Origin of the sequence: Variovorax sp. RCC_210, from assembly GCF_041355175.1 — a bacterium.
GTDB lineage: Bacteria > Pseudomonadota > Gammaproteobacteria > Burkholderiales > Burkholderiaceae_C > Variovorax.
The window spans coordinates 1-53,892 of record NZ_JBFUPJ010000003.1; the positions used below are offsets into that span (position 1 = coordinate 1).

Genomic DNA, 53,892 nt, shown 5'->3' on the forward strand with positions numbered 1-53,892 from the left:
CGTGAACGCCGAAGAAGCTCCATGCCGCGCTCCACGTTGAGCGCCGTTTTCACACCCTCGAGCGACAGCCCGAGCTCTACGAGCGTGATGGCCACCGCCGGCTGCATGCCCACCACCACCGTGGTGGCCGACAGGATGCGCGCGATGCCCGAGATGCTGGTGAGCATGCGACCCACGAACGAATCGACGATTTCCAGCGCCGAGATGTCGATCATCACGCCCGAGGCGCCGGTGGCCGCGATGCGGTTGGCCAGGTCGTCCTGCAGGGTGAGGGCGGTCTGGTCCTGCATGTCGACCTGGATGGTCACCAGCAGGGTGTCGCCCATGCGAAGAATTGGAATGCGGTCCATGGCGCGCCGCTTACTTTTCTGCCGTGCCGCCAGCGGCAGCGCCGGAACCGATGGGCCCGCGCGTCACGCGCCAGCCGGTCTGCTGCAGCGCCAGCGCCAGCGCGTCGGCCAGCGTGGCCTTGGTGCGCACGCCCTGCAGGTCGATGCCCAGGTGCACGATGGTCTGCGCAATCTGCGGGCGAATGCCGCTGATGATGCAGTCCGCGCCCATCAGGCGAATGGCCGTGACCGTCTTCAGCAGGTGCTGCGCCACCAGCGTGTCGACCGTGGGCACGCCGGTGATGTCGATGATGGCCAGCTCGGAGCCGGTTTCCACGATGCGCTGCAGCAGGGCTTCCATCACCATCTGCGTGCGGCTGCTGTCGAGCACGCCGATCATGGGCACCGCGAGCACGCCGTCCCACAGCTTCACCACGGGGGTGGATAGCTCCAGCAGCTCTTCCTGCTGGCGGCGAATGATTTCCTCGCGCGCCTGCTGGAAGGTGCCCACGGTGTGCTGCGCCAGCTTGTCGACGGTGGTGGACAGCGCCCACAGCGCGTTCGCCATGGCGGCGGGGTCGGTATTCAGGCGGCGTTGCACGGCGGCGAACAGCGGCTTCTTCAGCGCCAGCACGAACAGGCTGGTCTCGGCCGCGGACTGGCCCTTGGCCGCGCGCGTTTTCGACAGCGCGTTCAGCGTGTCGCGCAGGCCCGCCCAGGCGGAGGCCTCGAAGCGTGCGGGGTCGGCATCGGTCTGCAGTGCGTCGCGCAGCTGGCGCAGGATGTCGGTCGCCTCGGTCTGGGCGGCGCGGCGCGCGCCGGCGTCGACCAGCTGCGCCTCGTCGAGCCAGCTGTCGACGACGTCTTTTTCTTCCTCGCGCAGGGTGGCCAGCAACGCTTGGTATTCGCTATTCATGAAGTTCCTCTGGATTTTTTGGGGTCGTCCGCGTGAAACGACGGGGGCTGCATGAACGAGCAAGTGCGACCTGCGGAGATGTGACGTTTCACATTACAGATCGTAGCTGTTGCAAACGCTTGCTAAGGGTGTTTCGCAAACGCCCGATGCCGTCACTTGACGTAGGCGGGCGCCTACGTGCGCAGCGTGTGGCTTGGCGCACGCCCCCTCGCGCCCCCTCGCGCCCCCTCGCGCGGACCGCCGATTGAACGCAGGCGCAGCGGGCACTGCAATGTCTTTTGACATGGCAGCCGACCCGGCAACCGGCGCACGGCTCAGGAAAACGGCAGCACCTTCACGTCGAACACCCGTTCGCCGAGCCAGATGGCCGCCACCAGCACCGCCAGCGCCGAGCCGCCGCGCAGCACCAGCGGCGGGTAGCGCCGCCAGTGGCGCAGCGCCAGCAGCGCGACCAGCACCACGGCCACCACCATCAGCTGGCCGGCCTCCACGCCCAGGTTGAACTGCAGCAGCGCCACCACGAAGTCGCGCAGCGGCAGGTCGAGCTCGGCCAGCGCGCCCGCGAAGCCGAAGCCGTGGATCAGCCCAAACAGGAAGCTGAACAGCTTGCGCCGCCCGCGCAGCACCGGGTAGATGTTGTCGATGGCGGCCAGCATGATGGTGATGGCGATGCCCGGCTCGATGATGCGCGGCGAGATGGTCACCACCTTCAGCCCGGCCAGCGCCAGCGTGATGGAGTGCGCGATGGTGAACATGGTGACGATGCCCAGCATCGGCCACACGGCCTCGCGCCAGCCGATGACCGGCTCCCAGCCCTCGGGCCGGCGGCGCAGCACGGCCGGCAGCAGCAGGCACACCAGGAACAGGATGTGGTCGTAGCCGATGAGGATGTGGTGGATGCCGTCGCGGAAGAAGCTGGTGTCCGATGCGCCCGCGTTCGTGGACACGTTGGCCGATGCGCCCGGCCACGGCACCTCGACGGGCCCGGCCGACGGGTCGAGCGAGCGCACCGTGGGCGGCGCCGCGCCATCGGCTTCCATGCGCAGCAGTCCGCGGTGGGTGGGGTCGACTTCGTGGAACAGGCGGTAGTCGATGCTGAGGGTGCCGCCCGCGGTCGTAGCCGTGGCCGCGGCGGTGGTCGCGGCCGCGGCGGCGTCGGTGCAACGGCCCTGCAGCTGCAGCACCAGGTACGCGCCGTCGATGCGGTCCTCGATGGCGGCAGGCTGCGCCTCGGCCAGCGCGAGTGGGCATTGGCCCTGCTGCAGGCGCAGGCGTGGGAGCACGTAGGCGCGAATGTCGGGCAGGCGCGTGCGCACCTCGCCCCAGCTGAGCTTGCGGTCGGCGTTGGCGTCCAGCTCGAGCAGGGCGTCGAGGTCGCGCAGCGCGATGTCCCAGCGCACATCGACGGTGTCGATGGTGTTGACGGTGCCGCCGCTGCGGTGCAGCTGCAGGTAGGCGTCGCTGGCCTTGTGCGCGTGGGCCGGCGCCGCGCCGAAGAGCAGCGCCGCCAGTATCAGCAGAGGCAGCATGAAGAGCAGCGCGCGCTCACAGCGTTGCATCGACACGCGCATCCTTCAGTCCGATCTGTTGCATCAGGGCCTTCACTTCGCCGCGCGCGGCGTCGTCCTTGGCGGCGGCGGCGGCGCGCGCGAACACCAGCAGGTCGATGGGTTCGCGCTGCAGCTTGACGTTCAGGCGCGCGAGTTCGAGCGCGCGCTTCGGGTCGTTCTGCACGTCGAGCGCGAACATGGCTTCTTCGCGCGCATGCAGCGCGGTGGTGCCGGGGCGCAGCGCGGAGGCCTCGAAGCGCTGGCGCAGTTCGTCGGCCTCGGCCTGGGCGCTCTTGTTCTGCGCGGCGGCGGCCGCGATGGCCAGGCGCAGCAGCACGGCGTCGCTGCGCGCCTCTTTCGCCAGCAGGCCGGCAATCTCGGTGTGCCGGCCGGCGCGCTGCAGGTAGTCGCTGTAGGCCAGCAGCAGGTAGCCGGACGGCTGCGCGGCCATGGCCTTGCGGTACGCGGCGTCGGCCTGGGCCGGGCGCCCGGCCAGTTCCTCGACCTCGGCCACGCTGGTCAGCAGCCACTGGCGTGTGCCCGCCTGTGCGGCGCCGGCCAGCGCGGGGTTGGCGAGCAGTTGCTGCAGCGTGTCGCGCGCCTCGTCGTGCCGGCCGCGCAGGCCGGCGTTCTCGGCCAGGCAGGCCACGCCGTAGAGCGTGGGGCCGACGCGGCCCAGCGCGCGGCAGGCCGCGTCGGATTCGTTGTAGCGGCCGCGCACCCGCAGGATGGTGGCCAGCGTGATCCAGCCCTGGGCCTCGTTGGGCTGGCGTGCCAGCGCGGCCTTCAGCGTGGCCTCGGCCCCGTCGAAGTCGTGCAGAAACTGGGCGATGGTGGCGCGCATGACCAGCACGGCCGGTGGCGTGTCGGCCGCGGGCCTGGCCTCCCAGGCCTGCAGCGCGCCCATGGCATAGCCGGCGTAGCGCGCGTCGCCCTGGTCGCGCGCCAGGTTCAGGTAGGTGGTGGCCGCCTTGATGGCGGTCGCCGGGTCGTCGGGCCGCTGCACCAGTTCGCGGCGCAGGCGGCGTTGTTCGCCGGACCAGCCGGCCACGGCGGGCAGTGTTTCCACCACCACGTCGTCGCTGGCGGGCACGCGCGGCACGGCATGCGCCGTGCCGGCGAGGAGCCACGCCAGCGCACCGATCAGCACCGGCATCCATGCCAGCAGTGCCAAGCGTTGCCGCATGGCGCGCGTGCAAAGGACGCGGGGGGCGCTGAGGGTACCGAGGGGGCCGGCTCGCATGGCGTGCTGCCTGTGCCTACGGCGTGGCGACCGGGTCCTTGGTCTCCGAGGTGGGCGGCGGGTCGAACTGGGCCACGTTGGCCGCGTCCTCGTTGTCGACCTTCGTGGCCACCAGCGCCACGATGTAGGCGACGAAGGCGTCGTAGGCGCTGACCTCCACGGGCGGCTGGCCGTCCTGCGGGGGCGGCGTGGTGCCGACCGGGAACGGGTAGAAGCTGCTGCCGCCCCCACCCCCGCCGCCGCAGCCGCCGAGGCCCGCAAGGGCCGCGGCGACCAGCACGGCGCCGGCGGCGCGGGACAGTCGTTGCATGTTCTTCATGGCGTGCCCCTTGTTCACTGCACCGGCGCGGCGTTGACGGCGCCGGGCAGCGGTGTGTTCAGGTACGGGAAGGCGGCGGGGAACTGCGTGGGGCTCTGCAGCGCGCCGTCGGTGATGGCCGCGCCGCCGGCCGGTGCGTCGGCGGGCTTGCAGCCGACCTTCAACGCATCGTTGGCGCCCGTCAGCACGCACAGGGCGCCCATGGCCACGCGCAGCTCGATGTCCACCACGTCGTCGCCCGGGCGGCGGCCGTTCGGAAAGCCCGCGCCGTCGCCGCCGGCCACGCCGAGGTTGCTCTGGCTCGCCATGGGCGTGGGCGCGGTGATGGTGTTCAGCCGCAGCATTTCCGAAGGCTTCACGTTGGCCGGCTTGTTCACGCCGTCGATGCCCGTCAGGAAGGCCGCCACCAGGTCGGTGCGCGGGAAGTTGGTGGGCGCCGGGGCGCTGGGGTACAGCGTCTGGATCAGCGCGGGCAGCGTCGGGTTGGTCACGTAGGTGGCGAACTGGCCGTCGTCCGCGGGCCTGGAGCTGTTGAAGGTGTCCTTGTCCTTCAGGCCGATGACCACTTCGTTGACCAGCGGCATGCCCAGTCGCGACACCTGCGCCCAGGCGCCGCCGTTGAGCGTGGTGGTGCCGTGGCCGCTCTTGGGCGGGCTGGCGATCAGGCGGCCCTGGCGGGCGCTGGCCGTGGTCCAGCCGCCGATGATGGTGCCGTTGCCGCCCGCGGTGAGGCAGGCGATGGGCACTTCTAGCGCCATGGTCGACACGTTCTTCTGCGCCAGCGCGTCGGGGTTGCCGTTGGTGGTGCCCAGCGGGTTCAGGTTGATCAGGTCGAACACCTGGCCCAGCGCCACGGTGAACGGGTCCTTGCGCTGGCCGGCGAACACGCGGCCCGGCGTCGAGCAACCCGGGATGTTGATGCTGTACAGGTGCTGCGCCGCGTAGGTGGCATAGCCGCCGGGGCCGCCGAAGGTCTTCTCGCCGATGTTGTCGGTCGGGCGGTCGAACACCGCGGCGCCGTTCGCGGCGTTGGTGACGGACTCGGCCCGGCCCTTGCGGCGGTCGCCGCGCACAACGGTCAGCGTAAAGGTCTCGCGCAGGTTGCTGGTGGCCTGGTTGGGGCCGGTGATGGCGCCGGCCTGCACCAGCGGAATGGCCACCTGCTTGCCCGAGATCGGCAGCTGGATGTCGCGCAGCGTGTTGGTGAAGCGGAACTGGAAGGTCAGCGCCTCGGTCGCGCCGCCGGTGTTGTCGATGTGGATCTCGTACAGCCCGTTCGGGTCCATCGTGAAGTAGTTGGGGCCGCCGTAGGGGCTCTGGTCGGGCTGGTAGTTGGCGATCAGCGTCACGAAGTCCTGGCGGTTGGGCTCGTAGCTGCGGAACATGTAGAAGTCGGTGGCGTCCAGCTTGGGCATGCCCGCGATGGAGGGCGCCTCGCGGTGGCTGGAGGCCAGGGCACCTGTGGCGGCAACCGCGCACAGGGCGAGAACACAGGCCCGGACGGGCGTAGGCAGCAATCTCATCGGCGTCACCTCGGATAGTGAAATGTTGGAATGGGCACGAACGACTCACGCGGCACAGGTGGGTGCGCCGGCGTTGTCTGAGTACGGCCAACAAGTTCAGCTGGATGTGTGAATGCGCCTAGGTAGTTACGCGCATTGCCGATGCCGCGGCGCAGGCGCAAACGCGTGCGCCCGCGGTCTTGGAGGTCAGGTCGCCCAGATCCGCGGCGTGGCCGCGCTGAGCTGCCACAGCTCATGGCGCCACGCCAGCCACACCTGGCGCAGCAGCTGCATCGCGGGCTCGACCACCGGGGCCAGCACGCGCAGCACCACCACCTCGGCATGCGGGCTGGTGGCGCCCGCGCTGTCGAACAGGGGGCTGGCCTCGAGCGCGGCGCGCGCGTGGGCCAGCAGCGCGTCGCGCCGCGCGCGCGCCACCGGCGAGCCCGCCACGAAGAACAGCGAGGCCATGCAGCGGTGTCCGCCCAGGCCGATGGGGCTCTGCAGCAGGCGGTGGTCGGCCGCGTCGATGCGCCCGCGCTCCAGCCACGTGCCGGGCACCTCGATGTGCTGCAGGTAGCTGCCGCGCTCGAAGGGCTGGTTGGCATTCGGCAGGCCGAGCGCGGTCACGTCCCAGCCGATCAGCTCGGCGCCGGGTGCGACTTCCATCGACAGCCGGTTCTCGGCCTGGCAGCCGCTGTAGCAGATGGCTTCCAGCGGCAGCCATTCGAGCCGCGCGCCGGCCGCGAGCCGGATGCGCGTGCGCTGCAGCGCCAGCTCGCCCTCGGAGCGGTAGAAGCGCGAGGCGCCGGGCGTGGTGATGAGGCCATGGCTGCCGTCGGCGGCCTCGATGTCGATGTCCAGCGTGTCGCCGCCCACCAGCCCGCCCGGCGGGTGCACCAGCACGTTGTGGCACACGGTGTCGCCTTCGGGGTACAGGCTCTGCAGGATGCGCAGCGGTCCGTCGTGGCGAAAGCGCGCGACGGTGCGTTCGGACTCTTGTTGGTAGGCGAGGTGGAGACGGGCGTGCCAGGGCATGCAGCGAGTCTAGAGGCAGCGCCTGGCCGTTTTCGTCAGGGCAGCAGCACGATCGCGCCCGTCACCGAGCGCCGTTCGGCCGCCTTGTGCGCCTCGGGCGCATCGGCCAGCGCAAAGCGCGCACCGACCGCCGCGCGCACCGCGCCCGAGGCCATGGCGTCGAACACGTCTTTCGCGTTCAAGCGGAAGGTGGCCGGGTCCGCGTTGTGCGGAAACACCGAAGGCCGCGTGAGGAACAGGCAGCCCTTCTTGTTGAGCAGCTCGGGGTCGATGGCCGGCGCCGGGCCCGAGGCCGCGCCGTACAGCACCACCATGCCGAAGGGCGCGGTGCAGTCCAGCGAACCCAGGAAGGTGTGCCTGGCCACCGAGTCGTACACCACGCGCGCCTTGCGCCCGCCGGTGGCGTCGATCACCTGCTGCACCCAGTCGGCGTTCGAGTAGTCGATGGCCACGTCGCAACCCGCGGCGCGCGCGGCCTCGCACTTGGCAGGGGAGCCCGCAGTGCCGATGACGGTGGCGCCCAGCGCCTTGGCCCAGCCGCTCAGAATCTGGCCCACGCCGCCCGCGGCCGCGTGCACCACCACGATGTCGCCGGGCTGCACCGGGTGCGTCTTCTTCACGAGGTACTGCGCGGTCATGGCCTTGAAGAACACGGCGGCCGTGTCCTCGTCGGAAATGCCGTCGGGAATGCGCACCAGCTTGGCCGCCGGCACGTTGCGGCGCTCGGCATACGCGCCCACGCCGGCGTTCATGTAGGCCACGCGGTCGCCGATCTTCAGGTCGGTCACGCCGTCGCCCAGTGCCTCGACCACGCCGGTGGCCTCGTGGCCCAGGCCGGAGGGCGAGGGCAGCGGGTACTTGCCGCTGCGCTGGTAGATGTCGATGTAGTTGAACCCAATGGCGGTCTGGCGCAGTCGCGCTTCGCCGGCGGCGGGCGCGGGCAGGTCGACGGTTTCCAGGCGCATGGACTCGGGGCCGCCGAAGTCGGCGACGCGAATGGCGCGGGTGTGGGTAGGGATGTGGGTGGAGGGATGCGAAGGCTGGGTCATGAGGGGGCTTGCTCCTGTGTCTCGTTGGCCATGCTCGGGCATGGTCGGCCGACGCGATTCTGGGCGAAGCCGCAGACCCGGGTGCGCGCGGGTCTTTCAGGTGGTCAGGCCTTCCACGCTCCGTCGTGCGCCGCGCTGGCCTCGTCGATCAGCGCGGGGCCGATGCATTCGATGCCGTGCGGAGAGGCACGGAACACGTCGCGGCACGACAGCTCGGCGTCGCGCTGGTCCTGCCGCTCGCCGCGGAACACGCGCAGCCGTTCGGCGTCGATGCCGAACACCACGCGCCCGATGTTCGACCAGAAGATGGCGCCCGCGCACATCACGCAGGGCTCGCCCGACGCGTACAGCGTGGCGCCCGCGAGTTCTTCGCGTGAGATGTTGCGCCCGGCCAGCGCACGCAGCGCATTGACCTCGGCGTGTGCGGTGCAGTCGCCGGTTTCGGTGTTGCTGTTGGCGGCCTCTGCCAGCACCTCGCCCGAGGCCGAGACGATGACCGAGCCGAAGGGCCGGTTGCCCCGACGCCGCGCCGCGTGCGACCAGACGATGGCCTTGCGCAGGTAGCGGCCGTCGCGCTCGTCGAGCGTGTTTTCGGCGGGGTAGGAGGCGGTGCTGGCTTGGGTGTTGTTGCTGAAGTTCATGCTGGATGTTTTTCGATATCAAGTCGTCGCAGGAAGGTTGCGTTCACTGCGCAATGGGAGCATCGAAGTGTTGAAGATGGCGTCGGACGCGGGCTTGACCTTCAGGCCGAACACGTCTGCCACCTCGTCGACCTGCTGCTCGAGCGTGAGCTTCTTGATGTCGCCCAGGCCGTGGCCGCGCGTGTCGGCCGCGCCCACGTACTGCGCGGTCACGGCCCAGCGCGCGAGCTCGACCTTCTCGTCGAGGATGGGCTCGCGCTGGCGCATGGCCGCGATGCTGGGCCCCGGGTTGACAAAGGTCTCGACGATGGCGCGGTTGGTCGCGCGCAGGAAGGCGGCCACCACCTTCGGGTTCTGCGCCACCAGGTTGCTGCCCGCGAGGATGGCGTTGCCGTACAGGTTCACGCCCGCGTCCGCGTACTTGAGCACCGACAGGTCTTCGGGCTTCATGCGCGCGAACAGCGACATGGCGGAGTCGTGGAAGTAGGTGGCGGCATCGACGTCGCCGCGCACCATCACGTTGTCGCGGGCGCTGAAGTCGGTGGTCTGCCACTGGAAGGCATCGGCGCGCATGCCCTGCTTGCGCGCCACCATCGGCCAGGCGCGGCGCGTGGACTCGACCGCGGCGGCCGCCACCTTCTTGCCCTGCAGGCTCTTGAAGTCGCTGGTCACGCCGCGGTCCTTGCGCCCGATGATCACGAACGGTGCACGGTTGTAGTACTGGTACACGGCCTGCACCATCGGCGTGCCCGGGTTCTGCGCGTTGAACTCCACCAGCGAGCTGATGTCGCCCAGGCCCATCTGGTACACGCCGCTGGCGATGCGCGTGATGGAAGCCACCGAGCCCGCGCCGGTGTCGATGCTCACGTCGAGGCCCTCGTCCTTGTAGTAGCCCCTGGTCATCGCAAGGAAGAAGGGCGCGGTCTGTCCGTTGATGCGGAAGTCGAGCGTGAACTTGAGCGGGGTGAGCTTGCCGCCGCTCTGCGCGAAGACGGAAGGGGCGGCAAGTGTGGCGGCGGTGGCCGCGGTGGCGGCAAGGAAAAGTCGGCGTTGCATGTGGGGCCTCGGATCTTCGGGTCTTGAATCCCCCTGCAGGGCAGAAGGCGCTTCAAGAGCAATTTCCGGGCGGGCGCACGTTCGTGGTGCGTGCGCTGCTGAACGCTTCTACTCTTGCAGGGCGTGATGCACGACGCATGCCAAGCGCGATGCCAGCCGGTTTTGCTCGGGCATTGCATTCGGGGCTTGGAGGCGTGGGCCGGCCGCGCCACAATCCGGGCGCGCAACTTGCGAGGCAGGTTGCGCAGAGTAGAAGCGTTCAGTCGCGCGATGCCACACGGGTTCCAAGAACCCTCGGCACGCAGGCAGGAAATTGCTCTTTCACGTTCGTCCCACACGACCACAGAAGGAGTCCGCGCATGCTCGTTACCCAACAACCCGTCTTCCGCAAGTTCTGGCATGCCGTCATGCCGCTCACCGAACTGGCCCACGGCCCCAAGCCTTTCAGGCTGCTGGGCGAAGACATCGTTCTCTTCATCGATTCCAGCGGCGAGCCCGCCGCGCTGCGCGACCGGTGCTGCCACCGCACCGCCAAGCTGTCGCAGGGCTGGTGCGTGGACAGCGAGGGCCAGGCCTGCGGCACCGGCGCCATCCAGTGCGGCTACCACGGCTGGACCTACGACCGCAGCGGCCAGGTCGTTCGCATTCCGCAGTACGAGCCCGACCGAAAGATCTCGCCCGAGTACAAGACCACGGCCTACCGCTGCACCGCGCGCTACGGCTATGCATGGGTGGCGCTGGAAGAGCCCATTGCCGACATTCCGGTCATTCCGGAGTTCGACGACCCGGGCTACCGCACCATCTTCCAGTTCTACGAAGAGTGGCAAACCAGCCCGATGCGCGCGCTGGAAAACTCCTTCGACAACTCGCACTTCAGCTTCGTGCACCGCGCCACCTTCGGCGTGGCCGCGAGCCCGAAGCCGAGCAAGTACGAACTGGTGGAAAACGAGTCGGGCTTCTACGCCGAGACGGTCATCGAGGCCACCAACCCGGTGAAGTTCCACGCGATCAGCGGCGTGACCGACCCCATCACCACGCGCCACATGCGCAACGCCTACTTCCTGCCGTTCTCGCGCCGGCTGGACATCGAGTACCCGAGCGGCGTGCGCCACATCATCATCAACTGCTTCACCCCCATCGACGACGGGCGCATGCAGCTGTGCCAATGGCTGTTCCGCAACGACACCGAGGCCGATTGCGCGGCGCAGATGCTCATCGACTTCGACGATGCGGTCACGCGCGAGGACAAGGACATCCTGGAGTCGACGGACCCTGATGCGCTGGTCGACACGCGCCGGCGCGGTGTGGAATATTCGATGGAGTCCGACCGGCCGGGCATGCTGATTCGCAAGCACCTGATGCAGTTGCTTGCGAAGCACGGCGAGGCGGAGGTCTACCGCGGGATGAACGCGGTGATACCGATTGCCAAGGCTGCCTGATTGATGTGTGGGGCGACTGCGCCGGCGTGAGCGTTATGCGCGGCGGTCGTTGAACAGGCCGACCAGTCAGGCCGGTGCAGCAGCAGGACTGGGGCGCGTGCCGCGCGAAGACCCCTGTTCATAGCGGTCCATCGCGAGCCCGTCCGTGCGGATCTCCGGGCGCTGGCCCATCACCATGTCGGAGATGAGCTTGCCCGAGCCGCAGGCCATGGTCCAGCCGAGGGTGCCGTGGCCGGTGTTGAGGAACAGGTTGGCGTAGCGCGTGCCGCCGACGATGGGGGTGCTGTCGGGCGTCATGGGGCGCAGGCCGGTCCAGAAGGTGGCACGGGGCACGTCGCCGCCGGGGAACAGGTCGGTCACCACCTTCTCGAGCGTGGCGCGCCGCGCCGGGTTCAGGCGCAGGTCGAAGCCCGACAGCTCGGCCATGCCGCCCACGCGAATGCGCTTGTCGAAACGCGTGACCGCCACCTTGTAGGTCTCGTCGAGCACCGTCGACTGCGGCGCGAGCGACTCGTCGAGCAGCGGCACCGTGAGCGAGTAGCCCTTCACCGGGTACACCGGAATGTCCAGGCCCAGCGAGGCGACCGCGGCGCGCGAGTAGCTGCCGAAGGCCATCACGTAGCGGTCGGCCGTGAGCACCTTGCCGGCCGTGGTGCGCACGCCGGTGATGCGGTTGCCGTCGGTTTCCAGTCCGGCGATGGTCTGGCCGAAGCGAAAGTCCACGCCCATGCCCTGGGCGATTTCCGCCAGGCCGCGCGTGAACAGGTGGCAGTCGCCGGTTTCGTCGTTGGGCAGGCGCAGGCCGCCGGTGAGGCGGTCACGCGCGCCGGCCAGCGCGGGCTCCACGCGGGCGAGCGCGTCGCGGTCGAGCAGTTCGTAGGGCACGCCGCATTCTTCCAACACCGCGATGTCGCGCTGCACCGCGTCGAGCTGCGCCTGCGTGCGGAACAGCTGCAGCGTGCCGCCGGTGCGCTGCTCGTACTGCAGGCCGGTGTCGGCGCGCAGCTGCTGCAGGCAACCGCGGCTGTATTCGGCCACGCGCATCATGCGTTCCTTGTTCACCGCGTAGGCCTCGGGCGAGCAGTTGCGCAGCATGGCGGCCATCCAGCGCAGCTGGAACAGCGTGCCGTCCGGGCGAATGGACAGCGGCGCGTGCTTCTTGAACATCCACTTGATCGCCTTCAGCGGAATGCCCGGCGCGGCCCACGGCGTGGAGTAGCCGGGCGACACCTGGCCGGCATTGCCGAAGCTGGTTTCCTCGGCCGGGCCGTCCTGCCGGTCGAGCAGGGTGACCTCGGCGCCCGAGCGCGCGAGGTAGTAGGCCGTGGTGGTGCCGATCACGCCGCCGCCGAGAACGATGACTTTCATGGTGTATTCGCCGATTCAGATGGAATACATGGAATCTAAAGTGCACAATGCCGTGGATTCCATCGTTTTTAGAGATTCGGCAGTGAAAAGCACTGCTGAAAATCGCCCAAAGCCACGTGCGAAGTGAAATGCCCGAACTCGACCGCATCGACCGCAAGATCCTCGACGTTTTGCAGCGCCAGGGGCGCATGTCCATGACCGAGTTGGCCGAGCACATCGGCCTGTCGGCGTCACCTTGCGCCGAGCGCGTGAAGCGCATGGAGCGCGACGGCGTCATCACCGGCTACCACGCGCGTGTGGCACCCGAGGCGCTGGGCAAGACGCTGCTGGTGTTCGTGGAAATCAAGCTCTCGGCCAAGTCGGGCGACGTGTTCGACAAGGTCAAGCAAGAGCTGCTGCACATGCCCGAGGTGCTCGAGTGCCACCTGGTGTCGGGCAGCTTCGACTACCTCGTGAAGGCGCGCCTGAGCGGCATGAGCGAGTACCGCCACCTGCTGGGCGACATCCTGAAGAAGTTGCCCGTGGCGGCCGAGTCGCACAGCTACGTGGTGATGGAGGAAATCAAGGAAACGCTGCTGCTGGCCACGGATCGATGACCTCGAACCACGACATTCCCGACATCGTCATCCGGCCCTGGCGGCTGGACGACTTCGACGCCGTCAAGGCCATCCTCGACGACACCTTCGCGGGCACCTGGCTGCCGCAGCTCACGCCCGAAGCGGCCGCCGCCTACCGCGAAAGCGGCGAGCCCGTGGGCTACATCGACGAGATGGGGCCGGCATTTTTCGTCGCGGAGATCGACGGCGAGGTGGTCGGCATGGTGCACTGGGAGCACGACTTCGTGCTGGCGCTGCACGTGCCCGCCGCGCAGCAGCGCAAGGGCATCGCCCGCGCGCTGATGGCCTTCGCGGAAGACGGCATGCGCGCCGAGGGCATCGCGCTCGCGCGGCTGGAAACCGACACCTTCAACACGCAGAGCCAGGGCTTCTACCTGGCGCTGGGCTACCGCGAGGCCGAGCGCTACCCCGACCTCGAATGGCACAGCGGGTTCACGACCATCCTGTATGTGAAGGCGCTCTCACCTTCCTCTTCTTCTTGATCCAGCCCATCGACGACACAAGAACACAAGGACAACGGCATGACCATTTCGATCCGCCGCGACGGCACCACCGGCACCCGCCACATCCTCAAGATCCGCAACCACGAGATTCCTGTCGATGCCTCGCCCGCCGGCGGCGGCAGCGACGCGGGGCCCGACCCGCACGACCTGTACGACGCGTCGCTCGCGGCCTGCAAGGCGCTCACGGTGTTGATCTACGCGCGGCGCAAGGGCATCCCGGTGGAAGACATCGAGGTGCTGGTCGACCGCGACGCCAGCGAGGAACGCAAGGGCGTGTACCGCCTGAAGTCGGGCCTGCGCGTGAGCGGCGACCTCAGCGACGCGCAGCGTGACGAGCTGCTGCGCGTGGCCGAGAAGTGCCCGGTGCACAAGCTCATGACCGAGGTGAAGACCGAGATCGAGACCGGCTGGGCCGATTGACTTGCAGAGGCAAGGGCCCAGCCTCTGCCTCTGCCTCGACACCTGCTACTTCGCCGCCTCGGCCTGCTTGCGCGCCGCCTCCACGCGCTTGGCATGGCGGTCGCCCCAGTCGGCCAGCGGGCCGAGCGCGGCGTTCAGCGTGGCGCCCAGCCTGGTCTCCGAATACTCGACGCGCGGTGGCACTTCGTGGAAGACCTCGCGGTGCACGATGCCATCGGTTTCCAGTTCCCGCAGCTGCTGGATCAGCATCTTCTCGCTGATGGCCGGCAGCAGCCGCTTGAGTTCGCCGAAGCGGCGCGGCTGCACGTGCAGCTCCCACAGGATCACCGCCTTCCATTTGCCGCCGATGACTTCGAACGCGGGGCCGATGCCGCAGTTGTAGGGTTTCTTGGCTGCCATGTGCCGCTCCAATACAGACGTTTTGGTAAGTACCTCACTTAATTGTAGGTACTTGACGGTTACGGAGCTCAATTTTTACGATGCGGGCGTCATCACAACCGCCATCGACATCGTCATGAATTCTCTGAAAGAAGTTTCCGTGCTCGGCCTGGGTGCCATGGGCGTCACCATCGCCCGGCTGTATCTCGACCAGGGCTACAAGGTCACCGTATGGAACCGCACCCCCGACAAGGCGCGCGAACTCGTGGCCCGCGGCGCGCTGCTGGCGCGCGATGCGGCGGAGGCGCTGCGCGCCGGCAGGGTCGCCGTCATGTGCGTGTACGACTACCGCGCCGCAGAAGCCATTCTTTCGTCGCCGGGCGCCGCCGCCGCGCTGGACGGGCGGCTGCTGGTGCAGTTGACCACCGGCAGCCCGCAGGATGCGCGCGACGCGCAGGCCTGGGCGCAGCGGCACGGCGCGACTTACCTCGAAGGCGCCATCCAGGCCGCGCCCGACCAGATGGGCCAGCCCGACACGCCGCTGCTGGTGTCCGGTGCCAGGCCCGTGTTCGACGAGGCCCGGCCATGGCTCGAGGTGCTGGCTGGCGGCATCGTCTACCTGGGCGAGGCCGCGAGCGCGGCGGCGGCCATGGACCTCGCCACGCTCTCGACCATCTACGGCACGCTGCTGGGCTTCCTGCATGGCGCGCGCGTGGCCGAGCACGAAGGCTTCGACGTGGCCGCCTACGGCCGCATCGTCGCGGGGATCATGCCGACCTTCGCGGGCTTTCTGCAGCACGAGGGCGCGGTCATCCAGTCCGGCGACTTCGCCATCTCGCAGAGCCCGATGCGCATCTCGGTCGAGGCCACGCAACGCATCCTGCAGAGCGCACGCGACGCGGGCATCAACACCGAGTTTCCGACTTTCGCCGCGGGCCTGTTCCAGCGCGCCGACGCGGCGGGGCTCGGCGGGGAAGAGCTGGCGGCGCTCATCAAGCTGCTGCGGCGCTGAACCGATTGCGCGTCAAGCCCACGTCATGAAGCGGATCGCGCGCAGCACTTCGGCCTCGCGCTCCATCAGGAAGTCGGTGTGGCAGGCGTTGTCCAGCGTGAGCCTGTGGCTCGTCTTCAATGCCGCGGCCAGCTTGTCGGCGTTCGCCTGGTAGACGTGGCGCAGCAGGCGCACCGTGGTCAGGGCGTCCTGTCGGACCGCCGGGGCCATGGGCTCTTCGACCCAGGGCAGCAGGTCTCTCACTGCCGCGGGCAGGGCGGTGACCACCAGCGCGGGCGCGCGCACGGCGCTGTAGTCGGGAGCGAAGTGGTGGGCGGCGAAGTTCATCGCCTCGGCCACGCTCTCTGGCGTGTTGGGGCGCACGCTGCCGTCGGGGCGAAGGTCGAGCGAGTCGCGCAAATTGGCTTCGAGCGCGGGCCACCAGTTCTTGGTCAGGCGCCGGTTGAAGGCGACGGCGGCCTGCAGCGAGGCGTTGTCGGCCTCGCCCGGCACGGGTTCGTCCAGCGCCTTGTTGTCTGGCGGCTTCTCACCACCGGTGTCGCCGTCGAGCGTGTAGTCGCAGGTGGTGTCCAGGTAGACGAGCCCCTGCACGCGCTCGGGGTAGCGGCCCGCAAAGCGCGTGAGCTCGTTGCCCGCGATCGAGTGCCCGGCCAGCACCACGCGCTGCAGGCCCAGTGCGTCGAGCGCCGCCTTCAGGTCGGCGACGAGGTCGTCCACCTCGTAGTGCTGGGTGGCGCTCTTCACCGGCAGCGGCTTGCCCGAAAGGCCGTAGCCGCGCCGGCTGATCGCCACCACGCGCGAAAAGTCGGCCGCCAGCGCCGGGGCCAGGCTGTCGAAGTAGCGCGCGTTGCCGCCCAGGCCGGCCAGCAGCACGATGACAGGGCCCGTGGCGCCGGGGACGTGCCAGTCGCGGACCTGCAGCGACACATCGGGCGTGGCCGACACCTTCACCAGGTGCTCCGTCACCGACACGGCGCCAACGGCAGGGCCGGGGCCCACCGAGCCACCACCGCCACCCCCGCCAGAACCTCCGCCGCCGCAGGCCGCGAGTGCCAACGCCGGCGGAACGGCGGCAAAGGCCGCGAGCGCGTGCAGGGCCCGCAAGGCGTGCCTGCGCCGGGGCTGGAAACACGGGTCGGTGGCGGGCGGTTGGGGGAGGCGATTCAGGAGGCGATTCACGTGCGCGGGCTTTCTGGAAGGTGTCGTTCCAGTGTCTGTTCGGCGGCTGAAGGGCGCCTTGGCCCTTCATGAAGATTTCCTGAAGTGCGCCGCAATGGCTTGGCAGATACTTCGGCCTCCTCCAGCACATCGGGCCGCACGGCCTGTACACCCATGAACCTCCTGCTCGTCGAGGACGACCTTGATCTAGGCAACGGCGTGCGCATCGCGCTGGCCAACCAGGGCATGGACGTGGTGTGGGTGCGCCGGCTCGACGACGCCCTGCGCACGCTCGACGGCGGCACCTTCGACATGGTGCTGCTCGACCTGGGCCTGCCCGACGGCGACGGGCTCGACCTGCTGTTCCGCCTGCGGCGCGACAAGCAGATATTGCCGGTGCTGGTGCTGAGCGCGCGCGACGCGCTGACCGACCGGCTGCGCAGCCTGGACGACGGTGCCGACGACTACCTGGTGAAGCCCTTCGCGCTGGCCGAGCTGCTGTCGCGGGTGCGGGCGCTGGCGCGCCGCAGCTACGGCTTCAACGACGAGACCATCCGCATGCGCGGCCTGGCGCTGCACGAGCCCACGCGCGGCGTGATCGTCGACGGCGAGCCGGTGGAGCTGTCGCGCTGCGAGTTCGACCTGCTGGCGCTGCTGCTCAAGCGCACCGGCCGCGTGGTCACGCGTCGCGTGATGGAAGAGCAGGTGCTGCCCGGCGGGCAGGCCAACGGCAGCAACTCGCTGGAGGTGCACATCTCCAACCTGCGCAAGAAGATCGGGCAGGGCTACATCCGCACGGTGCGCGGCATCGGCTATGTGATCGACATGCAATCGCTGGTGCGGAGCGCGGCCAAGTGATGCAGGCGCTGGCGCGGCGCTGGAAGCACTGGAAACAGCCTTCCCTGATGCGGCGCCTGCTGCTGGCGCAGATGACCGTGGTGGCGCTGCTGTGGACCATGACCATCGCGCTGCTGCTTTACGACTCCTACGACGACCCCGAGCTGCTGAAGTACGACAAGATCTTCAACACCGTGATCGCCATTTCGCAGAACATGGCCGACCACCCGCAGCGCCAGCAGGAAACCCTGGCCTCCTTCGACGCCGCGCTGCTGGAGACCGTGGGCGACGGCGACGCCGCGTCCGACAGCGCGCCGGTCATGCAGGTGTGGCAGGGGGACAGGCTGATCTACCGCTCGACGGCGGCCGTGCCGGTGATCTTGAACACCGTTCCCAACCGCATCGAGACCGTGAAGGCCGGCGACCGCGAATGGCGCGCGCGCACGCTGGTGTCGCCCACCTCCGACACGCGCGTGATGCTGGCCGAGCCCAGCGTGTGGCGGTTGACGGTGACGGTGCTGAACCGCGGCTTCTACCTGCTGCCGCTGGTCATCAGCCTACCGTTCCTGGTGTTCCCGGCGTGGCTGTCGGTGCGGCTGGCGCTGCGGCCGTGGCGCCAGGTGAGCAAGGAAACGGCCGAGCGCGGGCCGGCCGACCTCACGCCGCTGTCGTACGCGCCGCCGCACAAGGAGTTGCAGCCGCTGGTGCAGAGCATCAACAGCCTGCTGCAGCGGGTGCGCGACAGCACCTCGCGCGAGCGCAGCCTGATTGCCGACGCGGCGCACGAGCTGCGCACGCCGCTGGCCGCCATGCGCGTGAACGTGGAGGCGCTGAAGGAGCAGAGCACCGACGAGGGCCAGCGCGAGCTCATGGGCAACCTGCTGCGCAGCAACGACCGCGCGGCGCGCCTGGTGGGGCAGCTGCTGCAGCTGATGCGCAGCGACGCGGTCTCCGGCAACAACCTGCCGGTGATGCTGTCGCTCGACGCGCTGGTGCAAGACCGCCTGGCCATGATCGAAGGCCTGGCCAGCGCCCGCCAGGTGGAGCTGGAGCTGGTGTGCGACGACGCGCGCGGCCCGGTGCCCGTGCTCGGCGAGCGCGAAAGCCTGGCCTCGATGGTCGACAACCTGATCAACAACGCCATCAAGTACAGCCCCGAGGGCACGACGGTGACGGTACACGTGGCGCGCGACGGCGACCATGCCGTGCTGAGCGTGGCCGACCGCGGCCCGGGCATTCCGCCGCCGCTGCGGGAGCGCGTGTTCGACCGGTTTTTTCGCAATCCGGAACAGACGCAGAGCGGCAGCGGCCTGGGGCTGGCCATCGTCAAGTCGGTGGTCGACCGGCATGGCGGCGAGGTGACGCTGGGCGAGGCCGCGGGCGGCGGCCTGCTGGCGACCGTGCGGCTGCCGCTGGCCGAGGCGGATGCGCCCCAGCCCTTGCTGTGCGCCTGAGCGGCTGGCGCGGCCCGAAGCGCGCCCCGAAGCGCGCCCGGCGCCCCGCAAATGCCCCCTAAAGGCCTGGTCAGGTCCATTTTGGGGCGACGATTTACACTAGCAGGCTGCCTCCCGGCGCCGTTTACAGGACACTTTCACCAATGAAGTGGGTCATTCTTGCCATCTTCGCGCTCAGCGCGCTCTACGTTCACTTCCGGGGCCAGGTCCGTCACAAGTTCTTCAGACAGCTCTCTGATCACTCGACGTTCCTCGCCCCGCTGAACGTCTTCATGTACCTTTTCTCGAAGGTGCCCGGTACGCCGTACCTGTCGCCCGCGCAGTTCCCCGAGATGCGCATCCTCGAGGAGAACTGGGAAGTCATTCGCGAAGAAGCGCTGGCCATGCGCAACGGCGGCAGCATCAAGGCCTCCAGCCAGTTCAACGACGTGGGCTTCAATTCGTTCTTCAAGAGCGGCTGGAAGCGCTTCTACCTGAAGTGGTACGACGAGGCGCATCCCTCGGCCGCCGTGCTGTGCCCGCGCACCACCGAGCTGCTGAAGGGCATCGGCACCATCAAGGCCGCCATGTTCGCCGAGCTGCCCCCGGGCAGCCGCCTGGTGCGCCACCGCGACCCGTTCGCCGGCTCGCTGCGCTACCACCTGGGGCTGTGGACGCCGGGCGTCGAAGGCTGCTACATCGACGTGGACGGCCAGCGCTACCACTGGCGCGACGGCGAGGCCGTGGTGTTCGACGAAACCTTCATCCACTACGCCGAGAACACCACCGACCACGACCGCGTGATCCTGTTCTGCGACATCGAGCGGCCGCTGAAATACCGCTGGGCCAGCGCCGTGAACCGCTGGTTCGCGAAGAACCTGCTGGCCGCCGCGAGCTCGCCCAACGACGCCGGCGACAAGACGGGCGGCATCAACCGCGCGTTCAAGTACATCTACCAGATCCGCGTGGTCGGCAAGCGCCTGAAGGCCTGGGACAAGCGCGCGTACTACCTGGTGAAGTGGGCCATCTTCGGTGGCCTGGCCCTCTGGATCTTCTGGTAAGGCGTCGCTCGTAGAGGCTACGCCGCGCGGGCCCCGAACGCGTCGCTGAAGGCCTGCGCCACCGCCTCCACGTTGCGGCTGCCTTCGTCGGAGCTTCGCAAGACCAGCGACAGCTTCCTGAACGGCGCGCGGCTTCCCAGCCCCACCTCGCGCACCGCGTAGGCGCGCACCAGCGGCCGCCGGGGCTGCGGCACCACCGACACCCCGAGGCCCTGGGCGACCATCGCGACGATGGCGTCCATCGAGCGCAGCTCCATCACGCAGCGCGCGCCCGGCACCAGGCTGCGCACATGGCGCGCGGCCACGCGGCCGCCGGCCAGCGAGAGGTCGTAGCCGACCCAGTCGTGCGCCTCCAGCAGCTGCTTCGCGTTCTTTCCGGTGGCGTTCGGCGGCGCCAGCATCACGTAGGGCTGGCGGTGCAGCTCGCGCCAGATCAGCCGGCGCGAGCCGCCCGATTCGGGCCGCACCAGCAAGGCCACGTCGAGCCGCGCGGCCTTCAGTTCGGACACCAGTTCGTCGCTGTCGTTCAGCGGCGGCACCACCACGTCGAGCGCGGGGTGCCGCTGGCGCAGCGCATGCAGGGCCTGCGGCAGTACGTCGCTCTGCATGCTGGTGATCACGCCCACCCGCACGCGCCCCGCCACCTCGACCACCGGGCGGGAGCGCAGCGTTTGCAGCCGGTCTGCAAAGTCGCCCACCGCATGCACCACTTCGCGCGCAAAGTCGGTCGGCAGCATCACGCGCGTGGAGCGGTCGAACAGCGGCCGGCCGAAGTACTGCTCGAGCTGCTTGACCTGCAGGCTGACCGCGCTCGGGCTGCAGCCGACGACCCCGGCGGCGGCGGTGAAGCTGCCCTGTTCGATGATGGTCCGCAGCGTGGCCAGCAGCGTGAGATTCATGAGAAATCCTCACAGTTGAGGTTTGTACATATCGCTTTACTCATTCTATGGGGTGCCTAGGATCAGCGGCGTCATCACCTCCATCCGCGCTGATTCACCGCTTTGACAGACTGGAAACGACCGCCATGAACCCTCTACGACGCCATTCCTTCGCTCTCGCAAGTGCTCTCGCGCTGAGCTTCGCCTTGCCCGGGTTGCTCGCCTCGCAGGCACACGCCGCCGCCGCGTGGGTGCCCGAGCGCCCGATCCACCTCGTTTCCCCCAGCCCGCCGGGCGGCGGCACCGACGCCGTGGCGCGGCTGCTCGCGGCCAAGCTGGGCGAGCAGGCCAGATGGCAGGTGGTGGTCGACACCAAGCCCGGCGCGGGCAACAACATCGGACTGGAGTTCGGCGCCAAGTCGCCGCCCGACGGCTACACCGCGGTGCTCGGTGAAACCAGCAACCTCGCCGTCAACCAGTTTCTCTACAAGAAGCTGAACTTCGACCCCGCGAAGGACCTCGCGCCCGTGGCGCTGGTGGGCACCGGCGTGTCGGTGCTGGTGGTGAACGCGGCCAGCCCCTACGACAGCCTGGCGGCACTGCTGGCGGGCGCGAAGAAAAAGCAGCTGGCCTATGCGTCTTCGGGCAACGGCACCGTGGGCCACCTGGTGGCCGAGAACCTGCGCGTGGCGACCGGCGCCGGCCTGCTGCATGTGCCCTACAAGGGCGGCGGCCCGGCCATGACCGACATGCTGGGCGGGCAGGTCGACTTCTACATCTCGTCGCTGGTGTCGGCGCTGCCGCTCATCAAGGACCGCAAGCTGCGCGCGCTGGCCGTCACATCGGGCACCCGCGACGCCTCGCTGCCCGAGGTGCCCACCTTCATCGAGAGCGGCTTCAAGGGCTTCGAGTACTACCCGCTGTACGGGGTGGTCGTGCCGGCCAGGACGCCGGAGAACGTCGTGCAGACCATGAACAGGGAAATCAACCGCGTGCTCGACGCGCCCGACGTGTGGGCCAACCTCGCCACGCGCGGCATCTACGTGCGCACGGGCACGCCGGAAGCGTTCGACGCCTTCCTGAACAGCGAGCGCAAGAAATGGGCGGAGGTCGTGAAAGCGTCCGGCGCGACGGCCGAATGACGCAAGCTCCTTCCATGATGAACACCACGACCGATCCGACTGGCCCTATCGGCGCGACCCTCGTCGACCTGCGCAGCGACACCGTCACCCGGCCCACGGCGGCGATGTACGAGCGCATGGCCACCGCCCCGCTGGGCGACGACGGCCTCGACGGCGACCCCACGGCGCGCGCGCTGGAGTCGACCGCCGCCGCGCTGCTGGGCAAGGAAGCCGCGCTGTACGTGCCCAGCGCCACGATGGCCAACCTGCTGGCGATCCTCGCGCAGGCCGGCCGCCAGGAGCTGGTGCTGGCCGAGGCGGCCTCGCACATCTACGTGACCGAGCGCGGCGCGGGCGCGCTGACCGGCACCTTCTACGAAGGCATTGCGGGCGTCGAGGGCGCCATGGACCTGGAGCGGCTCGGCGACGCGCTCGCACCCGGGCGCTACAAGCTGCGCACCGGCGTCGTGTGCATGGAAAGCTCGCACAACAACGCCGGCGGCACCGTCTTGCCGCTGTCGCACATGCGGGCCGTGTTCGAGGCGTCGAAGCGCGTGGGCGCCGGCGTGCATCTCGACGGCGCCCGGCTCCTGAACGCGGCGGTCGCGCTCGGCGTGCCGGCGGCAGACATCACGGCCTTCACCGACACGGTGTCGCTGTGCCTGTCCAAGGGCCTCAGCGCGCCCATGGGCGCGGTGCTGGCCGGCTCGGCCGTCACCATCGAGCGCGCCCGGTCGCTGCGCAAGATGCTGGGTGGCAGCCAGCGCCAGGTCGGCATCGTGGCGGCCGCGGGGCTGGTGGCGGTCGAGTCGATGGTGGCGCGGCTGGCCGACGACCATGCCGCCGCCCGGCGGCTGGCGCAAGGCATCGGCCGGGTGCCGGGGCTTGCCACCAATGCGCCGCAGACCAACATCGTGCAGGTCGATGTGAGCGCCACGGGCATCGATGCGGCGCAGTGGGAGCGCGAGCTGAAGGGCCGGGGCGTGCTGGTGCGGCCCTGGGGCCGGCAGCGGCTGCGCTGCGTCACGCACCGGCATGTGGGCGAGCGCGAGGTCGAGCTGGCGTTGGCCGCCTTCGCGGCGGTGGCCGCGAACCCTGCGCGGGGCATGCAAGACCCGCCCGGCGCGGCGGCCTGAGCAAAACCAGCCCGGCGCGGCGGCCTAAGCAAAACCAGCCCGCCGCGGCGGCCTGAGCTTCAGCTGAAGCTCAGCCCCGGGCTTCGGTCCACACGCGCCAGTCGCGCCAGCTGCCCGCCCAGCTGATGGCGCCCGCCAGCAGCGCGCCGCCGAGCACGTCGAGCAGCACATGCTGGCGCGTGGCCAGCGTCGAGTAGACGATGCCGACGGCCCACATCAGGTTGACCACGCGCAGCCATGCGGGCGCGCCCACGCTGCGCAATTGCCGGCCGAGTTGCACGGCAGCCAGCACCGCGAAGGCGACGTGCAGCGACGGAAACGCGTTGCCCCCCGCGTCGGCGCTCTTCAGGAACTGCAGCGCCGGGTACCGCGCCCAGTCGACCGCAAAAGCCGGCACCACCGTCGGAAACACCCAGAACACCACCAGCCCGACGGCGGCCATCAGCGCGGCGTCGCGCGCGCAGGCCCACAGCTCGGCCTTGTTCTTCGCGAAGGCCGGCGGCAGCGAAATGTAGAACCACAGCGAGCCGTACAGCAGCATCGCGTCGTCGCTCACGCCCACCCAGTGGTCCAGCGGCGTGAGCGGCATCACCGTGGGCTGCCACAGCGGGTTGTGCATCACCCAGAAGTACAGGAAGAAGAAGCCCGAGATGCCCAGCGTGGTGCCCACCATCTTCGGCACCCAGAGCGTGGCGATGCGCCGGGCCAGTGCCAGGTACCAGGCGACCGCCGGGCTGGACGCCACGGAGGAAACTGAGGCCATGGAGGACGGAGGAGAAGAAATCGCCGGACGGGAGGTCACCGATGCTGCGCTCGCGAAAGCGGGGTGGGTTGGGCGCCGGGTTCAGTGAGCGCCTGGGTTGGAAACCGCTCCAGCTTAGGCGCCTGCATTGCCTGAACATTGCGCCTTCTGCAATCGGCGCTCTCCTAGAATGACCGGCCTTTTTGCGCCCCAGTCTCTCCTCGCTCCTCCCCCCTGCCTCTGTCCCACTCCTTGCACAACGCCCCATGAGAATCCTGCTCGTCGAAGACGAAGTCGACCTGGCGCAAGCGCTGGCCTCGGCTTTGCGGCAGAACCAGGCGGTGGTCGACGTGGCCGGGTCGCTGCGCGAGGCCGAAGAGGCGGCGCTGTGCGCGCAGCACGACGTGGTCGTGCTCGACCGCGGCCTGCCCGACGGCGACGGCCTGTCGCTGGTGGGCTTTCTGCGGCAGAACGACATCGCCACCGCCGTGCTGGTGCTCACCGCCATGAGCGACGTGGCCGAGCGCGTGCTGAGCCTGGACGGCGGCGCCGACGACTACCTGGCCAAGCCCTTCTCGATGGACGAACTGATGGCGCGCGTGCGCGCGCTGGCGCGGCGCCCCGCGGTGCGCGCGCAACCCGTCATGGCGCTGGCGCAGCTGCGCTTCGACCATCACCTGCGCCAGGCCTACGTGGGCGAGGCGAGCATCACGCTGCCACGGCGCGAGCTGCTGGTGCTGGAGGCGCTGCTGGAGCATCGCGGCCGCACCGTGCTGCGCGAGGCCATGCAGGAGCGCGTGTACGGCGACCGCGACGAGATCCAGTCGAACGCGCTCGACACGCACGTCTCGCGGCTGCGCTCCAAGCTCGACAAGGCCGGCGCGCAGGTCGAGATTCATGCGATTCGCGGCGTGGGCTACCTGATCTGCGCGGCCACGCCGCCAGCAGAGGCGGCGGCGGCGTAATGAGCCTGGACCTGAGCCTGCTGTCGCTGCGCTGGCGGCTCATCTGGAGCCTGATCCTGCTGCAGGTGGTCGTCGGCCTGCTGGTGATGGGCGGCTTTCTCGGCCTGGCCTGGGTGCTGGGGCGCGTGGTCGACGAGACCGGGCAGGAAACCGTGGCGGCCATCCAGCGCGCGCTGGTGCGCGGCGCCGACGGCAAGCTGTCGGCCGAACCCACGCCCGAGCTGCAACGGCTGCGGAAGGCCGATCCGCCCTTGTGGTTCATCGTGCGCGACGGCCGCGGCGCGGAACTGCGCCATGGCGAGGTGCCGCCCGAATACCTCAAGCTGCTCGCTGCCTTCGACGGGCTGGAGCGCGTGGCCATCGACCCCGAGCCTGCCAGCACCCGGCCCAAGGCCCGCTTCGAGCGCGTCGACAGCCGCGCCGGCCCCGTGAGCGTGATGGCGCAGACCGGCGGCCCGCTCACCGTGCGCAACACGCTCAAGGGCACCGGCATCGCGTTCCTGTTCCTGGTGGCGCCCATGGCGCTGGTCACCTGCCTGGGCGTGATCCTGGCCACCCCCTTCGTGGTGAAGCGCGGCCTGAAGGGCGTGGTGGCCACGGCCGAGCATGCCGAGGGCATCGACGTGCACGAGCGCACCACGCGGCTGCCGCTGGCCAACGTGGCCAGCGAGATCCGCCCGCTGGTCAACGCCGTGAACCGCGCCTTCGACCGCCTCAATGAAGGCTACGACCGGCAGGAGCGCTTCCTGGCCGACGCCGCGCACGAGCTGCGCACGCCCATCACCACGCTGCAGATCAACATCGAGGGCCTGCCGCACGACCCGCTGAAGGTGAAGCTGATGCAGGCCTCGGCGCGGCTGGCCACGCTGGCCGAGCAGCTGCTCGACCTGCAGCGGCTTGACCGCATCGCCGCGCAGGAGTGGCCGCAGGTCGACCTGAAGGCGCTGTGCGAGCGCATGGCCGGCGACATCGCGCCGCTGGCCATCATGAACCGCTGCACGCTCTCGGTCGATGCACCGCGGCCGCTGTGGGTGCGCGGCGACGCGCCCTCGCTGGAGCGCGCGCTGGCCAACCTGATACAGAACGCCATCGAGCACGGCGGGCAGGGCTGCGACATCCAGGTGCGGCTGTGGGAGCCCTCGGGTTTCGAGGTGCTCGACTCGGGCCCGGGCATTCCGGAGGCCGACCGCGAGCGGGTGGTGGCGCCGTTCCACCGGCTGGTGCCGCGTGGGCGCGGGGCGGGGCTGGGGCTGCACCTGGTGGCCGAGGTCGCGCGGCTGCATGGCGGGCAGCTGACCATCGGGTCGAGCGAATCGGGCGGGGCGAAGATGCGGCTCGAGTTGAACCTTGGTGCGTGACAGCGACGCAGAGCGCTGCAGAGCGCGAGGCCGCCGCGGCGCTACCTGGCAGCGATGCGCTGCATGGCTTCCTGCGCCGTGACGATCGGAATTCCGACGTAGCTTCGCAGCGGCAGCAGGTCGCGCTTGTCGCCCGAGGCCACCAGGTCTGCCACCCCGGTCAGGGCCGCGGCCAGCACGTGATCGTCGTCCGGGTCGGTGGGCACCACGCGTGGCACGCTCACGGGCGAGACCACGACGGCCAGCCTGCGCAGGTCGTCCACGAGGCTGTGCGCGGCGAGACCGGCCTGCGCCAAACGAAGAGCGAACTTGTCGCGCGTGAGCACATCGAGCAGTTCGGCCAGCAGCACTTCGCTGGTACACAGTTCGAACTCGCCGGCGCGCGCGGCGTTGAGCAGTTGGCGCGGCAATCCTGAAAAGAGCAGGCCGGAGACGAGCAGGTTCGTGTCGAGAACGAAACGCACGGTGCCGGGGCCTCAGGCGCCTTGGCGCCGCGCTTCGCGAGCGGCCTGCAACTCGTTCTCGACCTCGTCCTCGGAAAGCGCAGCCTTGTCCAGGGCGTCGAGCTTGGCCATGGCTTCGCCCAGTCGCGCGGCGGCTGCGCTGCGTTCCTCGCGCGCGGCCAGGAACTCCACGAAGTCGACCACCTCGGCCACGCGGCCGGGCGGCAGTTGCTTCAGGCGTTCGATCAGGCGGGTTTCGATGGCGGTCATGGGCGGCTTCCTCTCCGGGTCACTGGGGTTGACGCCCGGTTGTACAACAGGTTTCGCCAAAGATGTCCGGCGAGGCGGCACAAGGCCCTGCGCCGCGTATTGATGCCCCGACAATCGGTCGGGCCACGCCAAGCCCTTCATGCCCTCCATGCCTCTCCCGACATGAACGCCATCGACCGCCTGCCCGAGCCCACCAACCTTGCCGGCGCGCAGGCGCTGATCGCTCGCGTGCAGGCCGTGCTCGATGCCGCGGGTGTCTCGATGCGCGCACCGCCGCCCGAGCCCACCACCTGTTGCGGGCGTGGCTGCAACGGCTGCGTGTGGGAGGGCTGGCTGGCTGCGGTGAACTACTGGCGCGACGAGGCGTCGCTGATGCTGGAGTGAGTCGCGGCCCGCGCTGTCGCCGGCGCCTCAGCGCGTTTCCCAGAAACCCCGGTGCGTGGCCATCATCTCGTCGGCCACTTCGGGCACCGGCCCGATTACCTCGATGTTCTTCTGCCCGCGCGCGAACACCTCGCGGCAGGGCAGGCTCAGCGTCGGGTTCTCGGGGTGGTCGCCCGTGAGCGCGAGCAGCGCCGACTCTTGCGCGCCATAGACGACGCGCCCGATGTTCGCCCAGTAGCTGGTGCCCGCGCACATGGCGCAGGGCTCGAAGGTGGTCACCAGCGTGCACTGCCACAGGTACTCGGGCGGCCAGTTCAGCGCCGCGTGGCGCGCCAGCGTGGCCTCGGCGTGATGCACGGTGTCGATGTTGCCCTGCTCGGCGAGCACGGTCTCGCCGTCGGGCGCGACGAGCACCGCGCCGAACGGGTGACGGCCCATGGCCATGGCGCGGCGGGCCACCTCGTCGGCGCGGCGCAGCGCGCGAATGACCTGGTCTTGCGTCATCGGGCGCTCACTGGTTCTGCGAGCCGCGGTGCGCCCAGCCCGTGGTGTGCTTCTCGATCACGCTGAACAGTTCGTACATCAGCATGGCCATCGCGCCCACCACCATCAGGCCCGCGAAGGCCAGGCCCATCTGCATGGCCGAGCCGGCGGAAATCAGCAGGTAGCCGATGCCCTCGTTGGCGGCCGTCATCTCGCTCACCGTGGTGCCGACGAAAGCCAGCGTGATGGCGACCTTCAGCGAGCCGAAGAAGTAGGGCATGGAGCGCGGCAGGCCGATCTTCATGAGCACGTCCCAGCGCTTGGCGCCCAGCACGCGCAGCACGTCTTCCAGCTCGGGCTCGAGCGTGGCGAGGCCGGTGGCGATGTTCACCATGATCGGGAAGAAGCTGATCAAAAACGCCGTGAGAATCGCCGGCCCCACGCCGATGCCGAACCACACCACCAGGATGGGCACGAAGGCCGCCTTGGGCAGCGCGTTGAACGCCGTCATGAGCGGGTACACGGCCGCGTACGCGATGCGCGAGCTGCCGATGACGAAGCCCAGCAGCACGCCCACCACGATCGCCAGGCCAAAGCCCGCCATCGTGACCCAGAAGGTGCGCCACGCATGGCCCGCGATGATTTCCTTGTATTCCCAGAACTGGTTCCAGATGCGCAGGGGGCTCGGAAAGATGAAGTCCGAAACCTCGAAGCCCGCGCACACGACCTGCCACAGCAGCAGCACCGCGACCAGCAGCAGCCAGGGCGACCAGCGTTCGATTTGCCGGGTGTTCTTCATGCGGCGGCTCCTGCTGCGGCTGCAGTTTGGGCGGCGCTGACGCCGGTGTTGCGGATGGCGCCGATATGGCTGCGCAGCTCCAGCACGATGTCGGTGAACTCCTTGGTGTAGGTCAGCTCCAGCTCGCGCGGGCGCGGCAGCTCGATGTCGCGCTTGACCACGAAGCGCCCCGGGCTCTTGCTCATCACGTACACCGTGTCGGCCAGGAACACCGATTCGCGCAGGTCGTGCGTCACCAGGATGACGTTGAACTGCTGCTCGGTCCACAGGTCGCGCAGGATGCACCACAGCTCTTCGCGCGTGAACGCGTCGAGCGCGCCGAAGGGCTCGTCGAGCAGCAGCATCTTGGGCTCGTGGATGAGCGCGCGGCAGATGCTCGCGCGCTGCTGCATGCCGCCGGAGAGCTGCCACGGAAACTTGTCTTCATAGCCCGCGAGGCCCACCTTCTGCAGCAGCTTGCGCGCGCGCTCCACGTACTCCTTGCGCCTGGCCTTGAAGCTGGAGCGGTAGGGCTCGACGATTTCCAGCGGCAGCAGCACGTTGTCGACCGTGGTGCGCCACGGCAGCAGCGAAGGCGCCTGGAAGGCCATGCCCGAGATCTTCAGCGGCCCGGTGACGGGCTGGCCGTCGATGCGGATCTTGCCCATCGAGGGCATCTTCAGCCCCGTGGTGAGCTTCATGAAGGTCGACTTGCCGCAGCCCGAAGGGCCGACGATGGCAATGAACTCGCCGCGCCTGACCTTCAGGTCGATGGCCTCGACCGCGAAGTGGTTCTCGCGCAGCAGTTCCTCGTTGTAGGCGAGCCAGACGTCCTGGAAGTCGACGAAGGGAGCAGCCGCTTGCGTGGCGTCGTTCGCCATCACTTCTTCAGCACGTTCAGCTCGGCCGCCGGCGGCAGCAGCGCCGCCGTCCACACCGCGTCGGGGCTCACGCGCGTCTTGGTGTTGAAGGCGTCCGACACCTGCGAGGCCATGAGCGACATGCGGCCCGCGTTCACCGCGCCGAAGCCTTCGGCGCGCGCGTCGGCGCTGTTGATGACGGTGTCGATGGCCAGCTGCAGGCGGCGCGTTTCGAGCTTGCTGTCGATGATGCCGTCGCGCGCCTTCACCGACTCGATGGCCACGGCCGGGTTGGCGATGACTTCCTTCGCGCCCTTGGCGAAGGCCGAGAGGAACTTCTTCACCGCCTCCGGGTGCTCCTTGATGAGCTTGGGCGACGCGATGATCACGTTGCCGTACAGCTTCACGCCGTAGTCGGGGTAGGGGAGGATGACCACGTCGGCCGTCTTCGCGCCGCGCGCTTCCAGGTTGAGCAGCGAGGTGAAGGTGAAGCCGGTGATGGCGTCGACGTCGCCGCGCATCAGCATGGTCTCGCGCAGCGTCGGGTCCATGGCGGTCCAGTTGACGGCGCCGATGTTGTTGGCCTTGGCGAAGATTGGGAACGCGCGGCGGCCTGCGTCGAACACCGGCGCGCCCAGCTTCTTGCCGGCAAGGTCGGCGGGCTTGGCGATGCCGCTCTTCTTCAGCGCCATGACCGAGGCGGGCGTGTTGTTGTAGACCATCATCACCGCCACCGGCTTGTTGGGGCTGTCGGGGTTGTTGGCGTGGAATTCCATCAGCGCCGCGAGGTCGGCAAAGCCCATGTCGTAGGCGCCCGAGGCCACGCGCGTGACGGTGCCGCCCGAGCCGTTGCCCGCGTCGATGGTCACGTCGAGGCCGGCGGCCTTGAAGTAGCCCTTGGCCGCGGGGTGCAGGAACAGCGCCGCCGGGCCTTCGAAACGCCAGTCGAGCTGGAACTTGATCGGCGTCGGGGTCTGCGCATAGGCCGCGTTCAGGCCGAAGCTGAGGGCCGAGGCGGCGAGGAAGGACTGGAGCAGGTGGCGCTTGTTCATGCGGGATCGGTCCGTGAAAGGTGAATGCAAGGGAGTGCCGGCATTCAAGCAAAAACGGTGCCCGCACGTGATTGGTGCGAACCCTTCCTGTGAATCAAGGTGGTGCGTTAGTCGCACCTACGCTGGGATTTTTCAGCAAATCCCTTCGGTTTCAGGGGCTTGTTGCACCGAAACCGAGCCAATACGGGTCGCCCACGCGCTTGCCGACGCTTGCCGCGGCGTCGCGCACGGTGGCGCCGAAGCGCTCGACCAGCGCGTCGGACAGCATGTCCGCTGGCAGCGCGATGCCGAAGGCGTAGGTCTGCCGCGTGGCCGCGTCGAACACCGCCGACGAGATGCCGGCCACGTTGGTCACGTATTCGCCGCGCGACAGCGCCCAGCCGCTCTCGCGGATGACGGCCAGCCGCGCGAGCAGGTCCTTGGCCGTGCGGGGCGCGTCGCCGCGGCCCTTGTCGAGCTGCGCGCCGAGCAGCGCCGTCACTTCGTCGTCGCCCAGGCGCGCCAGCAGCGCGCGGCCCATGGCGCTGGAGTAGGCCGGCGCGCGGCTGCCCGGCGGCGTGTAGATCTGCAGCGCCCCGGCGCCGGTGCGCATCTGGATCACCAGCGTGTCCACTCCGTCGAGCACGTTGATGTAGCCGGTGAAGCTGGTCTCGCGCACCAGCGCGTCCAGCGCTTCTTCCACCAGCGAGGCCGCGTTGCGCGAGGCGCGGAAGTGGTACGAGGCTTCCATGATCACGCCGCCCGGCCGGTAGGCGCGCGTGGCCGGGTCGCGGTCGAGAAAGCCGTAGCTGGCCATCATGCTGAGCGTGCGCGAGGCCGAGCTCTTGGGCAGGCCCAGCTCGGTCACCACGTCCGTCACCGTGATGTCGCGGCGCAGCCGCGCGATCAGCTTCAGGACGTCCATGGCGTTGGCAAGGGTGCTCATAGTGTTCGGTGGTTGGCGACCGGGGATCATAGGTTCGGCGCAACCGTGGGCGCCGCCGGTGCGGCCGGAGCCCGGCGCGTCGGCCGCGTGCGCCGGGCCCGTGTTGCCTTGGCCTACACGCGTTGCCTGCGCCCCCCCACATGACGACTGGCACGGGATTGCGCAAATGGACGCTTCGCAACACGACCGATCCACCGACCGAGAAAGACCGCCATGGCAGACGATGCAAAGACCCCTTCCCAACTGGCTGACGAAGCCAGGCAGACCGGCCACGACGCCGCACGGGCCGCCAGCGGCCTGGCGGGCGAGGCGAAAGACATCGCCGGCGATACCGCGCGGGCCGTGCGCTCCGGCCTCGACGACGCGAAAGCCGCTGCCGGCGAGGCGCTCGACACCGCGCGCGGCGTGGCCGCCGATGCCAAGGATGTCGCCGCCGACGCGGTGGACACCGGCCGCGCCTACGCCCGCAACGCCGTGAACGAATCCGGCAAGAAGATCGCGAGCTTCAAGGAGCAGGCCACGCAGTGGCAGGAGTCGTGCTCGAAGCAGATTGCCGCCGACCCCGTGAAGTCGGTGCTGATCGCCGCGGCCGGCGGCGCGCTGATTGCCGGCCTGCTGCTCGCGTTCGACCGGCCGGCAAGCCGCTACTTCGACGGCCGAAGCTTTCCGTGGGACCGCTGAAGCCGATGCAGGGCATGGCACCGATGAAGCCGATGAAACCCATGGAGGCGATGAAGCCGATCTCGCCGCCTGACGACAGCTGGTGGCCCGCGGGCTTGTCCGACCCCTCCAGCACCGGCGGCCAGAACGGTGTGCGCTACGCCTTCTTTCCGGCGCAGCGCCGTCTCGCGGTCGAGCAGAACGGGCGGGTCAGGCAGTACGACACCGGCAGCCACCGCATTTCCGGTGTGAGCCAGCAGCAGCAAAACGCCGAGGGCGGCGCGCCGACGTTCGCCAGCCAGGACGGGCCGGTGAACCTCGCTTCGCTGAAGGAAGTCGGCTGACGAGGCGCTCCCGCCACTGAACGCCGGGACGCCGCCTTGCCTCCCGCTCCTTCATCACCCCGGCGAGCCGGTCGCTGGCGCTGGTTCTGGCTTGTGCTGTGCGCCTGCGTGGCAGCGGCCGGCTGGGCCGTGGGCACCGGCGCGGTGGAGATTCCTGAGCGCTTCGATCCATGGGCGCCGCTCGACCCCAAGGCGCCGCCCGACTGGCTCACCGGCTTCAAGCTCGCGCGGGCACGCGCGGAGCCGGCCCGCTGCCTGGCGGCGCTCGAGCGAACGGGCATGCAATACGACCTGCTGCCCGACCGCGAGACGGGCCCCGGCTGCGGCTTTCAGAACGCCGTGCGCTTGCGCTCGGCCGGTGTGCGCCTGAACCCGGCGGCGCCTTCGCTGAGCTGCCCCATGGCGCTGTCGTTCTTCATGTGGGAAACGCATGCGCTGCAGCCCGCCGCCGAGCAGCGCTTCGGCCAGCCAGTGGTGGCCGTCGAGCACCTGGGCAGCTATGCGTGCCGCAACATCAACCGCGGCGAAGGCGCGCCGCCGGACGCGGGGCGCAGTGCGTCCACCAACCCGGCGCCCCAGGCGTCCCGCAGCCGCCACGCGACGGCGAATGCGCTGGACATCGCCGGCCTCACGCTGGCCGATGGCCGCCGCATCACCGTGCTGCAGGGCTGGCCACGCGAAGCTGTTGCGGATACCGCCGCCGCCGACAACCCCACCGCACTGCTGCTGCGCGACGCGCACCGGGGCGCATGCCGCTTCTTCGACGGCGTGCTCGGCCCGGACTACAACGCCGTGCACCGCGATCACTTCCACCTGGAAACCGGCGGCTACACGATGTGCCGTTGACGCTAGCGAGCGTCCGGGCTCCGGCAATCAGGCATCCCCGTTCGCCAGGCCCTTGGCCTTGCGGCTCGCGCGCTCCCCGACGAATTGCCGCAGCTCCTGCCGTCCATCGTCCGTGATGCCCTTCACCACCACGACCTGCGGCGCCAGGTAGGCGCCGGTGTTGGCCGCTGGCGTCGCGAATTCGGCGTCGACCAGGCCCGTGGCGGCCAGCACGGAAATGCGCCGCACGTCCTCCGGGCGGTCCAGGCGAAGTGGAAACCGCGCGTGCTGAAGCCGCATCAGGCAAAAGAGTGGCATCTCGATCCTCCATGTACCCGGTGTTTTTTCTGCCGCACCGGTCGGCCCCAAACTGGTGCGACAAATGTATACAAACGTCAATATTTCGCAAGTCGTTACGAAAACCGGCGTTCGGGGCGGGGAGGGAAGGGATGCAGGACAGGTGACAGCGCCGTCCGGCGCTCAATCCTCCGGCCGCATCAGGCCCGCCAGCGCGCCGTGCCCGCGTGCCTCCAGCGCGTCCGATGCACCGACGCGGTCGCGATGCTCCTTGTTCTGGCTCAGCTTGAACTTGCCGACCAGCGAGGTCAGCGCGATCTCGATGCCGACGATGTTGCGCAGCATGCCGTCGATGAACTCCGGCGTGGAATCGCCCATCTTCCAGGGCCTGGGTTCGTCGGCCTCGTGGCGGCGCGTGAGCCGCGCGACGATGCGGCGCACGAAGCGTTCGTCGTCGTGCACGGTGAGGATGCCGTGCGCGTGCACGACCTCGTAGTTCCAGGTGGGCACCTGGCGGTGCGCCTCGTGCTTGCTCGGGTACCAGTTCGGCGAAATGTAGGCCTGCGGCCCGGTGAAGATCACCATCACCGGGCTGCCCGAGGGGCAGCGTTGCCACACCGGGTTGGCGCGCGCGACATGGGCCGACAGCAGGCCGTGCGGCCCCTGGTCTGCATCGAACTCGAACGGGATGTGGTCGGCGTCGAAGCCCGAGCCGTCGGGGCCTTGCGTGACCAGCGCGCCCAGCGGGTGCTCGCGCATCACGCGGTGCAGGGGTTCGGGGCGGTTCTCGGCGAAATGCGGGGGGATGTACATCGGTGGGCGAAGCCTGATTGGCAAAGCCCGAATGTCGCGCCAGACCGGCACAGTGAGAAGATCCAGTTTTTCCACTTTTGGCTGGGCCAGTCTTGTCTACCTCTTCACAGACATCGGCCGGCGCCGGTCGCCGCGTGTACGAACTGCTGCGCGGGCAGATGGCCGACGGCTCGCTGACGGCGGGCGCGCGTGTGCCGTCCACACGCGCGCTGGCCAGCGACCTGGGCATTTCGCGCACCACGGTGACCGCGGCCTTCGAGCAACTGGCCGCGGAAGGCTTCCTGCTGACCTCGTCGGGGCGCGCCGCGCGCGTCGCCACGCCGCCGGTGGCAACGCCGGTCGTTCGCCCTGTGCCGGGCCGGCGCGGCAAGGCGGGACGGTCCATGTCCCTGTCTGCGTCCTTGTCCGTGTCCTTGTCCGGATATGGCCGCCGCGTGGCCGCGACCGAGATGCCCGCCATTCCGGCGTCGCCCGCCGCGGCCATCGACTTCCGCTACGGCGCCGTGGCCTCGCGCGACTTTCCGACCCTGGTCTGGCGGCGCGCCTACCAGGCCGAACTGCTGCGCAGGCAACCCAGCCTGTTCTACGTGGCGCCCGAGGGCGAGGCGTCGTTGCGCCGCGCCTTGCAGGGCTACCTCCGGCGCGCGCGGGGGCTCGTCTGCGATGCGGAGCAGATCGTGGTCGTGCACGGCTCGCAGCAGGGCATCGACCTGTGCGCGCGCCTGCTGCTGGAGCCTGGCGACGACTTCGTCTTCGAAGACCCGGGCTACCTCATGGCACGCCGCGGCTTCGAAGCCGTGGGCGCCCGGATGGCGCCCGTGCGCGTGGACGCACACGGGCTGGACACGGCCAGCCTGCCGCAGGACGGCCGCGCGCGGCTCGCGTTCGTCACGCCGTCGCACCAGTTTCCGCTGGGCGGCGTGCTGCCCGTGGCGCGCCGCATGGCGCTGCTGCAGTGGGCGCAGCGCAACCGTGCGTGGGTGGTGGAAGACGACTACGACGGCGAGTTCCGCTACGGCCAACGCCCCATCGATGCGCTGCAGTCCATCGACACCGACGGTCGCGTGATCTACATCGGCACCTTCTCGAAAGCGCTGTCGCCGCAGCTCCGGCTGGGCTACCTGGTGCTGCCGGTCGAACTGGTTCCCGTGTTCCGGCACGCCAAGCGCCTGGCCGACCGCCATGCGCCCGTGCTCGACCAGCGCGTGCTGGCGTCGCTGATCGACAGCGGTGCTTACGAGCGGCACGTTCGGCGTGTGCGTCGCGAGAACGAGCGCCGGCGTGCCGAGTTGCTGGCCGCTGTCGCGCGTAATCTGCCGAGCGATGCGCGTGTCGACGGCACGGCGGCGGGGCTGCATGTGGTGCTGTGGCTGCCGGGCCTGAAGGCTGTAGACGAAGAGGCCTTTGCAGACGCGGCGCGGCAGAAGGGAGTCGGCGTCTATCCGCTGTCGCCACTGTTCGCGAGCCGCAAGGGGGCGAAGGCGCGGGCTGCGGGGTTCATTCTTGGGTATGCGGGGTTGACGGTGGCGGAGATCGACGAGGGGGTGCGTGTGCTGGGCCAGGCGGTTCGCGAATTCGCCTAGCAACCGGCCATCAACGAAGGTCGCCGCGCAACTCGCGCACGCCGCGCCCCAGGCGTTCGCGCAACAGCGTGCCCAAGGTCGAGCCATCGACGTAGCCGACCTCGGCCGCGATCGCCTCGAGATCGAGGTCGCTGCCGTGCACCAGCGACCTGGCGCGCTCGACGCGCAGATCCTGGAAGTAGGCCAGCGGCGACTTGCCGAGCACCGCCAGGCAGCGGCGTTGCAATGTGCGTGGGCTCGTTGCCAGCGCGCTGGCGGCGTTCTCGAGCGAAAACCCCTCCTTCAGGTGGTCCCGCGCCCATCGCTCGAAGCGCTCGATGGTGGGGTCGGCCTGCGCCAGGTGGTGCGGCACGATGTAGGGCGCTTGCGAGGAACGCAGGTCGGCCAGCAGGTAGCGCGAGACGACCGCCGCCAGCTCGGGGCTGGCCTTCTGGACCAGCCAGAGGGCCAGGTCGAGATGTCCCATGGCGGCGCCGGCCGTGACGATCCTGCCGGAGGGCACGAGCATGCGCGATTCGTCGAGCAAGACCTTCGGGTAGCGCTGTCGGAACAGTGGCCCGAGCCACCACGTGGTGGTCGCTTGCCCGCCGTCTAGCAGCCCGGCTTCGGCCAGCAGGAAGGTCCCGATGCACGAGGCCGCGATGTGCGCGCCTTGGGCGTGCCAGGTCCGCAATTGGTGCCGGGCCTCGACCACGTCCCGCCGCGCCAGCGCCGGAACCAGCCGCTCGGGCGTCGAGGTGTTCAGTGCGGGAACGACCACCCAGTCCGGCCGTGGGGTGGAAGACACCGCCTTCACCGGAACCGCCAGTCCGTGCCCGGTGCGGACCTTCTTGCGCATGCCCACGATGGTCACCTCGAAGGACAGCGCGCCGCCCGTCTGCTGGGCCGCGAAGCGATTGGCGATTCCCAGCGCATCGAGCATCACGGTCAGTCCCGTGTCGAAGACGCCGTCGAGGGCAAGCACAAAGATCTGCATGGTGGAACGGCCTGGAAGCTGGGGCTCGGCCACTGTAGCGCCTGGAACGCGCGCGCGCCGAATCTCCCTCTGGAGCGCTTGGCGTGAATGACAGCAAAGATGTCGTTTACGCCTGTTTCCGTTTGCGGCCCACGCGCCTAACCTCGGCGGCTTCATCAACGCAACACCGTTGCACAAGGAGTCCCTCATGAAAGTTCTGGCCATCGGTTCCATCGTCAAGCAGCTGTCCACGCAAGAGCGCCAGCAGGTGATGTCCAAGGAAGTCCCAGCCACGCTCAAGCTCTACCTGGACGGTCGCATCGAGCAGTTCTGGTATCGCTCGGACAAGCCGGGCGTGATCTTCCTGATGAACGTCGATGCCCTCGAGCAGGCGAAGGCGGCGGTGGATGCGCTGCCGCTCACCAGCGGCGGGTTCGCGCAGTACGAGCTGATGACGGTCGGCCCGCTCGCGCCGCTGGGCCTGCTGATGCAGGGGGCCTGAGCGCCGGGCGGCCTGCCGCGGGCCGCCTGTGCATTCCGCGCGCACATCTCGGCCCGCGCATTTCGCGCGGACAACCGCCACCGCCCGTCGCCTTCCGACCGAAGGCGCGCCCCCGACCCCACAGGATCTCAAGAATGGACCGACGACTCTTGTTCCTCGCCCTCGGCATGTTCGCCCTGGGCACGGACAGCTTCGTGATGGCCGGCGTGCTGCCGGACATCGCGCGCACCTTTCACGTCAGCATCGGCGCCGCGGGCCAGATGACGACCGTCTACGCCGTCACCTACGCATTGCTCGCGCCCGTGATCGCCGCGCTGGCCGCGCACGTTCCGAGGAAGGCGCTGCTGCTCGGCAGCCTTGCCGTCTTCGTGGCGGCCAACCTCGCAACCGCGCTCGCGCCCACCTTCGGCATCGCGCTGGCGACCCGGGCTCTCGCGGGCCTGGGCGCGGCGATGTTCTCGCCCACGGCAACCAGTTCGGCGGCGTCGATCGTCGCGCCCGAGCGCCGGGGCTTCGCGCTGTCCGTGCTGGTCGCCGGCATGACCGTGTCCACCGCGCTGGGCGCACCCATCGGCACGGTCATCGCGGGCCTGGGCGACTGGCGTTGGACGATGGTGTTCGTCGCGGCGCTGGCGGCCGCGTCGGGCCTGGGCGTGGCGGCGTTCCTGTCGCACATTCCCATGCTTGCGCCGGTGTCGCTGGCCAGGCGCGTGGCGCCGCTGGCCGATGCGCGGGTGGGGCTGACGCTGGCCACCACCTTCCTGTTCTTCTGCGCGGCCTTCACCATCTACACCTATTTCACCGTCGTCTTCGACCGGGTGATCGAAGGCAACCCGAACCTGCTGGCCGCGCTGCTCGTGGCCTGGGGCGCGGCGGGTACGGTCTCGAACCTCGTGACGGGGCGGTTGGTCGACAGGGTCGGCTCCCGCAAGGTGCTCATCGCGCTGATGGCGTTCGTGCTCGTCGACTTTGTGCTGCTGCCGTGGACGAGCGCCAGTCTCTGGACGGCAGTTCCGGCCATCCTCGTCTGGGGCGGCTGCGGCTGGGCCGTGATGGTTCCGCAGCAGCACCGCCTCGTGACGGTGGCGCCCGCCATCGCGCCGCTCCTGCTGGGCCTCAACAACTCGGCGATCTCGCTGGGAACCACGGCGGCCGGCGTCGTGGGCGCGGCCGGCATCCAGTTGCTCGGAGGCCATGGGCTGGGGTACATCGCCGCGGCGCTTGTCGTCGCCGCGATGATCGCGTCCGCGCTGGCGGCCCGACGGATCGCCTCATTCGCCGCGGCGAACGTGCCCGGCGCCAGTGCGCCGATGCGTCCCGTGGTGCCCGCGCCGGCCGTGGCCGCGGCCGAACAGGCGAAGGCTTGAAAAATGAAAAACGTCTTCGCCTGGGTGGCGGCGCTGGTCTTCTCCTTCTGCATGGGCGCCGCAGGCACCGGCCATGCACAGACCGCCAGCGTACCGGGGCCCACCACCCGCATCCTGGCCATCGGCACGCTGACGGCCGGTGCCGACCCGGCCACCGTTCGCGCGATGCTCCCGGCGGAGGTGCGGGAGACCGTCACGCTCTATCTGAACGGCGACATCGAACAGTGGTACTCGCTGCAGGAACGCACCGGCGTGGCGTTCGTGCTGAACCTCACCGATCCGGCACGCGCCAGGGCGCTGCTCGAAAGCCTGCCGCTGGGCCGCGCGCGCCTCATGCAGTTCGAGTTGATTCCGCTGGCGCCGCTCTCTCCGCTGCGCGCGCTGCAGGGCATGGCGCCGGGCACGGGCACGGGCCTGATCCGCTGAGCCCTCAATGCGACGCCATCGTGGCCACGCGCGCGAGCGCCGATTTACGGAACGTGTAGATGGCAATGCGCGGGTCGAGCAGGTCGCCCTTGGCATCGAACGAGATGTTGCCGGTCACGCCCTGGAATCCGCGCGTGGCCGCCAGGAACGGCAGGTAGACGTTCGGCCGGGCCGAGCCCGCCCGCACCATGGCGTCGACCAGCAGCCGCACGGCGTCGTACGAATAGGGTGCCAGCGGCTCGGGGGCCAAGCCGAAACGGGCCTTGAAGTCGGCCGTGAACCTGCGCATGCGGCCCGCGTCGAAGATGTCGAGCGGTCCGACGCACAGCACCTGGTCGTCGCTGGCGGCGCCGGTCGCGAGCTTCACGGTCTGTTCGTCGCAGATGCCGTCGCCGCCGAGCATCTTCATGGCGAGCCCCAATTGCTTCATCTGTCGCAACATCGGCCCGGCCACCGAATACATGCCCCCGACGAAAACCGCGTCGGGCCGCTTCGATCCGATGCTCGTCAACACGGCGTTGAAGTCGGTCGACTTGTCCGTCACGTAGTCGCGGGCCACCACCGTGGCGCCGGCCGCGACCACGGTTTTCGTGAATTCGTCGGCAATGCCCTGGCCGTAGGAGGTCCGGTCGTCGACCACCGCGAATTTCGTCATGCCGAGCTTTCCGACGGCGTAGTTTCCCAGCGCCCTGGCGCTGATCGCGTCGTCAGGCATCAGCCGGAAGGCGGTCTTGAAGCCCTGGCTGGTGAACCTGGGACTGGTGGTGGACGGTGAAATCTGCGGAATTCCCGCGTCGCGGTAAAGGCGGGAGGCGGGAATGGTCGAGCCCGAGGTCTGGTGGCCGACGACGCCGCTCACCTCCGAATCGACCAGTTTCTGGGCGGCAAGGGTTCCCTGGCGCGGATCACCGGCGTCGTCTTCGGCAATCAATTCGAATCGCGCGCGGGAATTGCCTATTTTGACGGCTTGGCTGTTCAATTCTTCCACGGCCAGCCGGGCGCCTTTCTCATTGCCATTGCCGGAAACTGCCAATGCGCCGCTCAAGGGTGCCACCAAGCCAATTCGAACGAGAATTTCCTGCGCTGCCGCGTTTTGGCCGAATACGGTCAAAATTGCCGCCAGAAGAAAATTGAATTTTGCCGTCATGCATGGGCCATCAAGGATGAATTGGAAGTGCGAAGCCAATTCGAAGCGAATTCTTTCACGATATCGAAAAGCCGCGAATCGCCTTTGCTCGAAAGCCGAACAACGGACACCGGAATCGACAGGTTCATCGAATTCTCGATGGAAAGCGTTTGCAATTTACCGGCCGCTATCAAATCCTTGGCCGCCGCCGTCACGCCGAAAAAGATCGCGTCCGATCGCGCCACGGCGGCAATGAGGGGCTCGAGTTCTTCCGATTCCACGACGGTCCACGAGCGAATATCGCGTTGCAGGTTGAAATGCGCTTCGGTCAATCGCGCGACTTCGTCGGACACCGCCGTGCTCAATATCGGATATTGAAGCAGGTCGCGCACCCCGATCGAAGGGCGCAAGGCCAGCGGATGGCCCACGCGACAGACGATTCCGCTCTCCAGCGCGCCGACGTCCTCCACGATCAGGTCGCCCGACAAGGCCAGCGAACGTGTGTCGATCAGCACCATGTCGATCGACCTGTCGCGCAACGCGCTCATCAAAAACTGCACGGTGCCGCGCCGCAGCAGCAACTGGATTTTTGGGTAGTCGTGCAATACATGCGTGACAAGGCTCGAGGCCATGCAGGCCCCTGGGCCCGCGCCAAAGCCGACCCGCAGCGTGCCTTCGATGTCGCTGTTTTCCGAAGCGCCATTGACGAGGTTGTCCACTTCGAAAACCAGATTTCGTGCCCGCTCCAGCATCATCGAGCCGGCCGTGGTCGTGGTGCAGCGGCGCCCCATTCGCTCGATCAATTGAATTCCGAGTTCGGCTTCGAGCGATTGAATGCTTTTGCTGAGCGCCGATTGCGTCAAATGCAGATTGCTCGCCGCGCGGCTGAAAGAACCCGTGATGGCGAGCTCTATGAAATGCTCCAGCTTTCTTGTCTCCATGAGTACTTGGAATAGTTAAGTCGAAAATCTTTCGTTGGACGCTGGCATCTGGCAACACTACATTGCGCCTCGGAGCGGCCGCCCACATTTGGCAAGCATGCCAGCAAATCGACAATCTCAGGAGACTTAAATTGCCCAAAAAGATCGAAATGTCGCGACGCGCATTTCACTCAATACTGCTGGTAACGACACTGGGCCTCACTGCCTGCGGCGGGGGTAGCGACAGCAACGGCGGCTTCTTCGTGCCGCCCGCCGCCGCCACCCCGCCGACACCCACCGCGCCACCGGCCGAAGCGCCCACCGCGCTCAGCGCCGGTGCCGTGGCATCGCCCGACCAGTTCGGCGCGCAGGCGGCCAAGCTGGTGCTCGACGCGGGTGGCAACGCCGTCGACGCCGGGGTGGCCACGGCCTTCGCGCTCGCCGTGACCCTGCCCGAGGCGGGCAACATCGGCGGCGGCGGCTTCCTCACGCTGTGGATGGATGGCAAGCCCTACTTCCTCGACTTTCGCGAGAAGGCGCCCGCCGCCGCCACGCCGACCATGTACCTCGACAAGAACGGCGACGTCATTCCCGGGCTGAGCCTGGACGGCTCGCTCGCCGCGGGCGTGCCGGGCTCGGTGGCCGGCATGTGGGAGGCGCAGCGCAAGTTCGGCAAGCTCAGCTGGTCCCAGGTGCTGGCGCCGGCCATCGGCTACGCGAAGAACGGCTTCGTCGCGTACTCGACCGCCGAGATGACCACGACCAACAAGCGCGCCAACTTCAACGCCTACTTCGGCGGAAAGATGATCAAGGGCCAGCTCTTCAAGCAGCCCGAGCTGGCCGGCACGCTGCAGCGCATCGCCGACAACGGGGGCAGCGAGTTCTACACGGGCAAGACGGCCGACCTGCTGGTGGCCGAGATGGGCCGCACCGGCGGCCTGATCAGCAAGGACGACCTGAAGAACTACCGCGCCGTGTGGCGCGACCCCGTGAGCATCGACTGGAACGGCCACACCGTGTACACGGCGCCCCCGCCGAGCTCGGGCGGCTTCGGCATCGGCCAGCTGCTGAAGATGAAGAAAGACCTGGCGCCTCAGTTCGCCAGCGCGCCGCTCAATTCGGCGCAGTACGTGCACCTGACGGCCGAGATGGAAAAGCGCGTGTTCGCGGACCGCGCGCAGTACCTGGGCGACTCCGACTTCTACCAGGTGCCCATGGCGAAGCTGCTGTCCGAGGACTACCTGAAGGGCCGCGCGGCGGAGGTCAACACGGCCACGCCCACGCCGCTGGCGCAGGTCAAGCCCGGGCTCGGCAACGACCCCGTGCCGCCGGTGAGCAGCGCCGAGAAGCCGCAGACCACGCACTTCTCGGTGGTCGACAAATGGGGCAACGCCTTCGCCGTGACCTACACGCTGAACGGCGGCTTCGGCAGCGGCATCGTGGTGGAAGGCGCGGGCTTCCTGCTGAACAACGAGATGGACGACTTCTCCGCCAAGCCCGGGGTGCCGAACCAGTTCGGCGTGGTCGGCGGCGACGTGAACTCGATCCAGCCCAACAAGCGCCCGCTGTCGTCGATGAGCCCGACCATCGCGGTGAAGGACGGCAAGGTGGCGCTGGTGCTGGGCACGCCGGGCGGATCGCGGATCTTCACGGCGGTGTACCAGGTGCTGGTCGACGTGCTCGACTACAAGCTGCCGCTCGAGCAGGCCCAGGCGCAGCCGCGCTTCCATCACCAGCTGCTGCCCGACAACGTCATCTTCTACGAGGCCGACCGCTTCACGGCCGCCACCGCGGACAACCTGCGTTCGCGCGGCTGGACGATGCAGGACGGCCTGGGCGGCGGGCAGAACATCCAGGCGATCCAGATCGTGGGCAACGCGCCGGTGCCGGTGTCCGACCCGCGCAACCCCGACGGCCTGGCGCTCGTGGTGCAGCCGCAGCCCGCGACACGCTGAAGGGCGAGCCCTTGCCAGCGGCGCGTGCGTCGCTGGCCTGATGGATCAGGACTTCACCAGCACGGAGGCGCAGGCGGCGGTCCGCTTCCACCAGGCTGGTGAAACCCGCCTTGACAGCCTTCAAGCCGGTTCTATCATTCGTCCAATTATGTTGGATCAAGTTCCAAAATATGGAACTACAAGGAATGGCCATGAACCACGAGGCAACCGGCGCCATGCCGCTGCAGGCCGACAACGCAGCCCCTGCGCAGCAGCCGTCGCCGCACGAGCTGCACCCCAAGGCATTGGCCCCGGCCAACCTCGTCCTCACCGTGGTGCTCAGCGTCTTCGGCGCCATCGTCGGCATCCAGATGCTCGCCAGCCTGGGCATCACGCCCAGCACCTCGCTCATCGGCGCGCTCGCGGCGATGACGCTGGCTCGGGTGCCGCTGGCCATGTTCCGGGGCTTTCGCTCGGTGCATGCGCAGAACCTGGCGCAGACCAGCATCTCGTCGGCCACCTTCGGCGCGGCCAACAGCCTGTTCCTGCCGATCGGCATTCCCTTTCTCTTCGGCCTGCCCGACATGGTGGTGCCGATGCTGGTGGGCGTGAGCCTGGCGATGCTGCTCGACGCCTGGCTGCTGTACCGCATGTTCGACACGCCCGCCTTCCCCGCGAAGAACCCGTGGCCGCTGGGCATCGCGGCGGCCGAGGCCATCAAGGCGGGCGACGGCGGCGGCAAACAGGCCTGGCTGCTGCTGGGCGGGCTGGCCACGGGCGTGGCGGGCGCGGTGTTCAAGCTGCCGATGTCGGCCTTCGGCGTGGCGCTGATCGGCGGGCTGGGCGCGATGATCGCCTTCGGCGTGGGGCTGCTTGTGCGCGGCTACTCGGCACCGCTGTTCGGGCTGGACATCGGGGCGCTCTACGTGCCGCACGGCATGATGATCGGCGCGGGCATCGTGGCACTGGTGCAGGTGGGGCGCGTGGTGCTGAAGAAGCGTGGCACCACGTCGGGCAGGCAGGGCACTCCCGGCACGTCGGCCACGCTCGCGGCGCAGGAAGCACGCGGCGCCACCGCGCTGGGCCGCTCGCTGCGACTGGGCAGCGTCGGCTACCTGGCCATCATGGTGCTGCTGGCCGTGGGCACGGGCGTGTACACGGGTATGTCGCCGGGCATGCTGGTGTGCTTTGTCATCTACGGCACCTTCGCGGCCTTCGTGCACGAGCTGATCGTGGGCATCGCGGCCATGCACTCGGGCTGGTTCCCGGCGTTCGCGGTGGCGCTCATTTCGCTGCTCATCGGCATCCTCATCGGCTTTCCGCCGGAAGCGCTGGTGGTGCTGGCGGGCTTCTCGGCCGCCACCGGACCGGCCTTCGCCGACATGGGCTACGACCTGAAGGCCGGGCACATCCTGCGCGGCGAAACCTCGGGCGCCCCTTTTGAAACCGAAGGCCGGCGCGAACAGATGATCGCGGGCATGGTCGGTTTCGCGGTGGCCATCGTGGTGGTCGCCTGCACCTACCGCATGTTCTTCGCCAACCACCAGACGGCGCCCATCAACGCGGCCTACGTGGCGGCCATCAAGGCCGGCATCTCGGGCGACACGGCGCGCAACCTGGCGCTGTGGGCGCTGCCCGGCGCGCTGCTGCAGATCGCTGGCGGCGCGCGCCAGCAGCTGGGCGTGCTGTTTGCCACCGGCCTGCTCATCGCCAGCCCCCTGGCGGGCTGGATGGTCGCGGCCGGCATCGCGTGCCGGCTGGTGGCGCACCGCGTGCTCGGCGCGGCCGCGCGCGAACGGCTGGAGGTGTTCGCGGGCGGGGTGATTGCCGGCGACGCGCTCTACAGCTTCTTCTCGGGCGCCGTCAAAAGCCTTCGCAAGTAGCGCCTTCTTCTTTTTCTTCATCCACAGGACAACGAACGCATGAAACGCAATCTGACAAGCGACGACCTCCGCGCGGCCATCTGGGGCGGCGCCATTCTGGGCGGCGGCGGCGGCGGGCTCATCGAGTCCGGCGAGCGCGCGGCGCGGCTGGCGCTGCAGGTGGGCACGCCGCAGCTGTGGAGCGTGGACGAATTCGACCCGTCGGCGCTCACCGCCACCATGGCGCTGGTCGGCGCGCCGGCCGCGCCCGACCCGCACGTGCAGCCCGCGCACCTGCTGCGCACGCTCGAGCTGCTGCGCCGCGAACTGCCCGCGGGCCAGAAGCTGGTCGGCCTGCATGCCAACGAGAACGGCGCCGAGACCACGGTCAACGGCTGGTTCCACGCCGCCATGAGCGGGCTGCCGGTGATCGACCTGGCCTGCAACGGCCGCGCCCACCCTTCGAGCGTGATGGGCGCGCTGGGCCTGCACACCGAGCCCGACTACCTCTCGGTGCAGGCCTATTCGGGCGGCGAGCCGCACCGCTATGTCGAAGGCGTGGTGTCGGGCCGGCTGGAGCAGACCTCCGCCGTGGTGCGCCGCGCCTCGGTGGAAGCGGGCGGCCTGGTGGCGGTGGCGCGCAACCCGGTGAACGTGGGCTACGCGCGCCAGCACGGCGCGCCGGGCGCCATCAGCCACGCCATTTCGCTGGGCCAGGCCTACCTTGATGGCGGCGTCGATGCGGTGGTGAACTCGCTGCACGGCCGCATCGTGGCCGAAGGCACCGTGCGCACCTACCGCTGCGAGCAGCAGGAGGGGCTGGACGTGGGCATCGTCGAGCTCGACGACCCGGCGCGCACCACGCTGCGCTTCATCAACGAATACATGCTGCTGGAGCAGCAGGGCCGCCGCGTCGCGCGCTTCCCCGACCTGGTGATGACCTTCTCGGGCGACGGCAAGCCGGTGGTGTCTGCCCACGTGCGCCAGGGCGCCACGCTGCGCGTGCTGGTGGCGCCGCGTGCGCGGCTGCTGCTGTCGCGCACCATGTTCATGCCCGAGCTGTACCGCCCGCTGGAGAAGTCGCTGGGCGAGGCCTTCGCGCCCGAAAGCGACGAAGCCGCGGCGCTGGCCTGAGCCGCGAGCCAACCCGGGAGCAACCGCCATGACACTGCGCGTGCGATGGATACGAACGGTCGGCAACGACACCTACAACGAGCGCTTCGCCCGTGAATTCGCCGAGGTGAAGAACCCCGGCACCGAGGTCGAGGTGGTCTCGCTGCGCAACGCCTCGGTGCGCCACCACGTGGAGTACCAGAGCTACGAGGCGCTGCTGGGCGCCGACATCGTGCGGGTGGTGCGCGACGCGGCCGTGCAGCGCTTCGACGCCGTGGTGCTGGGCTGCTTCTACGACCCGGTGCTGGTGGAGGCGCGCGAGATCTCGGGCGACACCGTGGTGGTGGCGCCCTGCCAGGCCTCGTTCGAGGTGGCCGCCAACCTGGCGCAGAAGGTGTCGGTGATCGTGGGGCGCCGCAAGTGGGTGCCGCGCATCGAGTCGCGCGTGCGCGAGTACGGGCACGGCCACCTGCTGGCCTCGTGCCGCGCGCTGCAGCTGGGCGTGGAAGACTTCCAGCGCGACCGCGATGAAACGGTACGCCGCATGGTCGAGCAGGGCCGCCGCGCCATCGACGAGGACGGCGCCGAGGCGCTGGTACTGGGGTGCACGCTGGAGTTCGGCTTCTACCGCCAGCTGCAGGACGTGCTGGGCGTGCCGGTGATCGACTCGGCCCTGGCCGCCTTCAAGCGCGCCGAGGCGCTGGCCGACACCAGGCAGCGCTTCGGCTGGAAGCCCAGCCGCGTCGGCGGCTGCGAGCCGCCGCCTGAAAACGAAGAGCTGCTGGCATGGAAGGTGTTCGACCCGGCCGATGTGCCGCTCGCCTCGCCGTTCCATGCCTGAAGGCACGACACGCGCGGGCCCCCGCAGCCCCCCGCGCCTTACTTGTCGACCGTGACCTTCGCCACCGCCAGCGCCGTCATGTTGATGATGCGGCGCACCGTCGAAGATGGCGTGAGCACGTGCGCCGAGCCTGCCGCGCCCAGCAGCACCGGGCCCACCGTGATGCCGTTGGCGCCGGTCATCTTCAGCACGTTGTAGAGGATGTGCGCCGAATCCAGGTTCGGGCACACCAGCAGGTTGGCCTCGCCGCTCAACGTGGTCTCGGGGAGGGCGGTGCGGCGGATGTCTTCGGACAGGGCTGCGTCGCCGTGCATTTCGCCGTCGCATTCGATGTCGGGCGCCATCTGCGCGAACAGGTCGCGCGCCAGGCGCATCTTGCGCGCCGAGCCGCGGCTGGAGGTGCCGTAGTTCGAGTGCGACAGGAAGGCCACCTTCGGCGGCAGGCCGAAGCGGCGCACCTCGTCGGCCGCCATCACCGCGATGCTGGCCAGCATCTCGGCGGTCGGGTCTTCGTTCACGTTGGTGTCGGTGATGAACACGGTGCGCTTGTCCAGCGTCAGCGCGTTCAGCGTGGCGAAGCCCGGCGCGCCGCGCTTCAGGCCGATCAGGTTGCGGATGTGCTCCAGGTGCACGTCGAAGCGGCCGACCAGGCCGCAGATCATGGCGTCGGCGTCGCCCAGGTGCAGCATCAGCGCGGCAATGGTGGTGTTCGAGCGGCGCACCATGGTCTTGGCGGCCTCCGGCGTCACGCCGCGGCGGCCCATGATCTTGTGGAAGCTCTCCCAGTAGGTGCGAAAGCGCGGATCGTCCTCGGGGTTGACGATCTCGAAGTCGGTGCCCACGCGAATGTGCAGGCCGGCCTTCTGGATGCGCGCCTCGATCACCGCCGGGCGGCCCACCAGGATGGGCTTGGCCAGGCCTTCGTCCACGGCCCACTGCGCGGCGCGCAGCACGCGCTCGTCTTCGCCTTCGGCATAGGCCACGCGCTTGGCGGTGGCGATCTTGGCGGCGCTGAACACCGGGCGCATGAACATGCCGGTCTGGTACACGAAGCGCGTCAGGTGCTGGCGGTAGGCCTCCATGTCCTCGATCGGGCGGGTCGCCACGCCCGATGCGGCGGCCGCGCGGGCCACGGCCGGCGCGATGCGCAGGATCAGGCGCGAGTCGAAGGGCTTCGGAATGATGTAGTCGGGGCCGAAGGCCAGCTCCTGGCCGGCGTAGGCGGTGGCCACTTCTTCGCTGATGTCGGCCTTGGTCAGCTCGGCGATCTCGCGCACGCAGGCCAGCTTCATTTCTTCGGTGATCTTGGTGGCGCCGCAGTCGAGCGCGCCGCGGAAGATGTACGGAAAGCACAGCACGTTGTTGACCTGGTTCGGGTAGTCCGAACGGCCCGTGGCGATGATGCAGTCCGGCCGCACGGCCTTGGCCAGCTCGGGGCGGATTTCGGGCTCGGGGTTGGCCAGCGCCAGGATGATGGGCTGCGTGCCCATGGTCTTGACCATCTCGGCGCTCATGACGCCGGGCGCCGAGCAGCCCAGGAACACATCGGCGTCCTTGACCACGTCGGCCAGGGTGCGGGCGCCGGTGTCTTGCTGGGCGTAGCGCGCCTTCGATTCGTCGAAACCGCCCGCGCGGCCTTCGTAGATCAGGCCCTTGGAGTCGCAGGCGTAGATGTTGGCGTGCTTGGCGCCCAGGCCGACCATCACGTCCAGGCAGGCGATGGCGGCGGCGCCCGCGCCCGAGACGGCGATCTTCACGTCCTCGATCTTCTTGCCCACCAGCTCCAGCCCGTTGATGAGGGCGGCCGCCGAGATGATGGCCGTGCCGTGCTGGTCGTCATGGAACACCGGAATGTTCATCCGCTCGCGCAGCTTCTTCTCGATGTAGAAGCACTCGGGCGCCTTGATGTCTTCCAGGTTGATGCCGCCCAGCGTGGGCTCCAGTGCCGCGATGATGTCGACCAGCTTGTCGGGGTCGTTCTCGGCCAGCTCGATGTCGAACACGTCGATGCCGGCGAATTTCTTGAACAGGCAGCCCTTGCCTTCCATCACCGGCTTGGAGGCCAGCGGGCCGATGTTGCCCAGGCCCAGCACGGCCGTGCCGTTGGTGATGACGCCCACCAGGTTGCCGCGGGCGGTGTATTCGGCCGCCAGCGAGGGGTCGGCCGCAATGTCCAGACAGGGATAGGCCACGCCCGGCGAATAGGCCAGCGACAGGTCGCGCTGGTTCAGCAGGGGCTTGGTGGGGGTGATCGAGATCTTGCCCTTGACGGGCGAGCGGTGGTATTCGCGCGCTGCCTCGCGAAGTGCTTCTTCTGCGGGGGAAAGGGGTGCAGCCATGAAAGTCTCCTTGTTTCAGACGGGCAATGAGGCTACCGCAAAAGTGCGGCGTGTTCTTGAAGGGGGGATGCCGAAAACGCCTGAACCCATAGCCTGGTGGGACAGGGCGGGCGGTTCGCTAAACTCCGCGGCTGTTAGCCATGGTTAAACAAGGTTAACAAAGCCAAGTCAACCCAACACCACAAAACGACAGCGGAGGGGCAGCGCATGAGCGGCACGAGCAACGGACCTTTCACCACCACCGACCCCGACGTCGTGGTCATCGGCGGCGGCCCTTCGGGCTCCACCGTGGCCGCGCTGCTGGCGGACAAGGGGCACGACGTGGTGCTGATAGAGAAGGCGCAGCACCCGCGCTTTCACATCGGCGAGTCGCTGCTGCCCATGAACATGCCGCTGTTCGACCGGCTGGGCGTACGCACCGAAGTCGAGGCCATCGGCATCAGGAAGCACGGCGCCGAGTTCGTCTCGCCCTGGCACGATCACACCAGCCACTTCGACTTCGGCGAGGCCATGGACAAGAGCTTTCCGTACGCGGTGCACGTGCGCCGCTCGGAGTTCGACGAGCTGCTGTTCCGCCACGCCGGCAAGCGCGGCGCGCGCACCTTCGAGCAGCACCGCGTCACCGGCGTCGACATGGACGCCGGCAAGGGCACGCCCGACAACCGGCCGCTGGTGAAGGTCAAGGCCGACGACGGCACCGAGACCGCGTGGCGCCCGCGCTTCGTCATCGACGCCAGCGGGCGCGACACGCTGCTGTCGAACCAGTTCGACGTGAAGCGGCGCAACCGCAAGCACGCCAGCGCCGCGCTGTACGGCCACTTCGCCAATGCCGAGCGCCGGCCGGGCCGCTTCGAGGGCAACATCTCGCTGTTCTGGTTCGACCATGGGTGGTTCTGGTACATCCCGCTGAAAGATGGCACGGTGAGCGTGGGCGCGGTGGCGTCTCCCGCTTACTTCAAGCGCCGCAAGGGCTCGCTGGAAGACTTCCTGATGGAGACCATCGCGCTGGCGCCCAAGCTGGCCGCGCGCCTGAAGAACGCGACGCTGATGGAGGGCGCCACCTCCACCGGCAACTACGCCTACGACTCCGAGTTCTGCCGCGGCGACCGCTTCATGATGGTCGGCGATGCCTACGCCTTCGTCGACCCGATGTTCTCCTCGGGCGTGTACCTGGCGATGAACAGCGGCTTCGAGGCCGCCACCGCCGCCGACCACTGGCTCAAGGGCGAGGCGAAGGAGGCCGAGCGCGCCTTCCGCCACTACGAGAAGGTCATGAAGCACGGGCCGAAGATGTTCTCGTGGTTCATCTACCGCATCACCTCGCCGGCCATCCGGCGCCTGTTCATGGCGCCGCGCAACATCTGGCGCATGCAGGAAGCGCTGCTGTCGATCCTGGCGGGCGACCTGTTCCGCGACACGCCCATCGGGCCGCGCTTCTGGGGCTTCAAGGTGACGTACTACGCGTCGTGCATCGGCATCCTGCCGCAGGCCATCAAGACCTGGGCATGGCGCCGGCGCAACCTGAAGGAGTCGCTCGAGGCTGCGAAGACCTGAGCGCGGCCTGATGTCCGGCCGGGCGATGTCCAGCCGGACGATGTTCAGCCGGGCGATGTTCAGTCCGGCGTGACCGTGTGCTGCGCGAGCGCCTCGAGCGCGCGCACCAGCGCCGAGTGGTCCATCTGCCCGTAGCCCAGCGCCGCGCACGCGTTCATCAGCTGCGCCGCGCCCGCCGTCTGCGGCAGCGCCACGCCCAGCGTGCGCGCGCTCTGCATGGCCAGGTTCAGGTCCTTCTGGTGCAGCGAGATGCGAAAGCCCGGCGCGAAGGTGCGCTTGATCATGCGTTCGCCGTGCACCTCGAGAATGCGCGAGCTCGCGAAGCCGCCCATCAGCGCCTGGCGCACGCGCGCCGGGTCGGCGCCGGCCTTCGAGGCGAACACCAGCGCCTCGCTCACGGCCGCGATGTTCAGCGCCACGATGATCTGGTTGGCCACCTTGCACACCTGGCCGTCGCCCACGCCGCCCACCAGCGTCACGTTCTTGCCCATCTTGTCGAGCAGCGGCTTCACGCGCTCGAAGGTGCCTTCGTCGCCGCCGCACATGATGGTCAGGCTCGCGGCCTTGGCGCCCACCTCGCCGCCGGAGACCGGCGCGTCGATGTAGCCGGCGCCGGTGGCGGCGATGCGGCGCGCGAAGTCCTTGGTGGCAATCGGGTCGATGGAGCTGCAGTCGACCACCACCTTGCCGCTCGCGCCCTTCAGGCCCGCGGCCACGCCTTCCTTGCCGGGCTCGCCGAACAGCACCTTCTCCACGTCGGGCGTGTCGGGCACCATGATGAAGACGATGTCGGCCTGGCGCGCCACGTCGGCCGCCGAGGCGCAGATGGTGGCCCTCGACACGAAGGGCTCGGGCGTGTTGCCGTGCGTGTTCACGAACAGCTGGTGGCCCGCGTCGAGCAGGTGGCCCGCCATGGGCGCGCCCATGATGCCGAGGCCGATGAATCCGATTTTTTGTTGCGTCGTCATGTCTCTGTTTCCTTGTGCTGTGCTGTCCCGTGTCTATTGCTTCTGCGTGAGCGCCGTGCGCCAGCCGAGGCCGTCCACCGTGTCGCTGCGCGGCTTGTATTCGCAGCCGATCCACCCGTCGTAGCCCAGCGCGTCGATGTGCCTGAACAGCCACGGGTAGTTGATTTCTCCCGTGCCTGGCTCGCCCCGGCCCGGGTTGTCGGCCAGCTGGATGTGGCCGATGCGCGCCAGGTGCCTGGTGAGCGTGTTGCCCAGCTCGCCCTCCATGCGCTGCGCGTGGTAGGTGTCGTACTGCACGCGCAGGTTGGCCGAGCCCACCTCGTCGATCAGCGCCAGCGCCTGGTCGGTGCGCGTGAGAAAGAAGCCCGGAATGTCGAAGGTGTTGATGGGCTCGACCAGCAGCCGCAGCCCGGCGGATTCGAGCTCCCGCGCCGCGATGCGCAGGTTGCCCACCACCGCGCGGTGCGCCTCCGCCGCGCTCACGCCGGCAGGTACCTTGCCCAGCAGGCAGTTCACCTGCGGGCAGCCGAGCGCGCTCGCGTACTCGATCGCCATGCCGATGCCCTCGATGAACTCGCCCGTGCGATCGGGGTGGCAGGCGATGCCGCGCTCGCCCTTGTCCCAGTCGCCCGCGGGCAGGTTGTGCAGCACCTGCTGCAGGCCGTTGGCGCGCAGGGCGGCGGCCAGCTCCTTCTTGTCGAAGGCGTAGGGAAAGAGGTACTCCACGCCCTCGAAGCCCGCCTTGGCGGCGGCCTCGAAGCGTTGCATGAAGGGCAGCTCGGTGAAGAGCATCGTGAGGTTGGCTGCGAACTTGGGCATGTGCTTGCTTTCTCTCTGGCTTACTTTGCGTGTGTCTTCGCTTGTGTGTCTTCGCTTGTGTGTCTCAGTCGAGCATGGCCACCGCGAGGGCCGTGGGCGCGTCGGCCGTGCTCTCGGCCAGCGGCTCGAACTCGTTGATGGCGTCGATCTCGGTGCCCATCGCGATGTTGGTCACGCGCTCCAGCATCACCTCGATGACCACGGGCACGCTGAACTCGGCCATCAGCGCCTCGGCGCGGGCAATGGCGGGCGCCATTTCTTCCTGCTTGCGCACGCGGATCGCCTTGCAGCCCAGGCCCTCGACCACCTTCAGGTGGTCCACGCCGTAGCTGCGCTCGATGCCGCTGTCGGGTGCCGCGTTGATGTTGTCGAACGCGAGCTGCACGCAGTAGTCCATCTCGAAGCCGCGCTGCGCCTGGCGGATGAGCCCGAGGTAGGAGTTGTTGACCACGATGTGCAGGTACGGCAGCTTGAACTGCGCACCCACGGCCAGCTCTTCGATCATGAACTGGAAGTCGTAGTCGCCCGACAGTGCGACGATCTTGCGCGTGGGGTCCGCGGCGCGCACGCCCAGCGCGGCGGGAATGGTCCAGCCCAGCGGGCCGGCCTGGCCGCAATTGATCCAGTGGCGCGGGTTGTACACGTGCAGGAACTGCGCCGCCGCGATCTGCGACAGCCCGATGGTGCTCACGTAGCAGGTGTCGCGCTCCAGGTGGTTGTTCATGCACTGGTACACGCGCTGCGGCTTCATCGGCACGTCGGCGAAGTTGGTCTTGCGCAGCATCGTCTTCTTGCGCTCGCGGCATTCGCCGGCCCAGGCGGAGCGCGACGGCAGCTTGCCCGCGGCCTTCATCTCCTCGGCCACTTCCACGAAGAGCTGCAGCGCGGCCTTGGCGTCGGACACGATGCCGAAGTCGGGCGTGAACACGCGGCCGATCTGCGTGGGCTCGATGTCCACGTGCACGAAGGTGCGGCCCTTGGTGTAGACCTCGACCGAGCCCGTGTGGCGGTTGGCCCAGCGGTTGCCGATGCCCAGCACGAAGTCGCTGGCCAGCAGCGTCGCGTTGCCGTAGCGGTGGCTGGTCTGCAGGCCGCACATGCCGGCCATGAGCGGGTGGTCGTCGGCAATGGCGCCCCAGGCCATCAGCGTGGGAATCACCGGCACGCCGGTGGCTTCGGCGAAGCGCACCAGCAGGTCGGCCGCGTCGGCGTTGATGACGCCGCCACCGGCCACGATGAGCGGACGCTCGGCCGCGTTCAGCATGCCGATGGCCTTCTCGATCTGCGCCCGCGTGGCGGCGGGCTTGTAGGGGGTGAGCGGCTGGTAGGCGTCGATGTCGAACTCGATCTGCGCCATCTGCACGTCGAAGGGCAGGTCGA

At 68.9% G+C, this 53,892-nt stretch carries 56 protein-coding genes (1 of these 56 only partly in view); 25 read left to right on the forward strand and 31 right to left on the reverse strand.

Going from position 1 to position 53,892, the window contains the following annotated elements; all coding sequences use genetic code 11:
* From AB6807_RS12110 to AB6807_RS12155, 10 genes are all read right to left on the reverse strand, one after another.
* On the reverse strand, positions 1-350 hold a 350-nt coding region (locus AB6807_RS12110), incomplete at its 3' end, for an STAS domain-containing protein (protein WP_371084734.1).
* Positions 351-360: 10 nt separating this feature from the next.
* Positions 361-1,245 (reverse strand): STAS domain-containing protein, encoded by an 885-nt coding sequence (locus AB6807_RS12115; protein ID WP_371084735.1) that lies wholly within the window; start codon positions 1,243-1,245, stop codon positions 361-363.
* A 314-nt stretch (positions 1,246-1,559) separates the two neighbouring features.
* Entirely contained in the window at positions 1,560-2,804 is a 1,245-nt protein-coding gene (locus AB6807_RS12120; RefSeq protein ID WP_371084736.1) for a HupE/UreJ family protein, read from the reverse strand.
* A complete protein-coding gene (locus AB6807_RS12125; RefSeq protein ID WP_371084737.1) occupies positions 2,791-3,969 on the reverse strand; it encodes a hypothetical protein in 1,179 nt (392 codons plus the stop codon). The genes AB6807_RS12120 and AB6807_RS12125 overlap by 14 nt, the downstream gene beginning before the upstream one ends.
* An 85-nt stretch (positions 3,970-4,054) precedes the next feature.
* Positions 4,055-4,348, reverse strand: coding sequence for a hypothetical protein (locus AB6807_RS12130; RefSeq protein ID WP_371084738.1), 294 nt, complete (start codon positions 4,346-4,348; stop codon positions 4,055-4,057).
* A 23-nt stretch (positions 4,349-4,371) separates the two neighbouring features.
* The gene (locus tag AB6807_RS12135) at positions 4,372-5,880 is read right to left on the reverse strand and encodes a DUF4331 domain-containing protein (protein WP_371084739.1); all 1,509 of its coding nucleotides are present in this window, start codon (positions 5,878-5,880) and stop codon (positions 4,372-4,374) included.
* A gap of 186 nt (positions 5,881-6,066) precedes the next feature.
* On the reverse strand, positions 6,067-6,897 hold the full coding sequence (locus AB6807_RS12140; protein ID WP_371084740.1) for an urease accessory protein UreD: 831 nt from the start codon (positions 6,895-6,897) through the stop codon (positions 6,067-6,069).
* Between the two features lie 35 nt (positions 6,898-6,932).
* Positions 6,933-7,946: a quinone oxidoreductase gene (locus AB6807_RS12145; RefSeq protein WP_371084741.1), complete on the reverse strand. Its 1,014-nt coding sequence runs from the start codon at positions 7,944-7,946 to the stop codon at positions 6,933-6,935.
* Between the two features lie 104 nt (positions 7,947-8,050).
* A complete protein-coding gene (locus AB6807_RS12150; protein ID WP_371084742.1) occupies positions 8,051-8,587 on the reverse strand; it encodes a nucleoside deaminase in 537 nt (178 codons plus the stop codon).
* Positions 8,588-8,605: 18 nt separating this feature from the next.
* Entirely contained in the window at positions 8,606-9,643 is a 1,038-nt protein-coding gene (locus AB6807_RS12155; protein ID WP_371084743.1) for an ABC transporter substrate-binding protein, read from the reverse strand.
* Positions 9,644-10,002: 359 nt separating this feature from the next.
* Here AB6807_RS12155 and AB6807_RS12160 point away from each other — a divergent pair, with 359 nt between their 5' ends.
* Positions 10,003-11,082 carry a Rieske 2Fe-2S domain-containing protein gene (locus AB6807_RS12160; RefSeq protein WP_371084744.1) on the forward strand — a complete coding sequence of 360 codons (1,080 nt, stop codon included), beginning with the start codon at positions 10,003-10,005 and terminating at the stop codon, positions 11,080-11,082.
* Positions 11,083-11,148: 66 nt separating this feature from the next.
* Here AB6807_RS12160 and AB6807_RS12165 read toward each other — a convergent pair whose 3' ends face one another.
* Positions 11,149-12,450, reverse strand: coding sequence for a D-amino acid dehydrogenase (locus tag AB6807_RS12165; RefSeq protein WP_371084745.1), 1,302 nt, complete (start codon positions 12,448-12,450; stop codon positions 11,149-11,151).
* A gap of 128 nt (positions 12,451-12,578) precedes the next feature.
* Here AB6807_RS12165 and AB6807_RS12170 point away from each other — a divergent pair, with 128 nt between their 5' ends.
* Genes AB6807_RS12170 through AB6807_RS12180 form a run of 3 tightly spaced genes read left to right on the forward strand, consistent with a single transcriptional unit; the run spans position 12,579 to position 13,990 of the window.
* Entirely contained in the window at positions 12,579-13,046 is a 468-nt protein-coding gene (locus AB6807_RS12170) for a winged helix-turn-helix transcriptional regulator (protein ID WP_116914227.1), read from the forward strand.
* Complete coding sequence (locus AB6807_RS12175; RefSeq protein WP_371084746.1) at positions 13,043-13,549, forward strand: N-acetyltransferase family protein; 507 nt, start codon at positions 13,043-13,045, stop codon at positions 13,547-13,549. Before AB6807_RS12170 ends, AB6807_RS12175 begins: the two co-directional genes overlap by 4 nt.
* A gap of 39 nt (positions 13,550-13,588) precedes the next feature.
* Positions 13,589-13,990: an OsmC family protein gene (locus AB6807_RS12180; RefSeq protein WP_371084747.1), complete on the forward strand. Its 402-nt coding sequence runs from the start codon at positions 13,589-13,591 to the stop codon at positions 13,988-13,990.
* Between the two features lie 45 nt (positions 13,991-14,035).
* Here the strand turns inward: AB6807_RS12180 and AB6807_RS12185 are convergent, their stop codons facing one another.
* Positions 14,036-14,389 (reverse strand): winged helix-turn-helix transcriptional regulator, encoded by a 354-nt coding sequence (locus AB6807_RS12185; protein WP_371084748.1) that lies wholly within the window; start codon positions 14,387-14,389, stop codon positions 14,036-14,038.
* Positions 14,390-14,504: 115 nt separating this feature from the next.
* On the opposite strand from AB6807_RS12185, the gene AB6807_RS12190 reads away from it, so the two are divergent.
* Entirely contained in the window at positions 14,505-15,380 is an 876-nt protein-coding gene (locus tag AB6807_RS12190) for an NAD(P)-dependent oxidoreductase (RefSeq protein WP_371084749.1), read from the forward strand.
* Positions 15,381-15,392: 12 nt separating this feature from the next.
* On the opposite strand, the gene AB6807_RS12195 is transcribed toward AB6807_RS12190, so the two are convergent.
* Positions 15,393-16,484 (reverse strand): alpha/beta fold hydrolase, encoded by a 1,092-nt coding sequence (locus AB6807_RS12195; protein ID WP_371084750.1) that lies wholly within the window; start codon positions 16,482-16,484, stop codon positions 15,393-15,395.
* A gap of 228 nt (positions 16,485-16,712) precedes the next feature.
* On the opposite strand from AB6807_RS12195, the gene AB6807_RS12200 reads away from it, so the two are divergent.
* The 3 genes from AB6807_RS12200 (at position 16,713) to lpxO (ending at position 19,869) form a co-directional block, all read left to right on the forward strand.
* Positions 16,713-17,396: a response regulator gene (locus AB6807_RS12200; RefSeq protein ID WP_371084751.1), complete on the forward strand. Its 684-nt coding sequence runs from the start codon at positions 16,713-16,715 to the stop codon at positions 17,394-17,396.
* Complete coding sequence (locus AB6807_RS12205; protein WP_371085177.1) at positions 17,396-18,829, forward strand: sensor histidine kinase; 1,434 nt, start codon at positions 17,396-17,398, stop codon at positions 18,827-18,829. Before AB6807_RS12200 ends, AB6807_RS12205 begins: the two co-directional genes overlap by 1 nt.
* Before the next feature lie 143 nt (positions 18,830-18,972).
* Complete coding sequence (gene lpxO / locus AB6807_RS12210) at positions 18,973-19,869, forward strand: lipid A hydroxylase LpxO (protein ID WP_116914233.1); 897 nt, start codon at positions 18,973-18,975, stop codon at positions 19,867-19,869.
* Between the two features lie 17 nt (positions 19,870-19,886).
* Here lpxO and AB6807_RS12215 read toward each other — a convergent pair whose 3' ends face one another.
* On the reverse strand, positions 19,887-20,768 hold the full coding sequence (locus AB6807_RS12215) for a LysR family transcriptional regulator (RefSeq protein WP_371084752.1): 882 nt from the start codon (positions 20,766-20,768) through the stop codon (positions 19,887-19,889).
* A 125-nt stretch (positions 20,769-20,893) separates the two neighbouring features.
* Between AB6807_RS12215 and AB6807_RS12220 the strand changes: the two genes are divergently transcribed.
* Positions 20,894-21,889, forward strand: a complete 996-nt coding sequence (locus tag AB6807_RS12220; protein WP_371084753.1) for a Bug family tripartite tricarboxylate transporter substrate binding protein — start codon at positions 20,894-20,896, stop codon at positions 21,887-21,889.
* Between the two features lie 17 nt (positions 21,890-21,906).
* A complete protein-coding gene (locus AB6807_RS12225) occupies positions 21,907-23,004 on the forward strand; it encodes a low specificity L-threonine aldolase (protein WP_371084754.1) in 1,098 nt (365 codons plus the stop codon).
* A gap of 70 nt (positions 23,005-23,074) precedes the next feature.
* On the opposite strand, the gene AB6807_RS12230 is transcribed toward AB6807_RS12225, so the two are convergent.
* Complete coding sequence (locus AB6807_RS12230; RefSeq protein ID WP_371084755.1) at positions 23,075-23,767, reverse strand: phosphatase PAP2 family protein; 693 nt, start codon at positions 23,765-23,767, stop codon at positions 23,075-23,077.
* A 245-nt stretch (positions 23,768-24,012) separates the two neighbouring features.
* Between AB6807_RS12230 and AB6807_RS12235 the strand changes: the two genes are divergently transcribed.
* Together AB6807_RS12235 and AB6807_RS12240 are read left to right on the forward strand one after the other, a co-directional pair.
* Entirely contained in the window at positions 24,013-24,711 is a 699-nt protein-coding gene (locus AB6807_RS12235) for a response regulator transcription factor (RefSeq protein ID WP_371084756.1), read from the forward strand.
* Complete coding sequence (locus tag AB6807_RS12240) at positions 24,711-26,069, forward strand: sensor histidine kinase (protein WP_371084757.1); 1,359 nt, start codon at positions 24,711-24,713, stop codon at positions 26,067-26,069. Before AB6807_RS12235 ends, AB6807_RS12240 begins: the two co-directional genes overlap by 1 nt.
* A 41-nt stretch (positions 26,070-26,110) precedes the next feature.
* Here the strand turns inward: AB6807_RS12240 and AB6807_RS12245 are convergent, their stop codons facing one another.
* Together AB6807_RS12245 and AB6807_RS12250 are read right to left on the reverse strand one after the other, a co-directional pair.
* Positions 26,111-26,533 carry a putative toxin-antitoxin system toxin component, PIN family gene (locus AB6807_RS12245; RefSeq protein ID WP_371084758.1) on the reverse strand — a complete coding sequence of 141 codons (423 nt, stop codon included), beginning with the start codon at positions 26,531-26,533 and terminating at the stop codon, positions 26,111-26,113.
* Positions 26,534-26,545: 12 nt separating this feature from the next.
* On the reverse strand, positions 26,546-26,782 hold the full coding sequence (locus tag AB6807_RS12250; protein WP_371084759.1) for a DUF2281 domain-containing protein: 237 nt from the start codon (positions 26,780-26,782) through the stop codon (positions 26,546-26,548).
* A gap of 162 nt (positions 26,783-26,944) precedes the next feature.
* Between AB6807_RS12250 and AB6807_RS12255 the strand changes: the two genes are divergently transcribed.
* Complete coding sequence (locus AB6807_RS12255; protein WP_116914239.1) at positions 26,945-27,166, forward strand: oxidoreductase-like domain-containing protein; 222 nt, start codon at positions 26,945-26,947, stop codon at positions 27,164-27,166.
* Positions 27,167-27,193: 27 nt separating this feature from the next.
* On the opposite strand, the gene AB6807_RS12260 is transcribed toward AB6807_RS12255, so the two are convergent.
* From AB6807_RS12260 to AB6807_RS12280, 5 genes are all read right to left on the reverse strand, one after another.
* Positions 27,194-27,670, reverse strand: coding sequence for a nucleoside deaminase (locus AB6807_RS12260; protein WP_371084760.1), 477 nt, complete (start codon positions 27,668-27,670; stop codon positions 27,194-27,196).
* Positions 27,671-27,677: 7 nt separating this feature from the next.
* Entirely contained in the window at positions 27,678-28,448 is a 771-nt protein-coding gene (locus AB6807_RS12265) for an ABC transporter permease (protein ID WP_116914241.1), read from the reverse strand.
* A complete protein-coding gene (locus AB6807_RS12270; RefSeq protein WP_286517659.1) occupies positions 28,445-29,308 on the reverse strand; it encodes an ABC transporter ATP-binding protein in 864 nt (287 codons plus the stop codon). Before AB6807_RS12270 ends, AB6807_RS12265 begins: the two co-directional genes overlap by 4 nt.
* Positions 29,308-30,339 (reverse strand): ABC transporter substrate-binding protein, encoded by a 1,032-nt coding sequence (locus AB6807_RS12275; RefSeq protein ID WP_371084761.1) that lies wholly within the window; start codon positions 30,337-30,339, stop codon positions 29,308-29,310. The genes AB6807_RS12270 and AB6807_RS12275 overlap by 1 nt, the downstream gene beginning before the upstream one ends.
* A 151-nt stretch (positions 30,340-30,490) precedes the next feature.
* A complete protein-coding gene (locus AB6807_RS12280) occupies positions 30,491-31,264 on the reverse strand; it encodes an IclR family transcriptional regulator (RefSeq protein WP_371084762.1) in 774 nt (257 codons plus the stop codon).
* Between the two features lie 213 nt (positions 31,265-31,477).
* Here AB6807_RS12280 and AB6807_RS12285 point away from each other — a divergent pair, with 213 nt between their 5' ends.
* The 3 genes from AB6807_RS12285 to AB6807_RS12295 all read left to right on the forward strand — a co-directional run bounded on the left by AB6807_RS12285 (position 31,478) and on the right by AB6807_RS12295 (position 33,114).
* Positions 31,478-31,945, forward strand: a complete 468-nt coding sequence (locus tag AB6807_RS12285; RefSeq protein ID WP_371084763.1) for a hypothetical protein — start codon at positions 31,478-31,480, stop codon at positions 31,943-31,945.
* Positions 31,933-32,268: a hypothetical protein gene (locus AB6807_RS12290; RefSeq protein ID WP_371084764.1), complete on the forward strand. Its 336-nt coding sequence runs from the start codon at positions 31,933-31,935 to the stop codon at positions 32,266-32,268. Before AB6807_RS12285 ends, AB6807_RS12290 begins: the two co-directional genes overlap by 13 nt.
* Before the next feature lie 108 nt (positions 32,269-32,376).
* On the forward strand, positions 32,377-33,114 hold the full coding sequence (locus AB6807_RS12295) for an extensin family protein (RefSeq protein ID WP_371084765.1): 738 nt from the start codon (positions 32,377-32,379) through the stop codon (positions 33,112-33,114).
* Positions 33,115-33,141: 27 nt separating this feature from the next.
* Here AB6807_RS12295 and AB6807_RS12300 read toward each other — a convergent pair whose 3' ends face one another.
* Together AB6807_RS12300 and AB6807_RS12305 are read right to left on the reverse strand one after the other, a co-directional pair.
* On the reverse strand, positions 33,142-33,411 hold the full coding sequence (locus AB6807_RS12300) for a hypothetical protein (protein WP_371084766.1): 270 nt from the start codon (positions 33,409-33,411) through the stop codon (positions 33,142-33,144).
* Between the two features lie 162 nt (positions 33,412-33,573).
* The gene (locus tag AB6807_RS12305; RefSeq protein WP_371084767.1) at positions 33,574-34,203 is read right to left on the reverse strand and encodes an FMN-binding negative transcriptional regulator; all 630 of its coding nucleotides are present in this window, start codon (positions 34,201-34,203) and stop codon (positions 33,574-33,576) included.
* A 158-nt stretch (positions 34,204-34,361) separates the two neighbouring features.
* On the opposite strand from AB6807_RS12305, the gene AB6807_RS12310 reads away from it, so the two are divergent.
* On the forward strand, positions 34,362-35,786 hold the full coding sequence (locus tag AB6807_RS12310) for a PLP-dependent aminotransferase family protein (protein ID WP_371085178.1): 1,425 nt from the start codon (positions 34,362-34,364) through the stop codon (positions 35,784-35,786).
* Between the two features lie 10 nt (positions 35,787-35,796).
* On the opposite strand, the gene AB6807_RS12315 is transcribed toward AB6807_RS12310, so the two are convergent.
* A complete protein-coding gene (locus AB6807_RS12315; protein WP_371084768.1) occupies positions 35,797-36,762 on the reverse strand; it encodes a GlxA family transcriptional regulator in 966 nt (321 codons plus the stop codon).
* A gap of 187 nt (positions 36,763-36,949) precedes the next feature.
* Between AB6807_RS12315 and AB6807_RS12320 the strand changes: the two genes are divergently transcribed.
* From AB6807_RS12320 to AB6807_RS12330, 3 genes are all read left to right on the forward strand, one after another.
* Positions 36,950-37,243 (forward strand): hypothetical protein, encoded by a 294-nt coding sequence (locus AB6807_RS12320; protein ID WP_371084769.1) that lies wholly within the window; start codon positions 36,950-36,952, stop codon positions 37,241-37,243.
* Between the two features lie 134 nt (positions 37,244-37,377).
* Positions 37,378-38,610 (forward strand): MFS transporter, encoded by a 1,233-nt coding sequence (locus AB6807_RS12325; RefSeq protein ID WP_371084770.1) that lies wholly within the window; start codon positions 37,378-37,380, stop codon positions 38,608-38,610.
* A gap of 3 nt (positions 38,611-38,613) precedes the next feature.
* On the forward strand, positions 38,614-39,036 hold the full coding sequence (locus tag AB6807_RS12330; RefSeq protein WP_371084771.1) for a hypothetical protein: 423 nt from the start codon (positions 38,614-38,616) through the stop codon (positions 39,034-39,036).
* A gap of 4 nt (positions 39,037-39,040) precedes the next feature.
* On the opposite strand, the gene AB6807_RS12335 is transcribed toward AB6807_RS12330, so the two are convergent.
* Together AB6807_RS12335 and AB6807_RS12340 are read right to left on the reverse strand one after the other, a co-directional pair.
* Entirely contained in the window at positions 39,041-40,183 is a 1,143-nt protein-coding gene (locus tag AB6807_RS12335; protein ID WP_371084772.1) for a branched-chain amino acid ABC transporter substrate-binding protein, read from the reverse strand.
* Positions 40,180-41,103 carry a LysR family transcriptional regulator gene (locus AB6807_RS12340; RefSeq protein ID WP_371084773.1) on the reverse strand — a complete coding sequence of 308 codons (924 nt, stop codon included), beginning with the start codon at positions 41,101-41,103 and terminating at the stop codon, positions 40,180-40,182. The genes AB6807_RS12335 and AB6807_RS12340 overlap by 4 nt, the downstream gene beginning before the upstream one ends.
* A gap of 149 nt (positions 41,104-41,252) precedes the next feature.
* Here AB6807_RS12340 and ggt point away from each other — a divergent pair, with 149 nt between their 5' ends.
* The 4 genes from ggt to AB6807_RS12360 all read left to right on the forward strand — a co-directional run bounded on the left by ggt (position 41,253) and on the right by AB6807_RS12360 (position 46,832).
* A complete protein-coding gene (gene ggt / locus AB6807_RS12345; RefSeq protein ID WP_371084774.1) occupies positions 41,253-43,037 on the forward strand; it encodes a gamma-glutamyltransferase in 1,785 nt (594 codons plus the stop codon).
* 191 nt (positions 43,038-43,228) lie between these two features.
* On the forward strand, positions 43,229-44,899 hold the full coding sequence (locus AB6807_RS12350) for an OPT/YSL family transporter (protein WP_371084775.1): 1,671 nt from the start codon (positions 43,229-43,231) through the stop codon (positions 44,897-44,899).
* 39 nt (positions 44,900-44,938) lie between these two features.
* Positions 44,939-46,012 carry a DUF917 family protein gene (locus tag AB6807_RS12355; protein WP_371084776.1) on the forward strand — a complete coding sequence of 358 codons (1,074 nt, stop codon included), beginning with the start codon at positions 44,939-44,941 and terminating at the stop codon, positions 46,010-46,012.
* Positions 46,013-46,040: 28 nt separating this feature from the next.
* Positions 46,041-46,832, forward strand: a complete 792-nt coding sequence (locus tag AB6807_RS12360) for an aspartate/glutamate racemase family protein (RefSeq protein WP_371084777.1) — start codon at positions 46,041-46,043, stop codon at positions 46,830-46,832.
* A gap of 38 nt (positions 46,833-46,870) precedes the next feature.
* Here AB6807_RS12360 and AB6807_RS12365 read toward each other — a convergent pair whose 3' ends face one another.
* Positions 46,871-49,171, reverse strand: a complete 2,301-nt coding sequence (locus AB6807_RS12365) for an NADP-dependent malic enzyme (protein ID WP_116914251.1) — start codon at positions 49,169-49,171, stop codon at positions 46,871-46,873.
* A gap of 207 nt (positions 49,172-49,378) precedes the next feature.
* Here AB6807_RS12365 and AB6807_RS12370 point away from each other — a divergent pair, with 207 nt between their 5' ends.
* Positions 49,379-50,725, forward strand: coding sequence for an NAD(P)/FAD-dependent oxidoreductase (locus AB6807_RS12370; protein WP_371084778.1), 1,347 nt, complete (start codon positions 49,379-49,381; stop codon positions 50,723-50,725).
* Positions 50,726-50,784: 59 nt separating this feature from the next.
* Here AB6807_RS12370 and AB6807_RS12375 read toward each other — a convergent pair whose 3' ends face one another.
* The 3 genes from AB6807_RS12375 to gcl form a co-directional block, all read right to left on the reverse strand.
* Complete coding sequence (locus tag AB6807_RS12375; protein ID WP_371084779.1) at positions 50,785-51,693, reverse strand: 2-hydroxy-3-oxopropionate reductase; 909 nt, start codon at positions 51,691-51,693, stop codon at positions 50,785-50,787.
* A gap of 33 nt (positions 51,694-51,726) precedes the next feature.
* Positions 51,727-52,512: a hydroxypyruvate isomerase gene (gene hyi / locus AB6807_RS12380; protein WP_371084780.1), complete on the reverse strand. Its 786-nt coding sequence runs from the start codon at positions 52,510-52,512 to the stop codon at positions 51,727-51,729.
* Positions 52,513-52,576: 64 nt separating this feature from the next.
* Positions 52,577-53,892, reverse strand: the 3' portion of a protein-coding gene (gcl, locus tag AB6807_RS12385; protein ID WP_116914276.1) for a glyoxylate carboligase. 478 nt of this gene lie beyond the right edge of the window; only the last 1,316 of its 1,794 coding nucleotides appear in the window; the start codon falls outside the window, past its right edge; its stop codon occupies positions 52,577-52,579.

Excerpts from the sequence above, each read along its gene's own strand:
- AB6807_RS12115 (WP_371084735.1), bottom strand. The coding sequence starts at position 1,245 with ATGAATAGCGAATACCAAGCGTTGCTGGCCACCCTGCGCGAGGAAGAA.
- AB6807_RS12120 (WP_371084736.1), bottom strand. The coding sequence starts at position 2,804 with ATGCAACGCTGTGAGCGCGCGCTGCTCTTCATGCTGCCTCTGCTGATA.
- AB6807_RS12130 (WP_371084738.1), bottom strand. The coding sequence starts at position 4,348 with ATGCAACGACTGTCCCGCGCCGCCGGCGCCGTGCTGGTCGCCGCGGCC.
- AB6807_RS12135 (WP_371084739.1), bottom strand. The coding sequence starts at position 5,880 with ATGAGATTGCTGCCTACGCCCGTCCGGGCCTGTGTTCTCGCCCTGTGC.
- AB6807_RS12140 (WP_371084740.1), bottom strand. The coding sequence starts at position 6,897 with ATGCCCTGGCACGCCCGTCTCCACCTCGCCTACCAACAAGAGTCCGAA.
- AB6807_RS12145 (WP_371084741.1), bottom strand. The coding sequence starts at position 7,946 with ATGACCCAGCCTTCGCATCCCTCCACCCACATCCCTACCCACACCCGC.
- AB6807_RS12150 (WP_371084742.1), bottom strand. The coding sequence starts at position 8,587 with ATGAACTTCAGCAACAACACCCAAGCCAGCACCGCCTCCTACCCCGCC.
- AB6807_RS12155 (WP_371084743.1), bottom strand. The coding sequence starts at position 9,643 with ATGCAACGCCGACTTTTCCTTGCCGCCACCGCGGCCACCGCCGCCACA.
- AB6807_RS12160 (WP_371084744.1), top strand. The coding sequence starts at position 10,003 with ATGCTCGTTACCCAACAACCCGTCTTCCGCAAGTTCTGGCATGCCGTC.
- AB6807_RS12165 (WP_371084745.1), bottom strand. The coding sequence starts at position 12,450 with ATGAAAGTCATCGTTCTCGGCGGCGGCGTGATCGGCACCACCACGGCC.
- AB6807_RS12170 (WP_116914227.1), top strand. The coding sequence starts at position 12,579 with ATGCCCGAACTCGACCGCATCGACCGCAAGATCCTCGACGTTTTGCAG.
- AB6807_RS12175 (WP_371084746.1), top strand. The coding sequence starts at position 13,043 with ATGACCTCGAACCACGACATTCCCGACATCGTCATCCGGCCCTGGCGG.
- AB6807_RS12180 (WP_371084747.1), top strand. The coding sequence starts at position 13,589 with ATGACCATTTCGATCCGCCGCGACGGCACCACCGGCACCCGCCACATC.
- AB6807_RS12185 (WP_371084748.1), bottom strand. The coding sequence starts at position 14,389 with ATGGCAGCCAAGAAACCCTACAACTGCGGCATCGGCCCCGCGTTCGAA.
- AB6807_RS12190 (WP_371084749.1), top strand. The coding sequence starts at position 14,505 with ATGAATTCTCTGAAAGAAGTTTCCGTGCTCGGCCTGGGTGCCATGGGC.
- AB6807_RS12200 (WP_371084751.1), top strand. The coding sequence starts at position 16,713 with ATGAACCTCCTGCTCGTCGAGGACGACCTTGATCTAGGCAACGGCGTG.
- AB6807_RS12205 (WP_371085177.1), top strand. The coding sequence starts at position 17,396 with ATGCAGGCGCTGGCGCGGCGCTGGAAGCACTGGAAACAGCCTTCCCTG.
- lpxO (WP_116914233.1), top strand. The coding sequence starts at position 18,973 with ATGAAGTGGGTCATTCTTGCCATCTTCGCGCTCAGCGCGCTCTACGTT.
- AB6807_RS12215 (WP_371084752.1), bottom strand. The coding sequence starts at position 20,768 with ATGAATCTCACGCTGCTGGCCACGCTGCGGACCATCATCGAACAGGGC.
- AB6807_RS12220 (WP_371084753.1), top strand. The coding sequence starts at position 20,894 with ATGAACCCTCTACGACGCCATTCCTTCGCTCTCGCAAGTGCTCTCGCG.
- AB6807_RS12225 (WP_371084754.1), top strand. The coding sequence starts at position 21,907 with ATGAACACCACGACCGATCCGACTGGCCCTATCGGCGCGACCCTCGTC.
- AB6807_RS12230 (WP_371084755.1), bottom strand. The coding sequence starts at position 23,767 with ATGGCCTCAGTTTCCTCCGTGGCGTCCAGCCCGGCGGTCGCCTGGTAC.
- AB6807_RS12235 (WP_371084756.1), top strand. The coding sequence starts at position 24,013 with ATGAGAATCCTGCTCGTCGAAGACGAAGTCGACCTGGCGCAAGCGCTG.
- AB6807_RS12240 (WP_371084757.1), top strand. The coding sequence starts at position 24,711 with ATGAGCCTGGACCTGAGCCTGCTGTCGCTGCGCTGGCGGCTCATCTGG.
- AB6807_RS12250 (WP_371084759.1), bottom strand. The coding sequence starts at position 26,782 with ATGACCGCCATCGAAACCCGCCTGATCGAACGCCTGAAGCAACTGCCG.
- AB6807_RS12255 (WP_116914239.1), top strand. The coding sequence starts at position 26,945 with ATGAACGCCATCGACCGCCTGCCCGAGCCCACCAACCTTGCCGGCGCG.
- AB6807_RS12260 (WP_371084760.1), bottom strand. The coding sequence starts at position 27,670 with ATGACGCAAGACCAGGTCATTCGCGCGCTGCGCCGCGCCGACGAGGTG.
- AB6807_RS12265 (WP_116914241.1), bottom strand. The coding sequence starts at position 28,448 with ATGAAGAACACCCGGCAAATCGAACGCTGGTCGCCCTGGCTGCTGCTG.
- AB6807_RS12270 (WP_286517659.1), bottom strand. The coding sequence starts at position 29,308 with ATGGCGAACGACGCCACGCAAGCGGCTGCTCCCTTCGTCGACTTCCAG.
- AB6807_RS12275 (WP_371084761.1), bottom strand. The coding sequence starts at position 30,339 with ATGAACAAGCGCCACCTGCTCCAGTCCTTCCTCGCCGCCTCGGCCCTC.
- AB6807_RS12280 (WP_371084762.1), bottom strand. The coding sequence starts at position 31,264 with ATGAGCACCCTTGCCAACGCCATGGACGTCCTGAAGCTGATCGCGCGG.
- AB6807_RS12285 (WP_371084763.1), top strand. The coding sequence starts at position 31,478 with ATGGCAGACGATGCAAAGACCCCTTCCCAACTGGCTGACGAAGCCAGG.
- AB6807_RS12300 (WP_371084766.1), bottom strand. The coding sequence starts at position 33,411 with ATGCCACTCTTTTGCCTGATGCGGCTTCAGCACGCGCGGTTTCCACTT.
- AB6807_RS12305 (WP_371084767.1), bottom strand. The coding sequence starts at position 34,203 with ATGTACATCCCCCCGCATTTCGCCGAGAACCGCCCCGAACCCCTGCAC.
- AB6807_RS12310 (WP_371085178.1), top strand. The coding sequence starts at position 34,362 with ATGGCCGACGGCTCGCTGACGGCGGGCGCGCGTGTGCCGTCCACACGC.
- AB6807_RS12315 (WP_371084768.1), bottom strand. The coding sequence starts at position 36,762 with ATGCAGATCTTTGTGCTTGCCCTCGACGGCGTCTTCGACACGGGACTG.
- AB6807_RS12320 (WP_371084769.1), top strand. The coding sequence starts at position 36,950 with ATGAAAGTTCTGGCCATCGGTTCCATCGTCAAGCAGCTGTCCACGCAA.
- AB6807_RS12325 (WP_371084770.1), top strand. The coding sequence starts at position 37,378 with ATGGACCGACGACTCTTGTTCCTCGCCCTCGGCATGTTCGCCCTGGGC.
- AB6807_RS12330 (WP_371084771.1), top strand. The coding sequence starts at position 38,614 with ATGAAAAACGTCTTCGCCTGGGTGGCGGCGCTGGTCTTCTCCTTCTGC.
- AB6807_RS12335 (WP_371084772.1), bottom strand. The coding sequence starts at position 40,183 with ATGACGGCAAAATTCAATTTTCTTCTGGCGGCAATTTTGACCGTATTC.
- AB6807_RS12340 (WP_371084773.1), bottom strand. The coding sequence starts at position 41,103 with ATGGAGACAAGAAAGCTGGAGCATTTCATAGAGCTCGCCATCACGGGT.
- ggt (WP_371084774.1), top strand. The coding sequence starts at position 41,253 with ATGTCGCGACGCGCATTTCACTCAATACTGCTGGTAACGACACTGGGC.
- AB6807_RS12350 (WP_371084775.1), top strand. The coding sequence starts at position 43,229 with ATGAACCACGAGGCAACCGGCGCCATGCCGCTGCAGGCCGACAACGCA.
- AB6807_RS12355 (WP_371084776.1), top strand. The coding sequence starts at position 44,939 with ATGAAACGCAATCTGACAAGCGACGACCTCCGCGCGGCCATCTGGGGC.
- AB6807_RS12360 (WP_371084777.1), top strand. The coding sequence starts at position 46,041 with ATGACACTGCGCGTGCGATGGATACGAACGGTCGGCAACGACACCTAC.
- AB6807_RS12365 (WP_116914251.1), bottom strand. The coding sequence starts at position 49,171 with ATGGCTGCACCCCTTTCCCCCGCAGAAGAAGCACTTCGCGAGGCAGCG.
- AB6807_RS12370 (WP_371084778.1), top strand. The coding sequence starts at position 49,379 with ATGAGCGGCACGAGCAACGGACCTTTCACCACCACCGACCCCGACGTC.
- AB6807_RS12375 (WP_371084779.1), bottom strand. The coding sequence starts at position 51,693 with ATGACGACGCAACAAAAAATCGGATTCATCGGCCTCGGCATCATGGGC.
- hyi (WP_371084780.1), bottom strand. The coding sequence starts at position 52,512 with ATGCCCAAGTTCGCAGCCAACCTCACGATGCTCTTCACCGAGCTGCCC.